This is a genomic window from Roseovarius aestuariivivens (genome assembly GCF_004761875.1).
GTDB lineage: Bacteria > Pseudomonadota > Alphaproteobacteria > Rhodobacterales > Rhodobacteraceae > Roseovarius > Roseovarius aestuariivivens.
The window spans coordinates 221,846-276,589 of the sequence record NZ_SJEY01000004.1; the positions used below are offsets into that span (position 1 = coordinate 221,846).

55 protein-coding genes and 1 tRNA gene (2 of these 56 only partly in view) are annotated in these 54,744 nt (G+C 64.0%); 28 read left to right on the plus strand and 28 right to left on the minus strand.

Annotation, left to right across the window (positions count from 1 at the left end):
• Both mreC and EZV60_RS08610 read right to left on the minus strand, forming a co-directional pair.
• A protein-coding gene (gene mreC / locus EZV60_RS08605) for a rod shape-determining protein MreC (RefSeq protein WP_135504390.1) crosses the window boundary here: on the minus strand, positions 1-286 show its beginning. The gene continues 638 nt to the left of window position 1, outside the view; the window shows 286 of its 924 coding nt (coding positions 1-286); it begins with the start codon at positions 284-286; its stop codon lies beyond the left edge, outside the window.
• Positions 287-431: 145 nt separating this feature from the next.
• Positions 432-1,478, minus strand: coding sequence for a rod shape-determining protein (locus tag EZV60_RS08610; RefSeq protein WP_135504392.1), 1,047 nt, complete (start codon positions 1,476-1,478; stop codon positions 432-434).
• 181 nt (positions 1,479-1,659) lie between these two features.
• Here EZV60_RS08610 and EZV60_RS08615 point away from each other — a divergent pair, with 181 nt between their 5' ends.
• Together EZV60_RS08615 and EZV60_RS08620 are read left to right on the plus strand one after the other, a co-directional pair.
• Entirely contained in the window at positions 1,660-2,694 is a 1,035-nt protein-coding gene (locus EZV60_RS08615) for a succinylglutamate desuccinylase/aspartoacylase family protein (protein WP_135504394.1), read from the plus strand.
• Between the two features lie 259 nt (positions 2,695-2,953).
• Entirely contained in the window at positions 2,954-3,550 is a 597-nt protein-coding gene (locus tag EZV60_RS08620) for a DUF2238 domain-containing protein (protein ID WP_135504396.1), read from the plus strand.
• A 43-nt stretch (positions 3,551-3,593) separates the two neighbouring features.
• On the opposite strand, the gene EZV60_RS08625 is transcribed toward EZV60_RS08620, so the two are convergent.
• The 4 genes from EZV60_RS08625 to EZV60_RS08640 form a co-directional block, all read right to left on the minus strand.
• Entirely contained in the window at positions 3,594-4,169 is a 576-nt protein-coding gene (locus tag EZV60_RS08625; RefSeq protein WP_167853486.1) for a DUF2585 family protein, read from the minus strand.
• A 257-nt stretch (positions 4,170-4,426) separates the two neighbouring features.
• Positions 4,427-5,107: a hypothetical protein gene (locus EZV60_RS08630; RefSeq protein WP_135504400.1), complete on the minus strand. Its 681-nt coding sequence runs from the start codon at positions 5,105-5,107 to the stop codon at positions 4,427-4,429.
• 100 nt (positions 5,108-5,207) lie between these two features.
• Positions 5,208-5,585: a rhodanese-like domain-containing protein gene (locus EZV60_RS08635; protein ID WP_135504402.1), complete on the minus strand. Its 378-nt coding sequence runs from the start codon at positions 5,583-5,585 to the stop codon at positions 5,208-5,210.
• 14 nt (positions 5,586-5,599) lie between these two features.
• Positions 5,600-6,496 carry an MBL fold metallo-hydrolase gene (locus tag EZV60_RS08640; RefSeq protein WP_135504404.1) on the minus strand — a complete coding sequence of 299 codons (897 nt, stop codon included), beginning with the start codon at positions 6,494-6,496 and terminating at the stop codon, positions 5,600-5,602.
• 146 nt (positions 6,497-6,642) lie between these two features.
• On the opposite strand from EZV60_RS08640, the gene mutL reads away from it, so the two are divergent.
• Positions 6,643-8,484 carry a DNA mismatch repair endonuclease MutL gene (gene mutL, locus EZV60_RS08645; RefSeq protein ID WP_135504406.1) on the plus strand — a complete coding sequence of 614 codons (1,842 nt, stop codon included), beginning with the start codon at positions 6,643-6,645 and terminating at the stop codon, positions 8,482-8,484.
• On the plus strand, positions 8,481-9,647 hold the full coding sequence (locus EZV60_RS08650; protein ID WP_135504408.1) for a DNA recombination protein RmuC: 1,167 nt from the start codon (positions 8,481-8,483) through the stop codon (positions 9,645-9,647). Before mutL ends, EZV60_RS08650 begins: the two co-directional genes overlap by 4 nt.
• Positions 9,648-9,771: 124 nt before the next feature.
• Here EZV60_RS08650 and EZV60_RS08655 read toward each other — a convergent pair whose 3' ends face one another.
• Positions 9,772-10,776: a DUF2125 domain-containing protein gene (locus tag EZV60_RS08655; protein WP_135504410.1), complete on the minus strand. Its 1,005-nt coding sequence runs from the start codon at positions 10,774-10,776 to the stop codon at positions 9,772-9,774.
• A gap of 69 nt (positions 10,777-10,845) precedes the next feature.
• On the opposite strand from EZV60_RS08655, the gene EZV60_RS08660 reads away from it, so the two are divergent.
• The 3 genes from EZV60_RS08660 (at position 10,846) to EZV60_RS08670 (ending at position 14,693) form a co-directional block, all read left to right on the plus strand.
• Entirely contained in the window at positions 10,846-11,376 is a 531-nt protein-coding gene (locus tag EZV60_RS08660; protein ID WP_167853487.1) for a gamma-glutamylcyclotransferase, read from the plus strand.
• Between the two features lie 68 nt (positions 11,377-11,444).
• Positions 11,445-12,701: a biopolymer transporter ExbB gene (locus EZV60_RS08665; RefSeq protein ID WP_135504412.1), complete on the plus strand. Its 1,257-nt coding sequence runs from the start codon at positions 11,445-11,447 to the stop codon at positions 12,699-12,701.
• 3 nt (positions 12,702-12,704) lie between these two features.
• A complete protein-coding gene (locus tag EZV60_RS08670; RefSeq protein ID WP_135504414.1) occupies positions 12,705-14,693 on the plus strand; it encodes a peptidoglycan -binding protein in 1,989 nt (662 codons plus the stop codon).
• Here EZV60_RS08670 and EZV60_RS08675 read toward each other — a convergent pair.
• The 3 genes from EZV60_RS08675 to gloB all read right to left on the minus strand — a co-directional run bounded on the left by EZV60_RS08675 (position 14,680) and on the right by gloB (position 18,900).
• Positions 14,680-15,648 (minus strand): M23 family metallopeptidase, encoded by a 969-nt coding sequence (locus EZV60_RS08675; protein WP_135504417.1) that lies wholly within the window; start codon positions 15,646-15,648, stop codon positions 14,680-14,682. The two genes, EZV60_RS08670 and EZV60_RS08675, sit on opposite strands and share 14 nt — an antisense overlap.
• Entirely contained in the window at positions 15,648-17,981 is a 2,334-nt protein-coding gene (gene clpA / locus EZV60_RS08680) for an ATP-dependent Clp protease ATP-binding subunit ClpA (RefSeq protein WP_135504419.1), read from the minus strand. The genes EZV60_RS08675 and clpA overlap by 1 nt, the downstream gene beginning before the upstream one ends.
• A 151-nt stretch (positions 17,982-18,132) precedes the next feature.
• The gene (gloB, locus tag EZV60_RS08685; RefSeq protein ID WP_135504421.1) at positions 18,133-18,900 is read right to left on the minus strand and encodes a hydroxyacylglutathione hydrolase; all 768 of its coding nucleotides are present in this window, start codon (positions 18,898-18,900) and stop codon (positions 18,133-18,135) included.
• Positions 18,901-18,963: 63 nt separating this feature from the next.
• On the opposite strand from gloB, the gene EZV60_RS08690 reads away from it, so the two are divergent.
• On the plus strand, positions 18,964-19,707 hold the full coding sequence (locus EZV60_RS08690) for a class I SAM-dependent methyltransferase (protein ID WP_135504699.1): 744 nt from the start codon (positions 18,964-18,966) through the stop codon (positions 19,705-19,707).
• Here the strand turns inward: EZV60_RS08690 and EZV60_RS08695 are convergent.
• On the minus strand, positions 19,704-20,063 hold the full coding sequence (locus tag EZV60_RS08695) for a VanZ family protein (RefSeq protein WP_135504424.1): 360 nt from the start codon (positions 20,061-20,063) through the stop codon (positions 19,704-19,706). The genes EZV60_RS08690 and EZV60_RS08695 overlap by 4 nt on opposite strands.
• A 436-nt stretch (positions 20,064-20,499) precedes the next feature.
• On the opposite strand from EZV60_RS08695, the gene EZV60_RS08700 reads away from it, so the two are divergent.
• The 7 genes from EZV60_RS08700 to EZV60_RS08730 all read left to right on the plus strand — a co-directional run bounded on the left by EZV60_RS08700 (position 20,500) and on the right by EZV60_RS08730 (position 26,835).
• Positions 20,500-21,066 carry a F0F1 ATP synthase subunit delta gene (locus EZV60_RS08700; protein WP_135504426.1) on the plus strand — a complete coding sequence of 189 codons (567 nt, stop codon included), beginning with the start codon at positions 20,500-20,502 and terminating at the stop codon, positions 21,064-21,066.
• Positions 21,067-22,605, plus strand: a complete 1,539-nt coding sequence (gene atpA / locus EZV60_RS08705) for a F0F1 ATP synthase subunit alpha (RefSeq protein ID WP_135504428.1) — start codon at positions 21,067-21,069, stop codon at positions 22,603-22,605.
• 15 nt (positions 22,606-22,620) lie between these two features.
• A complete protein-coding gene (locus tag EZV60_RS08710; RefSeq protein ID WP_135504430.1) occupies positions 22,621-23,496 on the plus strand; it encodes a F0F1 ATP synthase subunit gamma in 876 nt (291 codons plus the stop codon).
• Between the two features lie 56 nt (positions 23,497-23,552).
• Positions 23,553-24,353, plus strand: a complete 801-nt coding sequence (locus EZV60_RS08715; protein WP_135504432.1) for a hypothetical protein — start codon at positions 23,553-23,555, stop codon at positions 24,351-24,353.
• Between the two features lie 22 nt (positions 24,354-24,375).
• Complete coding sequence (gene atpD, locus EZV60_RS08720; protein ID WP_135504434.1) at positions 24,376-25,800, plus strand: F0F1 ATP synthase subunit beta; 1,425 nt, start codon at positions 24,376-24,378, stop codon at positions 25,798-25,800.
• A 96-nt stretch (positions 25,801-25,896) separates the two neighbouring features.
• Positions 25,897-26,340, plus strand: coding sequence for a F0F1 ATP synthase subunit epsilon (locus tag EZV60_RS08725; RefSeq protein ID WP_135504437.1), 444 nt, complete (start codon positions 25,897-25,899; stop codon positions 26,338-26,340).
• 144 nt (positions 26,341-26,484) lie between these two features.
• On the plus strand, positions 26,485-26,835 hold the full coding sequence (locus tag EZV60_RS08730) for an H-type lectin domain-containing protein (protein ID WP_135504439.1): 351 nt from the start codon (positions 26,485-26,487) through the stop codon (positions 26,833-26,835).
• A gap of 204 nt (positions 26,836-27,039) precedes the next feature.
• Here the strand turns inward: EZV60_RS08730 and EZV60_RS08735 are convergent, their stop codons facing one another.
• A complete protein-coding gene (locus EZV60_RS08735) occupies positions 27,040-28,056 on the minus strand; it encodes a ribose-phosphate pyrophosphokinase (protein ID WP_135504441.1) in 1,017 nt (338 codons plus the stop codon).
• A 106-nt stretch (positions 28,057-28,162) separates the two neighbouring features.
• Here EZV60_RS08735 and EZV60_RS08740 point away from each other — a divergent pair, with 106 nt between their 5' ends.
• Positions 28,163-28,762, plus strand: a complete 600-nt coding sequence (locus EZV60_RS08740; RefSeq protein ID WP_135504444.1) for a 2-hydroxychromene-2-carboxylate isomerase — start codon at positions 28,163-28,165, stop codon at positions 28,760-28,762.
• Positions 28,763-28,769: 7 nt separating this feature from the next.
• Complete coding sequence (locus EZV60_RS08745) at positions 28,770-29,576, plus strand: alpha/beta fold hydrolase (protein WP_135504446.1); 807 nt, start codon at positions 28,770-28,772, stop codon at positions 29,574-29,576.
• Positions 29,577-29,582: 6 nt separating this feature from the next.
• On the opposite strand, the gene EZV60_RS08750 is transcribed toward EZV60_RS08745, so the two are convergent.
• The 3 genes from EZV60_RS08750 to EZV60_RS08760 are packed head-to-tail and all read right to left on the minus strand — an operon-like array spanning position 29,583 to position 32,046.
• Positions 29,583-30,638, minus strand: a complete 1,056-nt coding sequence (locus EZV60_RS08750; RefSeq protein ID WP_135504448.1) for a threonine aldolase family protein — start codon at positions 30,636-30,638, stop codon at positions 29,583-29,585.
• Positions 30,638-31,111, minus strand: a complete 474-nt coding sequence (locus tag EZV60_RS08755) for a YcgN family cysteine cluster protein (protein WP_135504450.1) — start codon at positions 31,109-31,111, stop codon at positions 30,638-30,640. The genes EZV60_RS08750 and EZV60_RS08755 overlap by 1 nt, the downstream gene beginning before the upstream one ends.
• A complete protein-coding gene (locus EZV60_RS08760; protein ID WP_135504452.1) occupies positions 31,108-32,046 on the minus strand; it encodes a bifunctional riboflavin kinase/FAD synthetase in 939 nt (312 codons plus the stop codon). Before EZV60_RS08760 ends, EZV60_RS08755 begins: the two co-directional genes overlap by 4 nt.
• A 134-nt stretch (positions 32,047-32,180) precedes the next feature.
• Between EZV60_RS08760 and EZV60_RS08765 the strand changes: the two genes are divergently transcribed.
• Positions 32,181-32,366, plus strand: coding sequence for a hypothetical protein (locus EZV60_RS08765; protein WP_425353560.1), 186 nt, complete (start codon positions 32,181-32,183; stop codon positions 32,364-32,366).
• Positions 32,367-32,480: 114 nt separating this feature from the next.
• A complete protein-coding gene (locus tag EZV60_RS08770; RefSeq protein ID WP_135504454.1) occupies positions 32,481-33,110 on the plus strand; it encodes a glutathione S-transferase family protein in 630 nt (209 codons plus the stop codon).
• A 48-nt stretch (positions 33,111-33,158) separates the two neighbouring features.
• Here EZV60_RS08770 and EZV60_RS08775 read toward each other — a convergent pair whose 3' ends face one another.
• Positions 33,159-33,602, minus strand: a complete 444-nt coding sequence (locus tag EZV60_RS08775) for a MaoC family dehydratase (protein ID WP_135504456.1) — start codon at positions 33,600-33,602, stop codon at positions 33,159-33,161.
• Between the two features lie 113 nt (positions 33,603-33,715).
• A complete protein-coding gene (locus tag EZV60_RS08780; RefSeq protein WP_135504458.1) occupies positions 33,716-34,591 on the minus strand; it encodes a TIGR01459 family HAD-type hydrolase in 876 nt (291 codons plus the stop codon).
• Positions 34,592-34,852: 261 nt separating this feature from the next.
• On the opposite strand from EZV60_RS08780, the gene EZV60_RS08785 reads away from it, so the two are divergent.
• Together EZV60_RS08785 and EZV60_RS08790 are read left to right on the plus strand one after the other, a co-directional pair.
• A complete protein-coding gene (locus EZV60_RS08785) occupies positions 34,853-35,767 on the plus strand; it encodes a sulfite exporter TauE/SafE family protein (protein WP_135504460.1) in 915 nt (304 codons plus the stop codon).
• Positions 35,767-36,528 carry a TIGR02186 family protein gene (locus tag EZV60_RS08790; RefSeq protein WP_135504462.1) on the plus strand — a complete coding sequence of 254 codons (762 nt, stop codon included), beginning with the start codon at positions 35,767-35,769 and terminating at the stop codon, positions 36,526-36,528. The genes EZV60_RS08785 and EZV60_RS08790 overlap by 1 nt, the downstream gene beginning before the upstream one ends.
• A 4-nt stretch (positions 36,529-36,532) precedes the next feature.
• Here the strand turns inward: EZV60_RS08790 and cbiB are convergent, their stop codons facing one another.
• The 3 genes from cbiB to EZV60_RS08805 are packed head-to-tail and all read right to left on the minus strand — an operon-like array spanning position 36,533 to position 38,765.
• Positions 36,533-37,435: an adenosylcobinamide-phosphate synthase CbiB gene (gene cbiB / locus EZV60_RS08795; protein ID WP_135504464.1), complete on the minus strand. Its 903-nt coding sequence runs from the start codon at positions 37,433-37,435 to the stop codon at positions 36,533-36,535.
• The gene (gene cobD, locus EZV60_RS08800; protein WP_135504466.1) at positions 37,432-38,385 is read right to left on the minus strand and encodes a threonine-phosphate decarboxylase CobD; all 954 of its coding nucleotides are present in this window, start codon (positions 38,383-38,385) and stop codon (positions 37,432-37,434) included. Before cobD ends, cbiB begins: the two co-directional genes overlap by 4 nt.
• A gap of 5 nt (positions 38,386-38,390) precedes the next feature.
• A complete protein-coding gene (locus tag EZV60_RS08805) occupies positions 38,391-38,765 on the minus strand; it encodes a DUF1636 family protein (RefSeq protein WP_135504468.1) in 375 nt (124 codons plus the stop codon).
• 158 nt (positions 38,766-38,923) lie between these two features.
• Between EZV60_RS08805 and EZV60_RS08810 the strand changes: the two genes are divergently transcribed.
• Positions 38,924-39,289: a DNA-binding transcriptional response regulator gene (locus EZV60_RS08810; RefSeq protein ID WP_135504470.1), complete on the plus strand. Its 366-nt coding sequence runs from the start codon at positions 38,924-38,926 to the stop codon at positions 39,287-39,289.
• Here the strand turns inward: EZV60_RS08810 and EZV60_RS08815 are convergent, their stop codons facing one another.
• Complete coding sequence (locus EZV60_RS08815) at positions 39,290-40,501, minus strand: bifunctional alpha/beta hydrolase/OsmC family protein (RefSeq protein WP_135504472.1); 1,212 nt, start codon at positions 40,499-40,501, stop codon at positions 39,290-39,292.
• Positions 40,502-40,746: 245 nt separating this feature from the next.
• On the opposite strand from EZV60_RS08815, the gene EZV60_RS08820 reads away from it, so the two are divergent.
• Together EZV60_RS08820 and EZV60_RS08825 are read left to right on the plus strand one after the other, a co-directional pair.
• Positions 40,747-41,262 (plus strand): hypothetical protein, encoded by a 516-nt coding sequence (locus EZV60_RS08820; protein WP_167853488.1) that lies wholly within the window; start codon positions 40,747-40,749, stop codon positions 41,260-41,262.
• A gap of 2 nt (positions 41,263-41,264) precedes the next feature.
• Entirely contained in the window at positions 41,265-42,344 is a 1,080-nt protein-coding gene (locus EZV60_RS08825; protein WP_135504476.1) for a FlgO family outer membrane protein, read from the plus strand.
• Between the two features lie 15 nt (positions 42,345-42,359).
• Here the strand turns inward: EZV60_RS08825 and dddP are convergent, their stop codons facing one another.
• Together dddP and hemE are read right to left on the minus strand one after the other, a co-directional pair.
• Entirely contained in the window at positions 42,360-43,703 is a 1,344-nt protein-coding gene (gene dddP, locus EZV60_RS08830; RefSeq protein ID WP_135504478.1) for a dimethylsulfonioproprionate lyase DddP, read from the minus strand.
• Positions 43,704-43,821: 118 nt separating this feature from the next.
• Complete coding sequence (gene hemE / locus EZV60_RS08835; protein WP_135504480.1) at positions 43,822-44,856, minus strand: uroporphyrinogen decarboxylase; 1,035 nt, start codon at positions 44,854-44,856, stop codon at positions 43,822-43,824.
• Positions 44,857-44,952: 96 nt separating this feature from the next.
• Between hemE and hemC the strand changes: the two genes are divergently transcribed.
• Entirely contained in the window at positions 44,953-45,900 is a 948-nt protein-coding gene (hemC, locus tag EZV60_RS08840) for a hydroxymethylbilane synthase (protein ID WP_135504483.1), read from the plus strand.
• A 79-nt stretch (positions 45,901-45,979) separates the two neighbouring features.
• Here the strand turns inward: hemC and EZV60_RS19070 are convergent, their stop codons facing one another.
• Together EZV60_RS19070 and EZV60_RS08845 are read right to left on the minus strand one after the other, a co-directional pair.
• Positions 45,980-46,150, minus strand: a complete 171-nt coding sequence (locus EZV60_RS19070) for a hypothetical protein (RefSeq protein WP_167853489.1) — start codon at positions 46,148-46,150, stop codon at positions 45,980-45,982.
• A 20-nt stretch (positions 46,151-46,170) separates the two neighbouring features.
• Positions 46,171-47,556 (minus strand): ammonium transporter, encoded by a 1,386-nt coding sequence (locus EZV60_RS08845; protein ID WP_135504486.1) that lies wholly within the window; start codon positions 47,554-47,556, stop codon positions 46,171-46,173.
• A gap of 490 nt (positions 47,557-48,046) precedes the next feature.
• On the opposite strand from EZV60_RS08845, the gene EZV60_RS08850 reads away from it, so the two are divergent.
• Positions 48,047-48,123: transfer RNA gene (locus tag EZV60_RS08850), tRNA-Met, on the plus strand.
• Positions 48,124-48,286: 163 nt separating this feature from the next.
• Here EZV60_RS08850 and EZV60_RS08855 read toward each other — a convergent pair.
• Positions 48,287-48,991, minus strand: coding sequence for a type 1 glutamine amidotransferase domain-containing protein (locus EZV60_RS08855; RefSeq protein WP_135504488.1), 705 nt, complete (start codon positions 48,989-48,991; stop codon positions 48,287-48,289).
• A gap of 163 nt (positions 48,992-49,154) precedes the next feature.
• Here EZV60_RS08855 and EZV60_RS08860 point away from each other — a divergent pair, with 163 nt between their 5' ends.
• Positions 49,155-49,916, plus strand: a complete 762-nt coding sequence (locus EZV60_RS08860) for a class II aldolase and adducin N-terminal domain-containing protein (RefSeq protein WP_135504491.1) — start codon at positions 49,155-49,157, stop codon at positions 49,914-49,916.
• An 18-nt stretch (positions 49,917-49,934) separates the two neighbouring features.
• Here EZV60_RS08860 and EZV60_RS08865 read toward each other — a convergent pair whose 3' ends face one another.
• On the minus strand, positions 49,935-50,489 hold the full coding sequence (locus tag EZV60_RS08865) for a YqgE/AlgH family protein (RefSeq protein ID WP_135504703.1): 555 nt from the start codon (positions 50,487-50,489) through the stop codon (positions 49,935-49,937).
• 144 nt (positions 50,490-50,633) lie between these two features.
• On the opposite strand from EZV60_RS08865, the gene EZV60_RS08870 reads away from it, so the two are divergent.
• Positions 50,634-51,443, plus strand: a complete 810-nt coding sequence (locus EZV60_RS08870; RefSeq protein ID WP_342588784.1) for a protein-disulfide reductase DsbD domain-containing protein — start codon at positions 50,634-50,636, stop codon at positions 51,441-51,443.
• On the opposite strand, the gene EZV60_RS08875 is transcribed toward EZV60_RS08870, so the two are convergent.
• Positions 51,422-54,744: the 3' portion of an efflux RND transporter permease subunit gene (locus EZV60_RS08875; RefSeq protein ID WP_135504496.1), read on the minus strand. Its footprint extends 82 nt past the window's final position; the window shows 3,323 of its 3,405 coding nt (coding positions 83-3,405); the start codon falls outside the window, past its right edge; its stop codon occupies positions 51,422-51,424. The two genes, EZV60_RS08870 and EZV60_RS08875, sit on opposite strands and share 22 nt — an antisense overlap.

A 54,744-nucleotide genomic window follows, 5' to 3' on the forward strand; every position in this document is an offset into this window, starting at 1 on the left:
AGGCCTTCATCTGCTGCAACTCGCGGCGCAGTTCCTGGTTCTGCTGGTAGATGCGCTGATAGCTTTGGAAATCGCGCAGGATGTTGATTGTGCCCGTGACCGGGGCCATGGCCCAGTCGAAGCTGGGCACGACACGATCGATCACCTGGGCGCGAAAGCGTTCGACGCGCGGGCTGTCGATGCGCCAGAGCAGGAAGAGCCCGACGAGGCACAATACGAGGCACCCCAGAAGCAGACGCTTGAGCGGCGCGGTGTAGTCGCTGCTTTGTGCACGGTCGCGGGCCAAGTTTTACCCCCTAAAGCGTTTCGCCCTTTACCCGAGGCATCAGCAAAAGGCGAAGCGCGTGCAACGAGTATACGCTGTGCTGCGTTTCGCGAAACTCCGTCGTCGAGGTTTTCCGCAAACCGCATTTCCCCAGAGGGTGGGCGTTTCAGCTGTCGTAGTCAATCGCGTGGCGCAGCTGCTTTTCGAATTCGAGCGCCTTGCCGGTGCCGAGGGCCACGCAGTTGAGGCTGTCATCGGCGATCGAGACGGCAAGGCCGGTCTGCTCGCGCAGGGCAAGATCGAGATCGCCGAGAAGCGCGCCGCCCCCGGTGAGCATGACGCCCCGGTCGACGATGTCGGCGGCGAGATCCGGCGGGGTCGCTTCCAGTGCGGTCATCACCGCTTCGCAGATCTGCTGAACCGGTTCGGCCAGCGCCTCGGCCACCTGGGCCTGGGAAATCTCGGTTTCCTTGGGCACGCCGTTCAACAGGTCGCGGCCGCGGATCTGCATCGAGGTGCCGCGGCCATCGTCGGGCATGCGCGCCGTGCCGATGGAAGTCTTGATGCGTTCGGCTGTGGCCTCGCCCACCAGAAGGTTCTGCTGGCGACGCAGGTAGTTCACGATCGCCTCGTCCATGCGGTCGCCGCCCACCCGGATCGAGCGGGCATAGACGATGTCGCCGAGGCTGAGCACCGCGACCTCGGTGGTGCCGCCGCCGATATCCACGACCATGTTGCCGGTGGGATCGGTGATCGGCATGCCCGCGCCGATGGCCGCCGCGATGGGTTCCGCGATCAGCCCCGCGCGGCGGGCGCCGGCGGACAGCACCGACTGGCGGATGGCGCGTTTTTCCACCGGGGTGGCGCCGTGGGGCACGCAGACGATGATCTTGGGCTTGGAGAAGGTCGAGCGCTTGTGCACCTTGCGGATGAAGTGCTTGATCATCGCCTCGGCGGTGTCGAAATCGGCAATGACGCCTTCGCGCATCGGGCGGATCGCCTCGATGCTGCCGGGAGTGCGGCCCAGCATCAGCTTGGCGTCCTCGCCCACGGCGAGCACTTTTTTCACGCCGTCCTTGACGTGGTAGGCCACGACCGAGGGTTCCGACAGGATCACGCCCCGCCCCTTGACGTAGACAAGCGTGTTCGCGGTGCCGAGGTCTATGGCCATGTCCGAGGTGAACAGGCCGGGGATCTTGTCGAATATGGACATGGGTGCAGGCAGTCCTGTGGTCTGAATAGGTCTCTGGGCCTCCGACTCGGGCAGTCGCAAGCCGACGTCCTTATAGTGGTGCGCCCGCGCGGGTGAAAGGGGCAGTTTGGCCCCTTGTAAGCGTCATCTTGCCATTTCGCGCCGGATGGACAGGGCGCGCTTTGTTGCGTAAGCGAGGCGCATGACGAAGCGCGAGGCATTCGAGATCGGCGGGCAGAGCGTGGCGCCCGGGGAACGGCGGACGGTCGAGGTGCCGGTGAGCACGCTGTCGGACCACACGCCGGTCAACCTGTCGGTCCATGTGATCCACGGCAAGAGGCCGGGGCCGGTCATGTTCGTGTCGGCCGCGATCCACGGCGACGAGGTGATCGGGGTGGAGATCGTGCGCCGGCTGTTGCGCGCGCGGCCCGTCGACACGCTGGCCGGCACGCTTCTGGCGGTGCCCATCGTCAATTCGTTCGGGTTTCTCAACCATTCGCGGTACCTGCCCGACCGGCGGGATCTGAACCGCTGCTTTCCGGGACTTGCGGAAGGGTCCATGGCCTCGCGGCTGGCGCATATCTTCATGGAGGAGGTGGTGCGCCGGTCGGATCTGGGGATTGACCTGCATTCGGCCGCCGTGCATCGCACGAACCTGCCGCAGATCCGGCTGAGCCCGGGCAACACGCGGCTGGAAGAGCTGGGCCGCGCCTTTGGCGCGCCGGTGATGATGACCTCGAAGCTGCGCGAGGGCTCGCTGCGGCTGGCCGCCGAGGGCGAGGGCGTCGATGTTTTGCTCTACGAGGGCGGCGAGGGGCTGCGCCTTGATGAGCTGGCGGCGCGGGCTGGCGTGGCGGGCGTGCTGCGGGTGATGCGCAAGCTGGGCATGATCGGGCAGAAGGGCGTGCCGCGGACCCGGGTAACGCCGGTGGTGGCCAATGAAAGCCGCTGGTACCGCGCGCCCGCCGCCGGGGTCTTTCGCGGCTACGTGGCCATCGGCGACGCGGTGAGCGAGGGCGACGTGCTGGGCGCCGTGACGGACCCGCTGGGCGCGCGCGACGTGGAGGTCGTGTGCCGCGAGGACGGGATCGTGATCGGCCGGTCGAACATGCCCGCGGTCTACGAGGGCGAGGCGCTGTTCCATGTGGCCGAGACGCCCCGGGCGGACGTCGCCGCCGAGGGGGTGGCGGCCCATCTGGAGGCCAAGCCGCTTTACGATGAGGACGAGATTATCTGAAGGGGTGCACGGCGGCGTGTTGAGCCGCGTGGTTTTTCGGCGGTTGTTTTGATCATGCCCTGTCCGCTGTGCGGAAAAAGCTGCCGGTCATAGGCACCGTTCTGATTGACGGGTCTGCGGACGAAGCCGGAAAAAGCCGCCGAATTGCTGTGAAACGCAGCTTACCGCACGTACTCACGTCCACCATCGCGACCCTTCCGCGTGGATTGATTTGACATCGGTCAAATCCAAAATTCGGCAAGCCCCATACATTTTCTTCATGACCATTTTGCCAACACGCAGCGAACTGTGCGTCGCATTCTTTACCATCAGCTACATCGCGTTGTTCACAATTTGGTTCTTTTCCATCGGTAACTACGAATTCATCATCTACGTTATGACTATGGCGGCATTAATGCTGCTGATCGGACTGTCTCTGCGCAAAGCGGAATACCCACCGTCAATGCTCTGGGCCCTGTCGGTCTGGGGCTTGGCACATATGGCCGGTGGTGGCGTGCCGATTGGAGAGGCTGTCCTCTACAATCTTGAGTTGATACCTATTTTCGATACGGAACGCTTGTTCATCTTGAAATACGATCAGCTGGTACATGCCTACGGATTTGGCATTACTGCGTGGCTTCTCCATCATCTTTTGGTCCGCCATTTCCCCGAAACAAGAGACACTATGACCGCACTTGTTTATCCGGCGTTGGCTTCGAGTGGGCTTGGCGCAGTAAATGAAATGATTGAGTTTTCGGCCGTGCTCGCAGTACCGGACACCAATGTCGGGGGCTACATGAACACGGCTCTTGATCTATGTTTCAACGCTTTGGGCGCTGCTCTTGCTATGACGATTATCCGGCTGAAAAAGGTCTGAAATCGGAAGTATTCGAGTTGTCTCGCGGGGTGACCGTTTGAAATCAGGGCTTCCGGTTCGGGTTTATCTTCTGTTGATACGCATCAATGATATCGATTGGATACACAATTTGAAGCGTCGTGAATGTTAGGCAGTCGCGACCGAAAATCGCCGCGCTTACTTCCATTGCGAGAATTAGCCCGATGACGCTCGCCGTCGAGATCGCATGGGCTGCAAAGAAACCGACCCACATCCAAACGTAATCCATCACCGAGTTCAGGATGCTGTCACCTTCGTAACCCTGATAAACCGTCACATCGCGAAACTTGCCAAGCACCCAATCTGTATGCTCGACGAGTTCCCACGCCATGCCTGTTACGATCGCAATGATCAGCAAAGCTGAAAAAGAAAGCCGCCCTTTCGCGAGACGCCCAAGCAAGATGATAAGCATGCCGTGAACGATATGTGAGAGCGTGTACCAGTCTGCGACATGCTGAGAGTTCCCGGAGGACCAGATGAACCCTTCCCACAGCTTCACGTATCCACATGTACAGATCGGCGGTTGTCCCCAGGCCCACAACGTCAACGCGACGATGACACCACCGAGCGCAGCCGCCAAATAGAGACCCTTGGTCAGCACGGGAATTGCTCTTGCATGTTGTCGCGACTTCCATCGTGGGCTCGTCGCCCTAGGCTTAGAAAATTGAACCGATTGTCAATTGCGGTGCGAACTTACCAATCTCAAAAAGATTCTGTCTGTTGGTGTGTCGACAATCGACGTCACAGGCACAATGGCCAATTTGGGTTCGAACCGGACTTTCGCCAGGAGTTCGTAGAGCGTCTGTTCTGCCGAAAGGGCTGTCCTTCGCCGCACGTCGGTCGGGCAGGCTTTTCCGCTTATGTCGTCTTGTCCCGGTTCTGCGGCAGCAGGAAAATGGACGTCGCCAGAAGCGAGAAGATAAGCTCGTAGACCTCCCATTTGCGGCTGACATCTATGGCCGCGATCACGAGGCTGGCGGCGAGGGCGAGCACCGCGTGGCGGGTACCGGGGACGGGGACGGCGAATTTGTCGGCCAGCCGCTTGATCCAGCCCACGCGCGGGTAAAGGAGCGGCAGGAAGACCAGATAGAGCAGGAGGATCGTGGTCAGGATCGGGCCGAAGAGCGTCTTGGCGAGGTGGAAATCGCCCCAGGGCGTCGGCACGATCAGGTTGTGCAGGTTGGTTTCCTGCTGCTTGTTGATCTCTTGGAAAGTCTCGCCAGTTTCCCAGCCGAAGATGCGCTGGCCCCACGAGATTTCCTCTCCGGCCGCGAAGAAGAACAAAAGCGTGTAGAAGACCGTGCACGCAACGGCAAGACCCGCGCCGCGCGCCTTTAGCGATCTGGCGTTCATCGCCAGCACGACGCTGGCCAGAAAGAGGAAGATCGCGGTGCCGTATTCCACGAACCCGTCTTCGCGCGCGTAGGTGAGCGAGAAGAAATCCGTGCTGTAGAAGAAGATGCCCACCGTAAGCACCAGCACCGCGCCGATGACGCCCAGAAGGATCTTGTCCAGCCGTTGAATGGTCGAAAGGGTCATAAGGCGCGCCTTTGCTCCTGTGGTCTGGCGCGGAGATAGGCGAGGCGGGCCGCCGCATCAAGCGCAAAGCCCCGCGCGGGTGGCGGGGCCTTGCCGGACGTCAGGCGGTTACGCGCTGTGGGCCGCCGGAACTCATCGAGGTGCCGATATAGGGATTCCCGGCCTTCTTCCATGCGCCGAAGCCGCCCTCCAGATGGGCGATCCGGTCGATTCCGGCATCGATGCAGGCGCGGGCCATCTTCTCGGACCGGATGCCAGAGCCGCAATGGAGCACGATCCGCTTTTCCGTCTGACCCGGCAGTTTATGCGGGTCGAAGAAGGGCATCGGAAAGAGCAGTGCGCCCTCGATATGCTCGAACGCGTATTCCTGGACCGTGCGGACGTCGATGAGGACGATCTCGTTGGCCTCAAACGCCTGAGCCACCTCGTCGATGCTCCAGGTCTCGAAGGTGGCGGGGCCGATGAATTCGGATTTCATGTCTGCCTCCGGTGTCAGAATTTGTTCGCGGGGATCTTGAAGTACCTGTGCCCGTCCGCCTCGGGGTCCGGGAGCTGCCCGGCGCGCAGGTTGGCCTGCAGCGCATAGAGCATCCGGTCGGGCAGGCCGAGCTTGGCGTCGCGGGTGTCGCGGATGTTCATGTAGGCCTCGCGCGTGCCGCCCTGCAGGTGCGGGTTGTTTTCGCGGTGGTCCTTGACGGTCGCCTCCCACGCGGGCTCTTTCCGGTCGCCCACGGGCGGATAGTCATGGCCGATGAAAAGCCGGGTGTCATCGGGCAACTCCAGGATGCGCATCAGGCTGTCGTAAAGCTGCGACGAGGAGCCGCCGGGGAAATCGGCGCGCGAGGTGCCGACATCGGGCTGCATGAAGGTGTCGTGCACGAAGGCCGCGTCGGAGCCCACCACATAGGTGATCGAGCCGAGCGTATGGCCGGGCGAGAGCATGACGCGCACGTCAAGCTCGCCGATCTTGAAGCTGTCGCCCTCGGCGAAGAGCCGGTCGAAATCGCGGTCGGGGTCGAAGATGTCGTGCTGGTTGTAATAATCGCTCCAGAGATGGGCGATCTCGCGGGTCTTTTCGCCGATGGCGTTGGGCGCGCCGGTCTGTTCCTTCAGCCAGTGCGAGGCCATCAGGTGATCGGCATGCGGGTGGGTGTCGAGCACCCATTCCACGGTGAGGCCTTGGTCGGCCACGAAATCGAGCGCGGCTTGCGCGCTTGTCGTCGTGGTGCGGGCCGAGGCCGGGTCGAAATCGAGCACCGTGTCGATCAGGGCGCATTCGCGGGTGGTGGGATCGGCCACGACATACTGGATCGAGCCGGTGGCCGGGTCGTGAAAACCCGTCACCTCGGGAGAGGTCGGGCCGGTGGAGGGGCTGGTGCGGTGAAACATTGGGGTCGCTTTCCTTGGTTTCACATGCAGATAATTGAATGTAATCCGGAACCCAACCCTTTGGGACAAAAAACTTGGTCGCGCCACGGATCACCACTGTAAAGCGACCTAGCAGAATCGGGCCGAGGCATGCTAGGTCTTGGGGTATGAACGATATCAGCCCCAAGATAAGCCCGGATCGACCGGTTATCCGCCAGCTTGACGACGGCGCGATCAATCGCATCGCCGCCGGTGAAGTGGTGGAGCGTCCGGCCTCTGCCGTCAAGGAATTGGTGGAAAACGCGCTGGATGCGGGGGCGCGGCGCATCGAGATAGACATCGCGGATGGTGGCAAGACGCTGATCCGGGTGACCGATGACGGCTGCGGGATGACGGCGGAGGATCTGCCGCTGGCGCTGTCGCGGCATGCCACGTCGAAGATCGACGGCAGCGATCTGCTCAATATCCATTCCTTCGGGTTCCGGGGTGAGGCGCTGCCCAGTCTTGGCGCGGTTGGGCGGCTCAAGATCACGTCGCGCGCCGGCGGCGAAGAGGCCGTGGCGATCACGGTCGAGGGCGGAAGAACGGGGGCGGTGACGCCTGCCGCGTTCAACGCCGGCACAAGGGTCGAGCTGCGCGATCTGTTCTATGCCACGCCGGCGCGGCTGAAATTCATGCGCACGGACCGGGCCGAGGCGCAGGCGGTGGGCGACGTGATCAAACGTCTGGCGATGGCCGAGCCGTTTGTGGGGTTCACGCTGCGGGACGTTTCGGGGGGCAAGGACCCGCGCGTGGTGTTCCGCGCCGATCCCGAGACCGGCGATCTTTTCGATGCGCTGCACGGGCGGCTGGCGCGCGTGCTGGGCCGGGATTTTGCCGAGAACGCGCTGCGCCTGGAGGCCGAGCGCGAGGGCGTGTCTATGACCGGTTACGCCGCGCTGCCCACCTATTCGCGCGGCAGTTCCGTGGCGCAGTATCTTTTCGTGAACGGGCGGCCTGTGCGGGACAAGATGCTTTATGGCGCGTTGCGCGCGGCCTACCATGATTTCCTGAGCCGTGACCGGCATCCGGCGGCGGCGCTGTTTCTCGACTGCGCGCCGAAACTGGTGGATGTGAACGTGCACCCGGCGAAATCCGAGGTGCGGTTCCGCGACCCCGGCGTGGCGCGCGGGCTGATCGTGTCGGGCTTGCGCCATGCGCTGGCCGAGGCGGGGCACCGGGCGTCGACAACCGTGGCGGGGGCGACGCTGGGCGCGATGCGGCCCGAACCTGTGAATCCGCGCATTTATCAGATGGACAGGCCCTCGCCTGCCGCGCGCGCCACGGCCTATCAGGCGCAAAGCCCGGGATTTGCCGAGATTGAGGGCGCGTGGTCGGCCCGGGTCGAGCCGGAGGTGGTGGAGCCCGCCGAGGAGGTGGAGCCGCAGGCGCGGCCGCTGGGCGCGGCACGGGCGCAGATCCACGAAAACTATATCGTGGCCCAGACCGAGAGCGGCATGGTTCTGGTCGATCAGCACGCCGCGCATGAGCGGCTGGTTTACGAGCGGCTCAAGCGGCAGATGGCCGAAAATGGCGTTGCGGGGCAGGCGCTGCTGATCCCCGAGATCGTGGAACTGAGCGAGGCCGAGGCGGCGACGCTGCTGGATATGGCCGAGGATCTGGCGCGGCTGGGGCTGGTCATCGAAAGCTTTGGCCCCGGTAGCGTTGCGGTGCGCGAGACGCCCGCGATCCTTGGACCGTGCGATGCGGCGGCGATGCTGCGCGACATTCTCGACGAGCTGGCCGATCAGGGCGCATCGCTCAGCCTGCAGGCCCGGATCGAGGCGATCCTGAGCCGCGTGGCCTGTCACGGCTCTGTCCGGTCGGGCCGCCGGATGAGCGCCGAGGAGATGAACGCGCTTTTACGCGAGATGGAGGCGACCCCCCATTCCGGGCAATGCAACCACGGGCGGCCCACCTATGTGGAGCTGAACCTGAGCGATATCGAGAGGCTGTTCGGGCGCACATGATCACGATCGGCGAGACGACCTATAGCCTTGAGGACCCGCTGGTGCTGGCCGCGCTGGGCGGGGCGGCGGTGCTGCTTTTGATCCTGTTCCTGCTGATCGCGGCAGTACGTGCGGCGGGCCGGTCGGCGCGGGCGCTGGATCCGCTGGCGGCGCAGATGGCCGGGCTGGGGCAGCGCGTGCAGGCGCTTGGGGACGGGCAAGAGCGGCTGGCGGGCGGTCTGCACCATGTCTCGGAAGCGCAGGCGCAAAGCCAGACGGCGATGCTACAGCTGATGGAAAAGCGGCTGGCCGAGGTGCAGGGCCAGATGAACGAGAATCTCTCAGGCTCGGCCCGGCGTACGGCGCAGTCCTTGGGCGATCTTCAACAGCGGTTGCAGGTGATCGACAAGGCGCAGGAAAATATCACCAAGCTGTCGGGCGATGTGCTGTCGTTGCAGGACATCCTGTCGAACAAGCAGACGCGCGGGGCCTTTGGCGAGATCCAGCTGACCGACATCGTCACCAAGGCGCTGCCGCGTGACAGCTATACCCTGCAGGCGACGCTTTCGAACGGCAAGCGCGCGGACTGTCTTATCCACTTGCCGAACCCGCCCGGCCCCATCGCCATCGACAGCAAGTTCCCTCTGGAGGCCTATGAGGCGCTGCGCCGGGCCACGACCGACTGGGAGCTGAACGAGGCCGCGAAGTTTCTGCGCACCTCGGTGAAAAAGCATATCAAAGACATTTCCGACAAATACATCCTCGATGGCGAGACCGCCGATGGCGCGTTGATGTTCCTGCCGTCCGAGGCGGTCTATGCCGAGTTGCACGCCAATTTCCCCGAACTGGTGCGCGAGGGGTTCGCCGCGCGGGTCTGGATCGTGTCGCCCACCACCTGCATGGCCACGCTGAACACGATGCGGGCGATCCTGAAAGACGCGCGGATGCGCGAACAGGCGGGCGCGATCCGGCGTGAGCTGGGGCTGTTGTTTGCGGATGTGGACCGGCTGGGCACGCGGGTTGAAAACCTTGACCGGCATTTCCATCAGGCGGCCAAGGATATCTCGGACATCAAGATCTCCGCCGACAAGGCCGGGCGGCGGGCCAGGCGGCTCGATAATTTCGACTTCGAGGAACTGGCCCCGGAGACCGAGCCGAGCGTGATCGCCCTGAAACGGGAGTGAGGCCGGGTGCGTGTCCGGCATGTGCTGCGCGCGCGGCAACAGTTGCGCGCGCGGCAACAGTAGGGCGGGCTTTCAGCCTGCGGCCCGGTCGGCGCGCCGCAGGGCGCGACGAAACGGGATTTTGTTAGCGCAGGATCAGTCTGGGGGCTGGGCCGATGGGGACGGGGCCGAGGCGGATGCGGTCGCCCGCGAAGGTGAGCGGGATATCGAGCGTGCGCGGGTTTCCCGCAAGCCCGGCAATGAGCGACAGCCCGTCTTCGAGCGTATCTGCCAGCCCCTGCGGCAGGGCGCCGGACGACACGGCCAGCCCGAGGATCTCGCGCCAGTTGCGGGCCTTGACGACGATCTCGCCCGTGGGCCGCCCGGCGGTGTCCACGTCAAGCTCGCCCGCCGCCTGCAGTTCGAGCCGGCCCCAGCGGGCCTCTGCCAAGCGCAGGCGGATCTGGCGCGGCTGCGGGCGGGCCTCCTCGATGGCGTCGAGATCCCAGGGCGTGTCGAATTGCACCGTCATGTCGGCGCGAAAGGCCTCGAAGGCGTCAGGCAGGGTGCCGCCGGGATCAAGCCGCGCCCGCCAGTCGAGCGCGGGCGCAAGCCCTTCGGCATTGAGCCCGAGACGGTAGCTTGCCTCGGCCCCGGCCAGGCGCTCGGCGGCGAGCGTGAGGCTTTGGGCGCGGGTGGGCTGGCTTTTACCGTCTTCGGTGACCGCCAGCGTCGTGGCGGTGAGCGTGAGCCGTTCGAGCGGCAGGCGCGGGCTCGCCTGGGTGACGAGGCTGGCGCGCATGTCCTCGCTTGCGATGTCGAATTTCTGCAGCGGGGTGGCGAGGCGCTGATCGTTGGGCCAGACCGCGATGATGTGGTTGGGCCGGTAGCTGAGCGCGAAGATCTGGAAGAAGGGCGCGTCCCAGGCGAGGCCGGTCGCGGGATCGGCGAGCGACACGTTGCTGATCGTGGTGTCGAAGCGGTTGGGAAAGCCGCGCGTGGTCAGCTCGCCGTACTCGGCCACCCAGCCCTCGGCGCGGCGCTCTTCGAACCAGCGCTGGAACGTGGTCTGGACGCTGGCCGAGCCCACCGCCCAGTAGCCCGCCCAGGCCCCGGCCACCACAAGGATGAGAATGAGGAGTTTGCGCATCTGCTCTCTGCCACTTTCATGTCTTTTGACGATGGTGTTTAAGCGGTCAAAAGCGCAAGGAACAGCAAAATGACGATGTGGGTGTTCGGCTATGGGTCGCTGGTGTGGAACCCCGGATTCGAGGCGCGCGAACGGGTGCTGGCGCGGCTTCCGGGCTATCACCGCAGCTTTTGCATGCGCTCGGTCCACCATCGCGGCACGCACGAGAATCCCGGTCTGGTGCTGGCGCTCGATGCACATGTGCCAAGCTATTGCAGGGGCGTAGCGCTGGCGGTGCACGAGGACGAGGAGGACGGCGTGCTGGCCTATCTGCGCGAGCGCGAGCTGATCTCCTCTGCCTATCTGGAAAAGCGGCTGACGCTCGATCTGCAGGACGGGCGGCAGGTTGAGGCGGTGACCTATGTGGTCGATGCCGAGCATGAGCAATATTGCGGCGGGCTCGACCTTGAAGAACAGGCGCAGATCATCGCGCGGGCCCATGGTGGGCGGGGGGCAAACACCGAGTATCTGTTTCAGACGGTGGCCCATCTCGAAGAGCTGGGAATTCACGATCGCGACCTTGACTGGCTGGTGCGGCGGGTGCGGGCGCTGACCGCATAAGCCCTTGGCTTAAAACCCCTCAGCGCGTAGGGTTGCGCGCAAGAAGAACAGTGCCGGGAGTTGTCCGGATGGACCAGCCGGACCGTGAGGTCGAGCCGCAGTTTTCGCAGCCGTTCAGGCAGATCACCTTGATGGTGGTCGTGCTGGCCCTGGTGGGCGGGCTGGCCTTTCTCGCGCTGCCGCGGGTGCTGCCGGTGTTCCAGGCGAACCCGTATCTCAACGGCTTCATCGTCTTCGTCTTCGTCATCGGCGTGGTGGCGTGTTTCTGGCAGGTAACCCAGCTGATCGGGTCGGTGCGCTGGATCGAGGATTTCGCCGCCGACCGCCCGGACGACGCTACGTCGAAGGCGCCGCAATTGCTGGCGCCGCTTGCGACGCTTCTGCGGCAGCGCGGCGCAAAGCGGCTCAAGATCGCGTCAGGCTCGGCGCGGTCGATCCTCGACTCGGTCGCCCAGCGGATCGACGAAGAGCGCGAGATCACGCGCTACATCGTCAACATGCTGATCTTTCTCGGGCTGCTGGGCACGTTCTATGGCCTGGCCACGACGGTGCCGGCGGTCGTCGATACGATCCGAAGCCTTGCCCCGCAGGACGGCGAGGGCGGGGTCGAGGTGTTCAACCGCCTGATGACCGGTCTCGAGGCGCAGCTGGGCGGGATGGGCGTGGCCTTTGCCTCGTCGCTTCTGGGGCTTGCCGGATCGCTGGTGGTGGGGCTGCTGGAACTGTTCGCGAGCCATGGGCAGAACCGGTTTTACCGCGAGCTGGAAGAATGGATGTCGACCATCACGCGCGTGGGCTTTGCCGGCGGGGATGGTGAGGGCGGACAGGACAGCGGCATGATGGCGGCGGTGGTCGATCACCTGGGCGAGCAGATGGAAAGCCTGCAGATGATGCTGACGCAATCGGATGTCAGCCGCGCCATGGTCGACGAAAAGCTGGGCGTGCTGGCGGATTCCGTCGAACGCCTGACCGCGCGGCTGGAACAGCAGGGCGGCAACGGCACCGACGCTGCGCTGCTGCGCGTCGCCGAGGGACAGGAGCGATTGCTGGACCGGCTTGAGGCGCGCGCCGAGCATTTCGGCGAAGGGCTTGATGCGGAAAGCCGCATGCGCCTGCGCTCGATCGATGTGCAGATGCTGCGCATTCTCGAAGAGATCAGCGCCGGGCGGCAGGAGACCATGACCGAGCTACGCACCGATCTGGGCGCGCTGTCGCGGGCCGTGTCGCAGATGGCAAGCGCGCGCCCGGATCGTCCGGGCGGGGGCAGCCAGGCCCGGGGACCGCGCGGCAGGTCCGACGAGGACAGCGCGGAGCAGGAGGGCTAACCGATGGCCCTGTCTCGACGCACCGGTGCCCGGTTCCAGGCGTCGATCTGGCCCGGCTTCGTGGACGCCATGACGGGTCTATTGCTGGTGCTGATGTTCGTGCTGACCATTTTCATGGTGGTGCAGTTCGTGCTGCGCGAGACGATCAGCGGACAGGCCAGCAAGCTTGATGAGCTATCGGCGGAGGTCTCGGCGCTGGCGCGGGCGCTGGGCCTTGAACAGGACAAGACCGCCAGCTTGACCGAGCGGGTGGGGCAATTGACCAGCACGCTGGGCGACGCGCGCGAGCGGCAGGCCCAGCAGGAGGCGCTGATCGCGTCGCTGCGGAGCCGGAGCACCGAGGCCGAGGCGGCGCTGGAGGCGGCTCAGGGCCGGATCGCCAGTTTCGAGGCGCAGGTGGCGAGCCTGCTGGCGCAGCGCGATAAGGCGCTGGGGCAGGTGGCCGAGCTTGAGCAGACCAACGAGACCCTTTTGAGCGAGCAGGAGCAGCTCAACCTGGCACTGGCCGGCCTGCGCGAAGAGGTCGACGCACAAACCGAGGCCGCGCGGCTGGCCGCGGCGCGGCGCGAGGCGTTGCAGGCACTGATCGAGGATCTGCGCCGGCAGGCCGCCGATGACGATGCGGCGCAGGCCGCGCTGACGGTCCGGGTCGATGATTTGCAGGGCGCGCTGAGCGAAGAGGAAGCCGCGCGGCTGGCCGAGGCGGCGGCCGCGGAGGCGTTGCGGGCGCGGCTGGAGGATGCCGATGCCGAACTGAGTGCGATGACGCTTGCGCTTGAGGAAGAGCGGCAGCGCGCGGAGAACACGCTGGCGCTTTTGGCTGCGGCCGAGGCGGCGCAGGAGGATCTCGATACGCGCCTGACCGCCGCGATCCTGGCGCTTGACGAGGCGCGCAGCGCCTCGGGTGAGGTGGCGGGCCTGCGGGACCGGGCGGCGCAGGCCGAGACCGAGGTGGCGCGGCTGGAGGCCGAGTTGAGCGCGGCGCGCGCCGGATTGAGCGAGGCCGAGGCCGAGGCGAGCGCGCAGGCGGGCACGGTGTCGGATCTGCAGGCGCGGCTGGCCGCGCGCGAGGCCGATTTGCAGGCCGCGCAGGCGCGCATCGCCGCGCTGGAGGCCGAACGCGATACTGTGGAGATGACCGCCGAAGAGGTGCGGGCCGAACTGCGCGCGGCGCTGGCCGCCCGGCTGGCCGCCGAACGCGACGCCGAAGCGCGTTTGAGCGCGGCCGAGGAGCGAGCCGCGCTTCTGGCGCAAGCGCGGCGGGAATTGTCCGAGCAGGAAGAGATCGCCACCGAGGCGCAGCGCCAGCAGGCGCTGCTGAGCCAACAGGTGAGCGCGCTGCGTGAACAGCTTGGGCAGTTGCAGGCGCTTCTCGATGATGCGCAGGTCCGCGAGGCCGCCGCCGAGGTGCAGCTGCAGTCGCTGGGCAACGAGCTGAACACCGCGCTGGCGCGCGTGGCCGCCGAGGAACGGCGCCGCCGTGAGCTGGAAGAGGCGGAGCGCCGCCGGCTGGAGGCGGAGCGCGAGGATCTGGAGCGCTACCGTTCGGAGTTTTTCGGGCGGCTGCGCGAGGTTCTGGGATCGCGCGAGGGGATCCGGATCGAGGGGGATCGGTTCGTCTTTTCCTCCGAGGTGCTCTTCGCGCCGGGCGAGGCGGAATTGAGCGACGCGGGCCGTGCCCAGGTGGCGCGGGTGGCGGGCATCCTGCGCGACGTGATCGACGAAATTCCGCAGGGCATCGACTGGGTGCTGCGGGTGGACGGGCATACCGACGACATCCCGCTGCGGCCCGGCGCGCAATACGCCGATAACTGGGAGCTGAGCCAGGCGCGCGCGCTTTCGGTCGTGCGCTATCTGATCGACGCGCAGGGTCTTCCGCCCGCGCGGCTGGCGGCCAATGGCTTTGGCGAGTTCCAGCCGGTGAATGGCGCGGATACGGCCGCGGCGCGGGCGCAGAACCGGCGGATCGAGTTGAAGCTTACCGAACGGTGATGTTGGCGTGGCGACTGGCGATGATCCGGCCGTCGCGGTCAAGCCGAACATAGCCGCGATAGATGCCGGGCGACCAGCCGCCGGCGGGCGCGCGGCGGCCATAGGCGCGGAAGAGCTGCGCCTGCGGGGCGTCGAGCAACAGTTCGGTTTCGAAAATACGCCCGCCGGGGCCATCGGCCCAGAGGGCGAGCGTGTCGCCGGGGCGGGCATAGAAGACATGCCCGTAAAGCACCAGCGCCGCATTCGGTGCGGCATCGGTCACGCGCGCGTCGCCGGATTTGACGGCGTCGAATTCCGGGACCGTTGTGGAGAACCCGGCGGTGAAAAGACCCGCGCGATCATAGGCCGGCGCGTCGTGCCAGAGCCCGTCGCCCACGGCGCTGCCGCAGGCGCCATCGATGGCCTCGGGCAGGAAGGGATCGACAACCGCGCCGTTTTTCAGCACGGACAAGTGGATATGCGGGGCGTTGGTCAGCCCGCTGAGGCCGACCTGCCCCAAGGGCATGCCGGTCTCGACCTCTTGTCCCTCGCGCACCGAAAGTGAGCCGTTTTTCATGTGGCAGTAAAGCGTTTGCCAGCCGTCGCCGTGGTCGATCCGCACAGCGTTGCCGCATTCGCGCCCCGCGATCTCGGCGCGGGTGGCGGCGGTGACGGGCGTGTCGGGCATGCCGTCGCGCATGGCGGCCACGCGCCCCGGCGCGGCGGCCAGCACGTCGACGCCGGCCTCCATCGCCTCGAACGAAAGCAGGTGGATATCCGTTCCGCGATGTCCGTCGCGGGATTTCAGGCCGCAGGTATAGTCACGCTGATCCGGGCCCGGATCCAGGTCAACGTAATCCTCGATGTAGCAGGTGGTGCCCAGAGTGCAGTCGATGGGCAGCGACAGGGCCGGGGGATCGGCCAGCGCCGGCGCGGCGAGCGTGAGCCCGAGGATCGCGCCGGCGGTGAATTTCATTACTCTGCGGTGAGCAGAGGCGGCTTGCCGCCCGACAGGCGCGGGCGGTCGGGGCCGTCGATGCGCAGGTCGATCTTGCCGTCCTTGACGCCCACCTTGACCACTCCGCCCTTGGCGAGCTTGCCGAAGAGCAGTTCCTCGGCCAGGGGCTTCTTGATGTGCTCCTGGATCACGCGGCCCAGCGGGCGCGCGCCCATCTTGTCATCATAGCCTTTTTCGGCCAGCCACTCGGCGGCGGGCTTGGTGAGTTCGATGGTCACGTTGCGATCCATCAATTGCGCCTCGAGCTGAAGCACGAACTTCTCGACCACTTGCAGGATCACCTCTTTCGGCAGCGGCGCGAAGGAGATGACCGCATCCAGACGGTTGCGGAATTCCGGCGTGAACGTGCGTTCGATCGCGGCGGTATCCTCGCCCTCGCGGCGGTCGCGGCCGAAACCGATGGCGGCCTTGGCCTGTTCGGCAGCGCCGGCGTTCGAGGTCATGATCAGGACCACGTTGCGGAAGTTCACCGTGCGGCCGTTGTGATCGGTCAGGTTGCCGTGATCCATCACCTGCAGGAGGATGTTGAACACATCCGGGTGCGCCTTTTCAATTTCGTCGAGCAAGAGCACACAATGCGGGTGCTGATCGACGCCATCGGTCAGCAGACCACCCTGATCGAAGCCGACATAGCCCGGAGGCGCGCCGATGAGACGGCTGACCGCATGCTTTTCCATGTATTCCGACATGTCGAAGCGCAGCAGTTCCACGCCGAGTGTGTCGGCGAGCTGTTTGGCGACCTCGGTCTTGCCTACGCCGGTGGGGCCGGCGAAGAGGTAGTTGCCGATGGGCTTTTCCGGCTCGCGCAGGCCCGCGCGGGCCAGCTTGATCGCCGAGGACAGCGACTCGATCGCCTTGTCCTGGCCGAAGACCACGCGCTTGAGCGAGGCCTCAAGATCTTTGAGCACCTCGGCATCGTCCTTGGAGACGTTCTTGGGCGGAATGCGGGCGATCTTGGCCACCACGGCCTCGATTTCCTTGGTCCCGATGGACTTGCGCCGCTTGGAGGCCGCGACCAGATGCTGGGCGGCACCCGCCTCGTCGATCACGTCGATGGCCTTGTCGGGCAGCTTGCGGTCGTTGATGTAGCGCGCAGCCAGATCCACTGCCGACTTGATGGCGTCATTGGTGTATTTGACCGAATGATGCTCCTCGAAATAGGGCTTGATGCCCTTGAGGATCTTGATCGCGTCCTCGACGGTCGGCTCGACCACGTCGATCTTCTGGAAGCGCCGCGACAGGGCGCGGTCCTTCTCGAAATGCTGGCGGAACTCCTTGAAGGTGGTGGAGCCCATGCAGCGCAGCTTGCCGCCCTGAAGCGCGGGCTTCAGGAGGTTGGAGGCGTCCATCGCGCCGCCCGAAGTGGCGCCGGCGCCGATGACGGTATGGATCTCGTCGATGAACAGCACCGCGTCGGGATGCGCCTCGAGCTCGGTCACAACGGCCTTGAGCCGTTCCTCGAAATCGCCGCGATAGCGCGTGCCGGCCAGAAGCGCGCCCATGTCGAGCGAGAAGATCGTCGTCTTGGACAAGACCTCGGGCGTTTCGCCCTGCACGATCTTGTGCGCGAGGCCTTCGGCTATGGCGGTCTTGCCCACGCCGGGATCGCCCACGAGGAGCGGGTTGTTCTTGCGCCGGCGGCAGAGCACCTGGATGCAGCGCTCGACCTCGCTGTCGCGGCCGATCAGCGGATCGACATCGCCCTTGCGCGATTTCTCGTTGAGGTCGACGCAGTATTTGGCGAGCGCGGATTCCCCGCTCTCGACCTGATCGGACTCGGTTTCGGATTTTGCGTTTTCGTTCTCGGCACCGTCGACGCCCTGAACCGGGCGCGATTCACCATAGGCGGGGTCCTTCGCCACGCCATGGGCGATGAAGTTGACCGCGTCGTAGCGCGTCATGTCCTGTTCCTGAAGGAAATAGGCGGCGTTCGACTCGCGCTCGGCGAAGATCGCCACGAGCACGTTGGCGCCGGTCACTTCGGTCCGGCCGGAGCTTTGGACGTGGATCGCCGCGCGCTGGATCACGCGTTGGAAGGCCGCGGTCGGCACGGCCTCGGACCCGTCGATATCCGTGACCAGGTTGGACAGATCGTCGTCGATGAATTCCACCAGCGTCGTGCGCAGATCCTCGGTGTCGACGCTGCAGGCCTTGAGGACGCGCGCGGCGTCGGGTTCGTCGATGAGGGCGAGCAGGAGATGTTCGAGCGTCGCGAATTCGTGCTGCCGGGCGTTGGCCAGCGCCAGCGCCGCGTGGATTGCCTGTTCCAGCGTGTTCGAGAATGACGGCACGGTGGTGCTCCTTTTTCTGGGCGTCGGCGAGTGTTTCTACCTTTGCCTTATACGGTTAAAGTTTGGTCGATCCCGCCGCGCCTTCAAGGTTTTTTTCACTGTATCCGATCACTTTTCCCGTCGATCCCCTGTATTTGCTCATTTTGTGTGATCAGAAATTATCCTTGCGTGTCCGGATTTCAGCGAAGACTTCGGCGGGGTCGGCTCCCGTCATGCCCAGATGCGCCTGCACTGCGGGATCGGCGGCGCGCAGAAACGGGTTTGTCGCCAACTCTTCATACAGTTTCGAAGGCACGGTGGGCCCGCCCTTGTCGCGGGCGGCCTCGACTTCTTTTGCTCTTGAAATAAGCTTGGAATTGTCGGGGTCAATGGTGAGCGCGAAGCGGGCGTTGGCCTGGGTGTATTCGTGACCCGAGCAGATCGTCGTCTCGGGCGGTAGCGCGGCGAGCTTAGACAAGCTTTCCCACATCTGCGGCATGGTGCCTTCGAAGACCCGGCCACAGCCCAAAGCCATCAGGCTGTCGGCGGTGAAGGCCACCGCGCTTTGCGGGAAATGAAAGGCGATATGACCGATCGTGTGACCCGAGACGTCGATCACTTTGCCTGTCTCGTTGCCGATGCTGACGGTGTCGCCGTCATTGAGCGCAAGATCGAGTTTGGGCAGGCGCGCGGCGTCGGCGGCGTGGCCGACCACCTTGGCCGGGTGGCGCGCCAGAAGTTCGTCGAGCCCCTGCACGTGGTCGGCATGGTGGTGGGTGATCAGAACGAGGCTCGCGGTCCAGCCCTTGTCGCCTAGCGCCTTGAGGATCGGCGCGGCCTCGGGCACGTCGATCACCGCCGTTTCGCCGGTCTCGGGATCGTGGGCGAGATAGGCGTAGTTGTCGGACAGGCAGGGTACGGTTTCAATCTGCAAGGTCATGGTCTTTTCCCAATTCGCCGTTAGAGTTGGGCCCGAGAGTGACCGAACATGGACCGGGCTGCAATGCATCTCGACGTACAGGATTTGCGTAATTTCTATTACCGCAGCGCGCTGGGCCGCGCGGCGCAAAAGGTGCTGCGCAGCGAGATCCGCGCCTTGTGGCCCGAGGCCAAGGGGCAGACCGTGGCGGGGTTCGGCTTTGCCGTGCCGTTCCTGCGGCCCTATCTGGAAACCAGTCGCCGGGTCGTGGGGCTGATGCCCGCGCCGCAGGGCGTGATCCGCTGGCCGCAGGATGCGCCCAATGTGAGCGTGCTCTGCGAAGAAACGCTGTGGCCGCTGGAAACCGGACGCGTGGACAAGCTCTTGCTGGTGCACGGGCTGGAAACCTGCGACCGGCCAGGTGATCTTCTGGAGGAATGCTGGCGCGTGCTTGGCCCGGGGGGCTCTGCGCTTTTCGTGGTGCCCAACCGCGCGGGTCTTTGGTCGCGCTCGGATCGCACGCCATTCGGGTTTGGCCGGCCCTATAGCCAGACGCAGCTTGAAACACAGCTGAAATCCCACGGGTTTCTGCCAGAACGGCACGAGACCACGTTGTACCAGGTCCCGTCCGAGCGGCGACTTTGGCGCAAGACGGCGGGTGTGTGGGAGCGCATGGGCGGACGGCTGTCCTGGGTGATGGCGGGCGGTATCCTGATCGTAGAGGCCAGCAAACGCGTGCATGCCCCGACAAGCGGCACGGCGATCAAGGACACGGTGCGCAAGCCGCTGGAAGTCCTGCAGCCGAAGCCCTCGGCCAAGCCCGTCTAGCCGCGCCGCAGACCCATTCCGAGACGATGAAGGATCCAGCCGAACGCGAGCCCCGCAGCCACGCCGACGCCGTCGGCCACAAAGTCAAGCCATTCCGCGCCGCGTCCGAAACTTGGCTGGATCACCTCGATCAGCCCGCCGTAGATCAAGGCGAGCGGCGCGAGGCGCAGGGCGAGCCGCGGGCGGACGCAAGCCAGCGGCAGCACTAGAAGGGCGAAGGCGCCGGCGTGCAGATGCTTGTCGGTCAGGATCCATTGCGGCCCTTCCGGCCCGGGGGGCCTTAGCGTGCCCCACGCGATGCCGAGAGCGATCAGGCAGGTGAGATATGCAGCGGCACGGACCATGCGCGAAGACATGCGCCAGCCATGGAAGAAATGCAAAAGGATTGGGCTGGGCCGCACTTTAGCGCCGGGAAACGTATCGCATTTGCCAGAATTTACGCCGCCGGCTCGGGGTGCGGAGGCTGGGGCTGGAGTGATAGCGGTAACGTGATTTGCGGCTTCTTGACGGTGGATTGTGCAGATGCGGCATGGGGGAATCGAAAAAACCTGTCCGAAACAGTCATTTTTTAACACTCGATTCATGCGCATTGAGTCGCAGTTCAGGTAAGTCATTGAAATCGCGAAATATCCCTTGGCGCACGCCCGGCCCCAAGCGGCTTGCCCGACCGGGGCGGCTCTGCTACACCCCTGCCGAATTCCGGTGATTTCGCGATCACCGTCTCCAAACCTCTCGTTCCAGGCGGCCATCGTGCCGTCTTTCTTGCACGCGAGGGGATAGATAACCGGAAGGGTGGACGTGTCCGAACCAGCTTCGATCTCTACCGGCATCGCAGAGCGCTATGCCACCGCGATTTTCGAGCTTAGCAAGGAAGCCAAGTCTCTGGCCAAGCTCGAAGAGAACCTGACCGATCTTTCCGCCGCCTACGAGGCCAGCGCCGACCTGCGCGACCTGATCGCCAGCCCGGTGGTCAGCCGCAGCGAGCAGCAGGCCGCGATCACGGCCGTGGCGGACAAGATGGGCCTTGTCCCCGAACTCAAGAAGGGTCTCGCGTTGATGGCGTCCAAGCGCCGTCTTTTCGTGCTGCCGCAGCTTGTGCGCCAGCTGCGCGAGATGATCGCGGATGACAAGGGCGAGGTGACCGCCGATGTGACCAGCGCCGTCAAGCTGACCGCCGCCCAGTCCAAATCGCTTGCCGAAACGCTCAAGAAGACCGTGGGCAAGGACGTGAAAATCAATGCGACCGTCGATGAAAGCCTCATCGGCGGTCTTGTCGTCAAGGTTGGCTCGAAGATGATCGATACCTCGATCCGTTCGCGCCTCAATTCCCTACAGAATGCAATGAAAGAGGTCGGATAAATGGGTATCCAAGCTGCAGAGATTTCTGCGATCCTGAAGGACCAGATCAAGAATTTCGGTCAGGACGCCGAAGTGGCCGAAGTGGGCCGCGTTCTTTCGGTGGGTGACGGGATCGCGCGCGTGCACGGCCTCGACAATGTGCAGGCCGGCGAACTCGTCGAGTTCCCGGGCGGCATCATGGGCATGGCGCTTAACCTCGAAGCCGACAACGTGGGCGTCGTGATCTTCGGCTCGGACCGGGCGATCAAGGAAGGCGACACCGTCAAGCGCACCAAGTCCATCGTGGACGTACCGATCGGTGACGCGCTTCTGGGACGCGTGGTCGACCCGCTGGGCAACCCGCTTGACGGCAAGGGCCCGATCAAGACCGACACGCGCGGCGTCGCCGACGTGAAAGCACCGGGCATTATCCCGCGTAAATCCGTGCACGAGCCGATGGCCACCGGCCTCAAATCCGTGGACGCGATGATCCCGATCGGCCGTGGCCAGCGGGAGCTTATCATCGGCGACCGTCAGACCGGCAAGACCGCCGTGGCGCTCGACACGATGCTCAACCAGAAGAGCTATAACGACGCCGCGGGCGACGACGAGAACAAGAAGCTTTACTGTGTTTACGTCGCCATTGGCCAGAAGCGGTCCACCGTGGCCCAGCTGGTGAAGAAGCTCGAAGAGAACGGCGCCATGGAATATTCCATCGTGGTCGCCGCGACCGCGTCCGAGCCCGCACCGCTGCAGTATCTCGCACCCTATTCCGCGACCGCGATGGCCGAGCATTTCCGCGACAATGGCCGCCATGCCCTGATTGTGTACGATGACCTGTCGAAGCAGGCCGTGGCCTATCGCCAGATGTCGCTGCTGCTGCGCCGCCCGCCGGGCCGTGAAGCCTATCCGGGTGACGTTTTCTACCTCCACTCCCGCCTGCTGGAGCGGTCGGCGAAGCTTAACGAGGATAATGGCGGTGGGTCGCTGACGGCGCTGCCGATCATCGAAACCCAGGGCGGCGACGTGTCGGCCTTTATTCCGACCAACGTGATCTCGATCACCGACGGTCAGATCTTCCTTGAGACGGAACTGTTCTATCAGGGCATCCGCCCCGCCGTGAACACCGGTCTTTCGGTGTCTCGTGTGGGCTCGTCGGCGCAGACCAACGCGATGAAATCCGTCGCCGGCCCGGTTAAGCTGAGCCTCGCGCAGTACCGCGAGATGGCCGCTTTTGCGCAGTTCGGCTCCGACCTCGACGCCTCGACCCAGCGCCTGCTGAACCGTGGTGAGCGTCTGACAGAGCTGATGAAGCAGCCGCAATATTCGCCCCTGACCAATGCCGAGATCGTCTGTGTGATCTATGCCGGCACCAACGGCTATCTCGACAAGATCAAGGTCGATCAGGTCGGGCGTTTCGAGGAAGGTCTGCTGAATCACATGCGCACCAAGCGCAAGGACATCCTCGACTGGCTCACCGATGAGGATCCGAAGATCAAGGGTGACGCCGAGGACAAGCTCAAGGCGGCTATCGAAGAGTTCGCAGCCGACTTTGGATAAGGGGGTGACGAGGCAATGCCGAGTCTGAAGGACCTAAAAAACAGGATCGAGTCGGTCAAATCGACCCGCAAGATCACCAAGGCCATGCAAATGGTGGCCGCCGCGAAACTGCGGCGGGCACAGGACGCGGCCGAGATGGCCCGCCCCTATGCCGAGCGGTTCAACGCGGTCATGTCCAAGCTGGCCGCATCGGTCGGCGACGCGGAGAATGCGCCGCGCCTTCTGTCGGGCACCGGCAAGGACGATGTGCATCTGCTGGTCGTCATGACCGCCGAGCGCGGTCTTTGCGGCGGCTTCAACTCGAATATCGCCCGTCTTGCGCGGACCGAGATCGAGTCGCTCAAGAGCAAGGGCAAGACGGTGAAGATCATCACCGTGGGCAAAAAGGGGCGCGATGCGCTCAAGCGTGATTTCTCGGATCTCTATATCGACCATGTCGATATGACCGACGTGAAGAACGTAAGCTATGCCGACGCGCAAAAGATCGCCAAGAACGTGCTGGAACGTTTCGACAACGAGGAATTCGACGTCGCCAAGATCTTCTACTCGGAGTTCGAAAACGTGGTGACGCAAAAGCCGACCATACAACAGGTGATCCCGTTCGATGTCGAGGACGTCGAGGAAACCGATGAAGAGACGTTCTATGATTTCGAGCCGAGCGAGGAAGAGATCCTGCGCGATCTGCTGCCACGCGGCGTGGCGATGGCGATCTTCAGCGGCCTGCTGGAAAACGGCGCCTCGGAACAGGGTGCCCGGATGTCGGCCATGGATAACGCGACGCGCAACGCAGGCGAGATGATCGACAAGCTGACCATCGAATACAACCGTTCGCGTCAGGCCGTCATCACCAACGAGCTGATCGAAATCATTTCGGGCGCAGAGGCGCTGTAGGCACAATGACCGCTGAAGCAATTCATTGGCATCGCGACGAGGTCTCAGGTGGGTGCATGACGGCTCCCGCCGACTATGACGATATGAGCAAACCGCTCTTTTCGTTTCTGACCCTCGTATCGAGCCATGAAAAATACGAGGCGATGGTCAACAGCTTCCGCTCTGTCGGGTTTGAGGATCCGGCGTGCCGGTTTCATGCGATCGACAACACACATGGTAACATCGCCGACGGGTATTCCGCGCTGCATCTGCTGCGGGAAGAGCTTGACGGGCGTTACATCATCTTTGTGCATGACGATGTCGAGGCGACCGAAGATACGCTTGATCAGTTGGTCGAGCTTCTTCAGGAGCTGGAGCAGGCGGATCCGCGGTGGCAGATCGCAGGAAACGCGGGCTTCACATCGTTGGCGAACGGAAAATTCGCCTTCAAGGCGCATATCAACGATCCGCATGGGGAATACCGTCTGGAGTCGCAGACACAGGTGGAAAGCCTCGATGAAAACTTCCTGGTGCTTAAGAACGGCCTCAGACCGTCGGCCGATCTTTCGGGCTTCCATCTCTTCGCGACGGATATGTGCATCCTGGCGCGCATTTCCGGCGGCACCGCGTACGTCATCCCGTTCCTTGTGCAGCACAAGAGCGCAGGCGGGACGAGCGATGCGCTTTATGAGTGCCTCGAAGCTTTTGAGGAAAAATACACCGGACTTGGGCTCTCGGATACTCTGAGAGCACCGAGCACGATTATTTTTCTGGGTAAACACCGCAACATAAAGCGATTTTTCTTTGAACGCCGATCTAGATTCGAGCGGTTCATCGACCGTCGGAAAAAACAGATTCGCAGAAAACTCGCCTCATAATCGAAAAAACCGGAGACGAAACATGGCAAACGCAAAAGGCAAAATCACGCAGGTGATCGGCGCCGTGGTGGACGTGCAGTTTGACGACCACCTGCCGGAAATCCTCAACGCGCTGGAATGCGACAACAACGGCAAGCGGCTTGTGCTCGAAGTGGCGCAGCATCTGGGCGAAAGCACCGTGCGCACCATCGCCATGGACGCCACCGAGGGTCTGGTGCGCGGTCAGGAAGTGACCGACACCGATGGCCCGATCAGTGTGCCCGTGGGCGACGCCACACTGGGCCGCATCCTTAACGTGATCGGTGAGCCGGTGGACGAGGGCGCGCCGATCAAGGCGAAGGAATACCGCGCCATCCACCAGGAAGCGCCGGAATTCGAAGAGCAGTCGACCGAGTCCGAAGTCCTCGTGACCGGCATCAAGGTGGTGGACCTGCTGGCGCCTTACGCCAAGGGCGGCAAGATCGGCCTTTTCGGCGGTGCCGGCGTGGGCAAGACGGTTCTCATCATGGAGCTGATCAACAACATCGCCAAGGTGCACTCGGGCTATTCGGTGTTCGCCGGTGTGGGTGAGCGGACCCGTGAGGGTAACGACCTTTATCACGAGATGATCGAATCGAACGTGATCAACCCCGACAATCTGGAAGAGAGCCAAGTGGCGCTGGTCTATGGCCAGATGAACGAGCCGCCGGGAGCCCGTGCGCGGGTTGCCCTGACAGGCCTGACGCTGGCCGAGCAGTTCCGCGACCAGTCGGGTACCGACGTTCTGTTCTTCGTCGACAACATTTTCCGCTTTACGCAGGCGGGCTCCGAGGTGTCGGCGCTTCTGGGCCGGATCCCTTCGGCTGTGGGCTATCAGCCGACGCTGGCCACCGACATGGGCCAGATGCAGGAGCGCATCACGTCGACGAAGGCCGGCTCGATCACCTCGATCCAGGCCGTTTACGTGCCCGCGGACGACCTGACCGACCCCGCGCCGGCCACGACGTTTGCCCACCTTGATGCGACGACGGTTCTGTCGCGCTCCATCTCCGAGCTTGGCATCTATCCGGCGGTGGACCCGCTGGACAGTACCTCGCGCCTGATGGATCCGGGCATCGTGGGTGAAGAGCACTACAAGGTGGCGCGGGACGTGCAGGGCATCCTGCAGCGTTACAAGTCGCTTCAGGACATCATCGCGATCCTCGGCATGGACGAGCTTTCCGAAGAGGACAAGCTGACCGTGAGCCGCGCGCGGAAGATCCAGCGTTTCCTCAGCCAGCCCTTCGACGTGGCCAAGGTGTTCACCGGCTCTGACGGCATTCAGGTGCCGCTGGAAGACACGATCGCGTCCTTCAAGGCCGTGGTCGCGGGTGAGTACGATCACCTGCCCGAGGGCGCCTTCTACATGGTTGGCGGCATCGAGGACGTGAAGGCCAAGGCCGAGAAGATGGCGGCCGACGCCGCCTGATCCGGCGGATGGGCGCATAACGCCCATCCAACGCGAACGACGCAGGTGTAGGGTGAGCGTTGCACGCCCACCATGCGCCCCAAGAGGAGGCCCGAGATGGCTGAGACAATGCAATTCGATCTGGTAAGCCCCGAGCGCCTTCTGGCGTCGGTTGAGGCGCGCGAGGTCAAGATCCCCGGCGCCGAGGGCGATCTGACGGCGATGCCCGATCATTCGCCGCTGATCACCACTTTGCGCCCCGGGCTTGTCACTGTGACCAGCGCCGAGGGTGAAAGCGTCTATGCCGTGACGGGCGGCTTTGCCGAGATCAACCCGGATTCGATTTCGGTTCTGGCCGAGCGTGCGATCCCGCGCGACGAGTTGACCCAGGAGCAGTTCAAGGAACTGGTCGACGAGGCAACGGATAAATTGGCCAAGGCGCAAGAGACCTTCAAGAACGAGCCCGGCCCTGTGGACGAGGCGTCAAAGCTTCTCTCCGATATGGTCGCCATGGGCGACGAAATCGGCATGGCGACACCTTCGAAGGTCGGCGCGCCCTGAGCCTTCGGCCAGCCGTCGCCTGACTGTGGCGCACACCGTCTTTTATAGAGCAAAAGGGTCCGCCACGCCGGGCCCTTTCCCTTTTTGGTTCTCATTTTTGCCGGAAAGAACGTATAGCTTTGCCCCGGGCAGCAAGAAACGGTCATGAAATACTTCGTCAACCAGACAATTGGCATAGAACAGGGCGACGATGTCCTGTTCTCGGATTATGAAGACGGCGGCGACATGTGGACCGGTCAGGGATCGCGCGAGCGGCGCAAGGCGCTGAGCTTTTCGACCCCGTTCAAGGAAGCCCCTGCCGTTCATGTGAGCCTTTCGATGTGGGACATGGACAGCGCCACGAATGTTCGTGCCGATGTCGGGGCGGAGAATATCACCGCCAAGGGGTTCGACGTGGTGTTCCGCACCTGGGGCGACACGCGCGTGGCGCGCACCCGAATTCGCTGGATGGCGATCGGCGCGGTGCCCCACGAGGACGACTGGCAGCTTTACTGACCGTCGCGCCGGTGGTGACCTGCGGGGAGCCTTCGGCGGGATTTTTTCGGCCAAGACGAACGCGGATAGCGCATATCGGACCCGGCGCCGCGCAGCGAGATGTCGGGGGCTGTCCGAGGCGGCGGGTGTTGAGCGCAACGCTCAATCGTTTGGGCCGGAGGGGCCTCAGCGGACCCTCGATTTTCGCGGCAGACCTTCGGTGCTTCAGGTGCCGAACTGACCTTCGTAGATCGGCTCCAGCGTCGGGGTTTCAAAAAGAGATGAGACCGAGGTGCCGTTCCAGATATTGAGGATCGCCTGCGCGAAAACCGGTGCGGTGGGAATGATGCGGATATTGGGCGTGGCCTTGACCGGCTCGGATGGCTGGATGGTGTCGGTGATCACCATGGATTTGAGCACCGAGGCGGTAATGCGCTCGACCGCCGGCCCGGAAAGCACGCCATGCGTGACATAGGCATGCACCTCGCGGGCGCCGTTATCGAGAAGGATTTGTGCCGCCTTACACATCGTGCCGGCCGTGTCGCACATGTCGTCGACGATGATGCAGATCTTGTCGGTCACGTCGCCGATCACCGTCATTTCCGCCACCTCGCCCGCGCGTTCGCGGCGTTTGTCCACGATCGAGAGCGGCGCGGTGATCCGCTTGGCAAGTTCACGCGCGCGCGCCACGCCGCCCACGTCCGGCGACACGATCATCACATCGTCCATGTGATCGCGGAACTGCGTCTGGATATCGAGCGCGAAGACCGGTGAGGCGTAGAGGTTGTCGACCGGAATATCGAAGAAGCCCTGGATCTGGGCGGCGTGCAGATCCATCGTCAGGACCCGCTCGATGCCGGCCTCGACGATCATGTTGGCCACCAGCTTGGCCGAGATCGGAGTGCGGGCCTTGGTGCGGCGATCCTGTCGGGCATAGCCGAAATAGGGGATCACGGCGGTGATGCGCTTGGCCGAGGACCGGCGCAGCGCGTCGGACATGATCAGAAGTTCCATCAGGTTGTCATTGGCCGGGTTCGAGGTGGGCTGGATGATGAACATGTCCTCCCCGCGCACGTTCTCGAAGACCTCGACGAAGATTTCTCCGTCGTTGAAGCGCTCGACCCGCGTGTCCACCAGGCCGATATTGACGCCGCGATGCATCGACATGCGTCGCGTGATCGCCTTGGCCAGCGGCAAGTTGGCATTGCCCGAGATGAGTTTCGGCTCTGGTGTGCTTGGCATGGATGGGGTCCCCGGGTGGTCTCACATGACAGATTCGTGACGTTGACACCGCTTAGCATGGGTGCCACCTGTGGCAAAGCTATGCCTTTGAAAGGGAACGCGCGCGATGGCCCATATCGACTATTATTTTTCGACACTGTCGCCTTTTGCCTATCTGGCGGGCGGTCGCCTTGAGGAGATCGCGGCGCGTCATGGGGCGAGCGTGACCTACAAGCCGCTCGACATCATGGCGCTTTTCCCGCGCACCGGCGGGACGCCTCCCAAGGATCGGCACCCGTCGCGCATGGCGTATCGTGCGCAGGATCTGCCGCGGCAGGCCAAGCGGGCCGGCAAGCCGCTGAACCTGCAGCCCGCGCATTGGCCGACCAATGCCGCGCCGTCCTCTTACGCGATCATCGCGGCGCAGGCGGCGGGCGGTGGCGATATGAGCAAGCTGGTGCAGGCGGTGTTGCGGGCCTGCTGGGCCGAGGAACGCGATATCGCCGAGGACGAGGTCATCCGCGATTGCCTGCAAGAGGCGGGGTTCGACCCGGATATTGCCAATCGCGGTTTGCTGAGCGGGGCAGAGGCCTATGCCGCCAATCTCGAAGACGCGGTGGCGGCCGGCGTCTTCGGTTCTCCCTTCTTCGTGGTGGACACCGGCCAGAGCTTTTTCGGCCAGGACCGGCTGGAGGATCTGGACCTGCATCTCGCCGGCAAATTGTGAGGCGCGCATGCCCAAGGGGCTGAAGGCGGGCTTCGAGACCAACTGGACCACGTTCGGGCAAGGGCCGCGCGCGGCGCTGATGATCCATTGCAGCCTGGCGCATTCCGGAAGCTGGGGCGCCATGGCCCGCCACCTGTCGGGCGCGCTTGACATGACGGCCTTTGACCTGCCCGGGCACGGGCGCAGCGCCCCCTGGGACGACCGGGCCGAACTCCAGGGCGAGACGGTCAGGATCGCCGCGGAATTCCTGACCGGCCCCACCGATATCATCGGCCATTCCTTCGGCGCCACCGTGGCGCTGCGTCTGGCAATCGAGCGGCCAGAGCTCGTGCGGTCGCTGGTGCTGCTCGAACCGGTGTTCTTCGCCGCCGGTCTGGCCGCGCGGCCCGAGCTGCGCGCCGGGTTTGACGCAGCGATGGCGCCTTTTGTCGATGCCATGCGCGCAGGCGACCGGATGGCGGCGGCAGAAGCCTTTCTGGCGGTCTGGGGCGGGGGCGCGGATTGGTCCGCTATTTCCACGCCGGACCGAGAGACGCTGGCGGCGCAGATGCCAATCGTGCAGGCAGGGCAGCCTGCGCTTTACGAGGATGTCGGCGGGATGCTTGCCGAGGGGCGGCTTGAGGCGGTCGAGCGGCCCGTACTTCTGATCGAGGGCAGCCTGTCGCCGGAGATTATCCCGGCGATCACCGAGGGTCTGGCGGCGCGGCTGCCCCATGCGCGGCGCGCGGTCATCGCAGGGGCGTCGCATATGCTGCCCGTGACCCACGGCAGGCAGGTCAGCGCCGAAGTGCTGCGCTTTCTGCGCGAGGTCTGAGCGTGTTCAGGCGACGTTGCGCGCGGTCTCGATAAAGCGGTCGATCTCGGCCTCGGGAATGGACCAGTCGCAGACCAGCCGCATCAGGAGTGGCTCGTCGGGGTCCTTGCCCTCAAGTTCACCCTCCCAGATATAGTAATAGGCCCCGGCGTCGAAGAGGCGCTTATGCGTGGCGCGCGGCAGGGTGGCGAAGATCATATTGGCCTGTGGGTCGGCGGCGAGGGTAAAGCCCGGCAGATCGCGAAGCCCGGCCACCAGCCGCGCCGCTTTGGCATTGGCGCGGCGCGCGGCGTCAAGCCACAGACCGTCCTTCACATAGGCCTCGATCTGTGCGGCGAGATAGCGGTGCTTGGAAAAAAGATGCCCCGCGCGCTTGCGGCGCAGTTCCAGTTCCCACGCGTCGGACGGGTCGAAGAAGATCACCGCCTCGACGCCGAGGCAGCCGTTCTTGGTTGCACCGAAGCTCAGCGCGTCGACGCCCAGCTCGTGGGTCATCTGCGCCGGCGAGCAGTCAAGCGCGGCCACCGCGTTGGCAAAGCGCGCGCCATCGAGATGCACCTTCAATCCGTGCGCCTTGGCCACGTCGCAGAGCGCGCCCAGTTCATCCAGCGTGTAGACCTGACCCCGCTCGGTGACCGAGGTCAGCGCGACCGGTCCGCGTTGGGATCCGTGCACGACCCCTTGCGGCAGGCCCGACAGCGCGGCGTCGAGTTCAAGCACGGTCATCTTGTCGCCCGCCTGTCCCACCGGGTTAAGACGGGCGCCGCCGGTGAAAAACTCCGGCGCGTGGCATTCGTCCTCGCGGATATGCGCCAGCGGCGTGCAGGTGATGGCCTGCCACGGCTGGCTCATAGTGGCGAGTGCGAGGCAGTTGGCCGCCGTTCCGGTGGCGACCAAATGTACCGAAGCCTCTGGGGCCTCGAAAAGCGCGCGCAGGGCGGCGGAGGCGCGCTCTGTCCAAGGGTCGTTGCCGTAAGGTTTTGCATGGCCCTGGTTGGCGGCGGTCAGCGCCTCCATCACCTCGGGCAGGGCAGGGCCGATATTGTCAGAGGCAAGATACATCAGGTTGGCTCCTCTATCACATGGTCTTCCCAGTCGTCCTCAGACATGTCGGCCTCGGACAGGGTGCGGTACTGCATCGACACGCCGGCGTCGTGCACCGATTGCGCCGTGCCTGAAATCAGCGGGTGCCAGTCATAGAGCGGCTGACCGTTCCAGAGCAGTTTGTAGGCACAGGTTTCGGGCAGCCAGTAGAGGTTTTTCTCGATATTCTTCACCGTCAGCGTGATGCATTCCGGCACATATCGGTGGCGCGTCTCGTACTGCGCGCAGCGGCAGGTCGTATCGTCGAACAGCCGGCAGGCCACGCGGGTCAGGGCAACCTCGCCGCTGTCCTCGTCTTCCAGCTTGTTCAGGCAGCATTTGCCGCAGCCGTCGCACAGCGCTTCCCACTCTTTCCGGGTCATGCGTGAGAGCGGCTTGGTCTCCCAGAAACGCGGTGCCAGACCGGTGCGGTCGATGGGATCGTCGGTCATAGCGCGGCGAGGATCTCGCGCGCGCGGGCGCAATCGGCGTCCATTTGCGCGATGAAGGCGTCAAGGCTGTCGAAGGTTTCCTCGGGGCGCAGGTAGTCGATCAGCGCGACGGACAGTTCGGTGCCGTAAAGGTCGCCCGAGAAATCGAAAAGGAAGGTTTCGATATTGGGCACCTCGCCGCCGAACATGGGCCGCACGCCTAGCGACGCCGCGCCGTGGTAGTGGCCCGCATGCGGGCCGTCCAATACGTCGACCAGCACCGCGTAGACACCGAATTTCGGCGGATGCAGCCCGGCGATGGACATGTTTGCCGTGGGATATCCCAGCTCGCGCCCGCGCTGCTCGCCGCCCATGACCGGCCCTTCGATGCGGTGCCAGTGGCCCAGCATCGCCGCCGCTTCGCGCGGCCGGCCTTCGGCCAGCGCGGTGCGAATCGCGGTCGACGAGACCTGCCCGGACTGGCCTTCCAGAAGCTCGGCCACGGTCACGCCAAAGCCCATCTCGCCGCCGAACCGGGCCATGTCGGTGGCATTGCCCGCGCGCCCCTTGCCGAAACAGAAATCCGCGCCGATCACGACATGCCGAAGGCCCAGCCCGCCGGCGATGACGTTGCGGGCGAATTCCTCGGGCGTGAGGCTGGCCAGTGCCGTGTTGAACTTCAGCTCATAAAGCTTCTCCACCCCCAGCTTTTCCAGCCGGTGTGCCCGCGCCTCGGACCCCATCAGCCGAAAGGGCGGCGCGTCGGGCGCGAAAAACTCTCTCGGATGCGGCTCAAAGGTCAGGACGCCAAGCGGGGCGTCAATCCGTGCGCCCGCAGCCCGCGCAAGGTCGATGACCGAGCGATGCCCGACATGCACGCCGTCGAAATTGCCGATGGCGACAGACGCGCCCCGGTCAGCGGCATCGAGATAGGAGTAATCGCGGATGATGCGCATGGGCAAGTGCGTAGCCGCAGGCCGAAGCGGGCGCAAGCGGGGATGTGCCATGCCGATCGCGACGATTTCGGCAGAAGGGGGCGAATCGTGTATAGTCAACTTCCGATGGAGTTGCATGTGAAAGGAGGACGCACATGATCAGCGCAATTCATACCGCACAATACGCCCGCGCGCTGCTGAACGCGCATGGCGGCAAGGCCGAAGCCGAGGCCGCGGCCCGGGCGCGCCGCTGTAAGGAGGCGGGGCGCACTGCCGAAGCGCGCGACTGGACCAAGATCCGCGCCGCGATCCGCGCCAAGCGCGGCCCGCTCCAAAGCTAGCCGAGCCTTAAGACGGCGCCGGCGCGGGTTTTGCCTTTGCGCCGGATCGCCCCATGTGAACGGTCATCCGCCGGGCCCCTGTGCCTTGGTACAACGATATGAAGGAGGCCTCACATGGCAGACAAACCCGTCCTATACGGATTTGACGGCTCGACCTATGTGCGCACGGTGCGCATGGTCCTGAAGGACAACGGAATCGACTACGATCAGGTGCCGGTTAACGTGCTGGAGGGCGAAACGCGCCAGCCCGACCATTTGGCGCGACACCCGTTCGGCAAGGTGCCGGTGCTTGATATCGACGACATCCGTCTGCGCGAGACGGCGGCGATCTGCCAGTATCTGCACGAGACCGGCAAAGGCGATGGCCTTGTGCCCGAAGACGCCAAGCGGCGCGCGAAGATGAATGAGGCGATCCAGCTTATCGTCAGCTATGGCTACGACGCGCTGGTTGGCGTGGCGGGCTATCACCTTTTCCCGCATCTCGTCGGCGGCCAGAACGAAGACGCACGCAGGACCGCGCTTGAAAACGGCGACACGCTGATCGAGCTTCTGATGGAAAATGCAGATCCCTGGATCTGTGGCACGGACTGCAGTCTGGCGGACTACTTCCTGGGGCCGATCATCTTTTACGTGTCGCTGACGACCGATGCCGACAAGGTGCTCAGCAATGCCAAGCTGCAGGCATGGTGGGACGCGATGCAGAAGGTCGAAAGCTTCAAGGCGACCGAGCCGGATCTGGACTGAGGCCGGACGGCGTGGCGGGTTTGCCCGCCGCGCCTTGCCTGTTCGAGGTCAGTCGAACTTGCCCGTCGGCGCCAGTACCGTGGCCTCGCCCACCAGGACCTTCTTGCCGTCCACCATGCAGCGCGTCGAAAGCTGCACCCGGCGCTTGGCATAGTCGATCCCGATCACCTCGACCTCGGTCAGAACCTGGTCACCAGGCCGCACCGGCGCGAGGAACTTGAGCGTCTGGCCCATATAGACCGTGCCATGCCCGGGCAGCTGCTCGCCGATCACCGCAGAGATCAGGCCGGCGGTCAGCATGCCATGCGCGATGCGGCCCTCGAAGATCGTGTCGCGGGCGTAATCGTCGTCCATATGCACCGGATTATAATCGGTCGAAACCTGCGCAAACATCTCGATATCCTCGTCGGTCACCACCTTCAGAAGAGAGCGCACCATGCCCATTTCCATTTCCTCGATGGTGATGGTTCCGCGCGGCATGTTGTCCAACATTCGACCCTCCAATTCTGGCATCCGGGAGACCGTTAAGTAATAATTATACCCAATCTACGGTCCATATTGGAACTTAATTACTTTGCAATCGCAGAAAAGCAAGCCTTTTCTGCTCAGCGCAGCCGCCCGATAGCAAAGCCGGGCGCGACATTTTCCCTTTCCAGAAAGGACTTTAGCGCGGTTTCGTCCGGGTTCTGCGACGTTTTGGTCTCCGCCGCGGCCAGCCCGCCGGTGACAAAGAGAGAATCGATATCCTCGCCCATTGCGCCGGCGATGTCGGTCTGCGCCCCGTCGCCGATGGCCAGGATCCGCGAAGGGTCGATATCGCAGCCCAGTTCGGCCAGGCGCCGGCGCGCCAGGTCGTAGATCGGGGGATACGGCTTGCCGAAATAAAGGCTTTCGCCGCCCATCTCTGTATAGAGCCGCGCCAGTGCGCCGGCACACCATTCGCGTACCTCGCCGCGATCCACGACGATATCGGGATTGGCGCAAAGCAATTTCAGCCCGCGCTGCTTGGCGTAAAGGAATTCGGCGCGGTTGACCGCCGGATCGGCCAGCGGCTCGAACGGGCCGCAGCAGACGATGCCGTCGGCTTCTTTCAGCTCGACCAGCAGGATATCCTCGGGATCCTCGATAAGCTCCATGGGCTCGAAAAAGCCCTGGTCGCGTTCCCATTCGCCCATGAACCAGACCTTCCGCCCGACCGCGCCGCGAAACATCGCCGCCCGCGCGCTGTCACCCGAGCTGGCGATCGTGTCCCAGGCATCCTTTGGCACGCCCATCTGGGTAATTTGGGTCTCCACCCCGGCGCGCGGCTTGGGCGAATTGGTCAAAAGCACGACCGTGCCGCCCTGCGCGCGATAGGCCTGAAGGGCCGCCACCGCGTCCGGAAACGCCGTCATGCCGTCGTGCAGGCAGCCCCAGAGATCGACGTAAAGCGCGTCATAGGCAGAGGCGATCTCGGAGAGCGCGGAAACGATACGGGTCATGTCGGGCCTTTCTGGGCAATGCGGGTCTCAGACAGGTATCGCAAAGCCGCCCGCCGAAAACCACCCGCAGCTTCATCTGGAGAAAAATACCTCGGGGTTCGTTGAAATCCCCCGGGATTTCAACGTAAGGGGCAGCGCCCCTTTTCTGACCAAACCTGTGCGGCGCAACCCGCGCCTTTGGATCCCGCCGGTCACGTTTTTTCCGACGCCTGGTCAGGCCTTCACTTGCATCTGGATCGCAGGCGGGGCTTTACTGACCCCATGCAAATCTACCTGCCCATCGCCGAGGTTTCGGTCAACGCCTTCCTGCTTCTGGGGCTGGGCGGGCTTGTGGGCATTCTTTCGGGCATGTTCGGCGTCGGCGGCGGTTTCCTGATGACGCCGCTGCTTTTCTTTATCGGCATTCCGCCCGCCGTCGCGGTGGCGACCGAGGCCAACCAGATCGTCGCCTCGTCGTTTTCCGGTGTGCTGGCGCATCTCAGGCGAAAGACCGTCGATCTCAGGATGGGCACCGTGCTTCTGGTGGGCGGCCTCATCGGGGCTGCGGTGGGCGTGGTGATATTCAACTACCTCAAGAGCCTCGGGCAGGTCGATCTGCTGGTGCGGCTGTGCTATGTCGTGTTCCTCGGCGTGATCGGCGGCATGATGTTCTTCGAAAGCCTGCGCGCCATCCGCAACACCCGTTCCGGCAAACCGCCCAAGCGCAAGAAGCACAACTGGATCCACGGTCTGCCGCTGAAGATGCGCTTTCGCACCTCGGGACTTTATATCTCTGTCATTCCACCCGTGCTCGTGGGGATCGCCGTGGGGATCCTGGCCGCGATCATGGGTGTGGGCGGCGGGTTCATCATGGTGCCGGCGATGATCTACCTGCTTGGCATGCCGACCAAGGTCGTCGTGGGCACCTCGCTTTTCCAGATTATTTTCGTAACGGCGTTCACCACGCTTCTGCATGCCACGACAAACTTTACGGTGGATATCGCCCTTGCGGTGCTCTTGCTGGTGGGCGGCGTGATCGGCGCGCAGATCGGCACCACGATCGGCACGCGGATGAAAGCCGAACAGCTGCGTATCCTGCTGGCGATCATGGTGCTCGCGGTCTGCGCCAAGCTGGCGCTCGACCTGCTGCTCACCCCGTCCGAGATCTATTCCATCGGCGATGCGGGGGGGCATTGATGCGCCGCGCCATCGCCTGTCTCATGCTTGTTCTCTGCGCTATGCCGGCGCGGGCCGAGGAGGTGGTGCTGGGCCTGTCGAAGGATCAGGTGGCGATCACCGCCACCTTCGACGGGTCGGAGATCCTTGTCTTCGGCGCGGTCAAGCGCGAGGCGCCGATCCCCGCCGAACCGCTTGATGCGATCGTCGCGATAGCCGGGCCCGACAAGCCGCTGATCGTGCGCCGAAAGGAACGCCGTTTCGGCATCTGGGTCAATATCGATGCGGTCGAGATCGACTATGCCCCGAGTTTCTATGCGGTCGCGACCACCGGACCTTTCCAGCGGGTCCTGTCCAATGTCGAGGATCTGCGCCACAAGGTGTCGATCCCGCAGGCGATCCGGTCGGTCGGGGCCCCGTCGAGCATCCGCGACGCGCAGGCCTTTACCGACGCGGTGATCCGGATCCGCAAGAAGAACGGCGCCTACAAGGTCGAGGAAGGCGCGGTCGCCCTGGACCAGGAAACGCTTTTTCGCACGTCCATCTCGATGCCCGCCAACCTGACCGAGGGCGATTACGAAACGCGGATCTTCCTGACGCGTGGCGGGCGTGTGGTCACGGTTTACGAGACCACGATCGACGTGCGTAAGGTCGGTCTGGAACGCTGGCTTTTCAACATGTCGCGCGAAGAGCCGCTTATGTACGGCCTGATGTCGCTGGCAATCGCAATCGCGGCGGGCTGGGGGGCCTCGGCGGCGTTCCGCATGCTGCGGCAGAACTGAGCCGTCACACGATCAGGGTCAGCACGACCGCCCCGGCCAGCAGTACCGCCCATCCCCGCCAGAGCGCGTCCACCGCCGCCTCGATCTCGACCGGGCCGATCTCGCGCCGCCCGCCGGGATTGACGAAGGGATACTCCCGCATCTCGCCGTCATAGGCGCGCGGACCCGACAGCGCCACGTCAAGCCCCCGCGCCATCGCCGCCTCGGGCCAGCCCGCGTTGGGCGAACGGTGCTGTCCGGCCTCGGTCGCGATGGCGGCGCGCTGCGCGGTGACACCCAGCACCATGGCCAGGATCATGGCGGTCAGTCGGGCGGGCAGCAGGTTCAGGAAATCGTCGCTGCGCGCCGCGGCCCAGCCGAAGGCCTCATAGCGCGGGGTGCGATACCCGATCATGCTGTCGGCGGTGTTGACCATCTTGTAGATCAGCAGCCCCGGAAGCCCGGCCAGAACGTACCAGAACACGGGTGCGACCACCCCGTCGCTGAAATTTTCGGCGGCGGATTCGATGGCCGCGCGCGCAACCGCGCTGCGGTCCATGCGCGCCGTGTCGCGCCCGACGATCATCGCCACCGCGCGCCGCCCGTCGCCCAGCGACACGCGCAGACCGTCGGCCACCGCCTGCACATGCGCGACAAGCGAGCGTTGCGCGAGGAGCACGGCGATCACGAGGATCTCGACCAATGGGCCAAACATCTGCAGCAGCGCCCCCAGCGAACCCGCGGCAAGGCCCAGCCCGAGGATCAGGACGACGCCTCTAAGCCGGCGCACCGGGCCGGTGTTGAACCGCGCCTCGCCCCAGGCGATCGTGCGTCCCATCAGAACCGCCGGATGCGGCACGCGGTCCCACAGCCATTTGGGCTCTCCCAGGGCGGCATCCAGCGCCATGGCGATGGCCAAAACGCTCATAGCGCGGCCTCCAGCCGGGCCCAGTCATCGGGGGCGGGCAGGCCGAGGCGTACCCAGTTTTTCGAGTAGGGGAAGATCCGGCTCCAGATATGGTGGCGCGCCAGTCGATCCTGAAATTCGGACGCGTTCGGCGTATGATAAAGCCGGAATAGGGATGTCCCGCCAAGCGGATCGGCCCCGGCAACTGCGAGCAGATCGTCAAGTCGCGCCGCGTCCCGCGCCAGGCGCTCGCGTGTTTGGCGCGCCCAGTCGGTATCCGTCAGGGCGGCGTGGCCGATCTCAAGGGCGGGCCCCGACACGGCCCAGGGACCCAGCAGGGCCTCCAGCCGTTCGATCATAGCGGGCGCGCCAATGGCAAAGCCCAGCCGCAGGCCCGCCAGCCCCCAGAACTTGCCAAAGCTTTTGAGGACGACCGTGCCCGCGTGAGCGGCCCCGAGCAGCGAGCGATCCGGGTCCACATCGGCAAAACTCTCGTCGAGGATACACAGGGGCGCGTCCAGATCGTCTTTGGACCACCATGTGCCGGTCGGATTGTTGGGGTGCACCAGAACCCGCGCGTCCGGTCTTGGGACGCCGGCCGCGTCGTGATCGATCTCGACTGTCCAGTCCTGAGCGGCAAAGGCCGCCGCGTGCTCGTTATAGGTGGGAGCGGGAATATGCACCCGGCCCGGTCCGGCAAGCGCGGGCAGACGCGCGATCAGGCTCGACGCGCCGGGTGCGGGCAGAATCGCAAAAGTGTCCGGCACTCGCCAGAATGTCCGCGCCGCCGCGACAAGCGCGTCCTGCGCCGCGCGGTCGGGCAGGGCGGTCCACGCGTCACGCGTCAGGTCGGGCAGGGGATAGGGCAGCGGGTTGATCCCGGTCGACAGGTCGATCCAGGCCTCCCGCGCGCCGCCGTAAAGCGCTGCGGCCGCGTCGATCCCGCCGCCATGGTCGCGCGGGGCCTGCATGACGCTCAGGCCTCTTCGCCAGGCAGCGGCGGGTGGCGGGTGACGAAATGCCCCTTCACCCCTTGCGGCCATGTCCGGTAGGGCACCTGCCCGCTATCGCTTTCGGCATGCAGCGCGGCGTAGTCGACGATGGCCTGCGCGGCCGCGTCATCCGGGGTGAACCGTCCCAGTGTATAGGCGAGCTTGCCCGGGGCCTGAACCGCAACGTTGCAGCCATGCGTGCAGCCCATCAGGCACGAGACCCGCCGCGTGTTCACGCCCGCCGCCGCCGCGCGCGCCTCTATGCGTTCGGCCAGAACCTCGCCATCGGGTCGGTCATGCGTCTCGGCGCTCCAGCTTTCGTGCTTGCAGGTGTCGCAGATTGTGATCCAGCTTGTCATTGTCGTCGCCTTGGCCCGGTGTCGCGCCCGTTGAAACGGAAACAGGCTCCGAAAACAATCCTTTTAACGTTATGTCGCGGAAAGCTGGCGAAAGGGGCGCGCTTCGGCTACCCTCTGCGTCTTGTAGGCGGTGGGTGACGACGAAGGTTTCGGGAAACATGGCGCGGGTTCTGATCGTGGAAAGCAACGAGTCGCTCGGCCAGCTCTGGCTTGGGCACCTGACCCGTCGCGGGATCGACGCAAGTCACGTCACGTCCCAGGAAGATGCGGAAACGGCACTGCGCGCCAGCGGGTTCGACGTGATCATCCTCAACCTCATCCTGCGCGGCAGCAGCGCCTTCGTGATTGCCGATCTCGCGCATCAGCTTCACCCGGAGGCGCGGGTGATCTTCGTGACCAACACCTCGTTTTTCTCGGACGGATCGGTCTTTGCGCTGTGCCCCAACGCCTGCGCGCATCTGCAGGCCGACACCCCGCCCGAGGATCTTGTGGCCATGGTCGAGCATTTCGGGCGGTCCGGCTGATCAGGCCGCGCGGGTGATCACCTCGGCGCTTTTTTCCAATGTGCGGTGCACCGGGCATTTGTCGGCGATTTCCATCAGGCGCGCGTGCTGTGCCTCGGTCAGGTCGCCGGTCATCCGGATCACCCGGGTAAAACGGTCGGCCTTCTGATCGCCGGGCGCGCCGGCGTCCTGCGCATGGACCTTGTCATGGCTCACGTCCACGCGCACATGCGCCAGTGGCCAGCCCTTGCGCCGGGCATACATGCGAATGGTCATCGACGTACAGGCTCCCAGCCCCGCCGACAGGAACCCGTAGGGCGTCAGGCCCCGGCCGGTGCCACCATAGGCCGCGGGTTCATCGGCGAGAAGGTGATGCCGCGCGCCGGCGTTCACATCCTGAAGAAACCCGTCCGGATCCGCCTCGGACACGCGCACGATACCCTCGGGCACGCCCGGCGGCGGCGCCGGTCGGCGCAGGTCGAGATAACGCGGCGCCCAGGCAGCGATGACCCCGGCCACGTATTCGGCGTCGGCGGCATCGGAGATCAGGTGATCCGCGCCATCCAGCGTGACGAAACTCTTGGGATGCTTCGCGGCGGCGAAGATACGGCTGGCATTCTCGATCCCGACGGTTTCGTCGCGGGGCGCGTGCAGGACTAGAAGCGCGCGCTTCAGCCCGCTTATGGCCTCGCCGAGACGTTCCGAGCGTACGTTCTCGACAAGCGCTTTGCCGACGCGGATGGGCCGCCCGCCAAGAATGACTTCGGCGGTGCCCTCTGCCTCGATTGTGTCCAGCGCGCCCTCGAAATTGTGCGTCACATGGCCTGGATCATAGGGCGCGGCGATGGTCACCACCGCTTTGACGCTGTCGATCTGGCCTGCGGCCCCCAGAACGGCAGCCCCGCCCAGACTGTGCCCGACAAGCAGGGACGGCGGCATGCCCTGCGCCTTCAGCGCGCGGGCGGCCAGCACCAGATCCTCGATATTGCTGCGAAAGGACGTGTTCTCGAACTCGCCCCCGGAATGCCCCAGCCCGGTGAAATCAAAGCGCAGCACCGCGATACCCGCACCCGCCAGCCGCGCGGCAATTCGCCGGGCGGCGGGGATGTCCTTGGAGCAGGTAAAGCAATGCGCGAAGAGCGCCGTGGCCAGATGCGGCCCATCGGGCAGGTCGAGCCTCGCGGCAAGTTCGTGCCCGGCATGCCCCCTGAAGGTGAAACGTTCGGTCGGCATGGGGTGGCTCCTTGAGGTTCGGAATGTGCAAAGGGTAGGAAGCCTTTCGCCCGCGCACTAGGGATTTCACGCCGCCGTCACGGCAAGGTGACAAGCGTGACAGGCCCCCGCACCGTCATTTTGCGCGTGTCGCGTGTTGCGGCAAGTGATCCGCAACCTTGTCGAAAGTCGGATGCTGTGATTTTTTGATCCTGTCAGGGAAAGATCACGGCCGGGTCATGCCAGAAAATTCCTCTTTTGGAAAAATGCTTATTGTCGCGAGTGCCGGCTTGGGTGTCGTCGTCGGCGGTCTGGAACTGAGCGATCGTTTTTTTACGACGGATGACCGGCCTGTGGTCGATACGCGCCCCGCCGGGACTGTGACCGCGGCCGACGCGGGCGGGCAAACCGGCGCGCAGCCGGATAATCCAGACCCCGATACGGCGCCGGTCGATGCGCCGAGCCTGTCCCAGATCGAGCGGGACCTAGGGCAGCGCATCCGCGAAGCGCTTGCCGCGCATTGCGACGGGGGCCTGTCCCTGCGAGAGGTCGCCGCGTCAGAGCGCAGAACGCCCGCCGCCGAGACGAGCTCCGGATTGGAGGGGTATTACCTCGAAGGCGAGGCTGTGGTGCTGGCGGATGGCACGCCGCACCGTCTGTGGCTTCTTGGCACGGGCAAGGGCCCGGACGCCGCCCGCGCCGCGCGGGCGATGGCGATGCGCGGATTCAGCGATCAGATACGGGCGTCCGACGCCCTCAAGGTTTATTGCAAGGAGAGTTGACGATGACGAACAGGGTTTCCCTCATGGCCGCCGCGGTGGTCTGCGCCGGACTGGCCGGTCCCGGCCATACGGCGTCTTCCGTCGATGGCAGTCTGGACGAGATCGCGGGCCAGATCGTCGACCGTACCCGTACCGACGGGCGGGCCACGATCGGCATCTCGACCTTCACGCATTCGGATGGAACCTGCTCGGACCTGTCGAACTACATCTCGGAATTCATCGTCGACAGCCTGTTCAATTCCGGTGAGGGCAAGATCGATATCATTGAGCGCTCGCAGCTTTCCGCGATCTTCCGAGAGATGGAGCTGGTCTTTGACGGTACCATCGCGCCGGACGCGGCCAAGCGGCTGGGTGAGATCGAAGGCGTCGACGCGGTGGTGACCGGCTCGCTCATCCAGTTCGGCGAGCAGGTAAAGGTGCAGGCGCGGATGATTTCAACCGAGGACGGGCGGCTATTTGCAACCGCACGGTCAGACTTTCCGTCTGTCGGTAGTGTGGCCGAGATGATGGTCACGCGCAGCCGGGGCGCGTGCGGCTTCGCGACGGCGGCCGGGTCGGCGGCGGAAACGGTCCCGACGACGCAAGTGGTCGTGATGGGCGGAGAGACCGGTCAAGACATGATTCAGCAAAGTCTCGCGGAGCCCTCGCGCCGGTTTTCCGCAGAGGTTTTCGAGGCCGAGGTGTCAAGCCTGATCTATGCGAAGTCGAGCGGGGACGCGACCTTTGCCGTGCGGTTCAAGAATACCACCGACAACACCATCGCCTTGTCCTACATGCCGGACTCTATGTCCCTGGCAGATGGTCAGGGTGGGTTCATGACCTACAAGGGAAACTGGTCCGGTCTGCGCAGCTGCTATGGTGATAATTACCTTCAGTATTGCAACGCCAGCGATCCGAAATATGCCACCACGCTGCCGCCGGGCAAGGTCGCGCAGCTAAACTTTCAGATGACAGGCGAAAAAGGTGTCGAGGATCCCCGCTTCACCCTGGCACTGGAGCTGGTCGTGACGCCGAATATCGAGGAAAACGACAGCTATTCGGTACAATCGATCGGTTTTTACGACATGCCCCCCGACAGTTGAGCCGGTGCAGGCGGGTCACGTCAGACCCATCAAGGCGGGGTCAAAGGGATATTTCGTCAGGTTCTCGAACCCGTCCTCGGTGATCAGCACCTGATCTTCCAGCTTGATCGAGAAATCGCCGCCAACCTCGCCCACCAGCGCCTCGACGCAAAGAACCATCCCCGGCTCCAGCGCGTAGTCAAACGCACCTGGCACGGCATGATCCGGGTAGGCCACCAACGGCCATTCATCGCACAGGCCCACGCCATGCATCAGGCAGCCGTATTTCAGCGCCTGAAACTTGTCGTCCAGAACATGTGTGTTCGCAGACAATTCCGGAATAGTAACGCCGGGGCGGAGCATGGCCATATTGGTCATGATATGCTCATGCGCGTGCTGCATGGCATAGATCATGTCCGGGCGCGGTTTTTCATCGCCGATCCACCAGGTGCGCGAGATATCCACGCAAATCCCGTAGCTGCCGACGAGGTCGGTGTCGAAGGCGAGGATCTCGTTATTCTGGGCGATGCGCCCGCCGCATTCCTGGAACCAGGGGTTGGTGCGCGGGCCGGTCGTCAGAAGGCGGGTTTCGATCCATTCGCCGCCGCGCCGGATGTTCTCGGCATGCAGCACAGCCCAGATATCGTCTTCGCTGGTCTGCCCTTGCGGGACGCTCTTGCGGGCGAACCGCTCCATCTCGGCGACCGCCACTTCGCAGGCGTGAGAGGCGCAGCGCATGGCGCGGATCTCGTCCGGGCCCTTGATGCTGCGGGCCTTCTCGGTCACCTCCTCGCCGTCCATCACCTGCAGCCCCTGCGCCTCGAGTGCGCGCAGCCCGTGGACCATGGGTTTGTCCACGGCAAGCCGCCAGTTGCCCGGTGCGTGCTCTGCCAGAAGCCGGCGCACCTCGTTGGCGAATACATCCGCCGCCACATCAACCTTGTCGCCCCGGTCGAAGTAGAAAAGGTCCGCGCCCGAACGCACCTCGCGCACCAGCGGGTTGAAGCTGCTGAGGAAAGGCGCGTTCTTGTAATCCCACATCACCATGTGACCATCGGCGCAGACCAGCAGCGCGCGGAACGGGTTGTGCGCGTTCCAAAGTTGCATGTTGGTGCTGTCCGACGCGTAGCGGATGTTGAGAGGATCGAAGACCAGAAGCCCGGCATAGTCGCGCGCCACCACCGCCTCCACCAACCGCCGCCACCGATAGCGCCGCATCTCTTGCAGATCGGGCAGCTCCAGCCCCGCTGCGGCCCATTCTGTATAGGCCAGTTGGGTCGGGCCGATCTCTATGCGGTCCTGATCGTTGGGAGTGTTGTCACCAAGGGTCGCGCCGCATGTTGGGTCGATCTTGCGGGTGTCGCGGAAGTGGATGTTCATCGCGGGCCGGGGCTTTGCTGTTTTTCACAGCTTGCCGCAGCCCCGCCGCCTGCCGCCCGTCCGATTGCGACATGAGATCAGCGTTTTTGGCGCCTGAATACGGCGTTGAATGCGCGGGTCACCCGCCCCGGATCGTATCGATCATAAGCTGGACATTGTCCGGATCGGCATCCGGCGTGATGCCGTGGCCCAGGTTGAAGATATGCGGTCCGTTCTTGAAACCCTCGACGACCTTTCGGGTCTCGCGCACCAGGTCTTCGCCGCCGGTGACCATGTGGCGCGAGGCGAGATTACCCTGCACGCAGCCGTCCTTCTGGACGTTGGCCGCGGCCCATTCCGGCGTGACGCTGTCATCGACGGCCACGCAATCGGCCCCGGTCTTTGCGTGAAACCCGATATAGCCATCGCCCGCCTCGCGCGGGAAGGCAATGATCGGGGTGCCGGGGTGCTTTTCTTTCAGCGCCGAGATGATCCGTTTGGCCGGGGCAACGGCGAAATCCTCGAAATCCTTGCCCTTGAGGGAGCCGGCCCAGCTGTCGAAGACCTTAACCACCTCGGCGCCCGCGTCGATCTGGGCGGAAAGGTAAAGGATCGTGGCTTCGGTGATGCGGTCCATAAGTGCCTCGAAGACCGGGCGGTTTTCATCCTTGAGCGCGTGAGCGGGCCCCTGATCGGGCGTGCCGCGTCCTGCGACCATGTAAGTAGCCACCGTCCAGGGCGCACCGGCAAAGCCGATGAGCGTGGTCTCGGACGGCAGCGCGCCCGAAAGATTGCGCACCGTCTGGTAGATCGGATTGAGCGTTTCGTGTATGTCGGCGGCCGGGCCGAGCTTGTCGAAATCGGCCTGGGTCGTGACGGTCGAGAGGCGCGGCCCCTCACCGGTGACGAACCACAGATCCGCACCAAGCGCCTGGGGCACCAGAAGGATATCAGCAAACAGGATTGCGGCGTCGAACCCGTAGCGGCGAATGGGCTGCAGCGTCACCTCGGTGGCGAGATCGGGGTTGTAACACAGCGACAGGAAATCGCCCGCCTCGGCCCGCGTGGCACGGTATTCCGGCAGATACCGGCCCGCCTGCCGCATCATCCAGATCGGCGGTGTCGCCTGTGTTTCACCGGCCAGCGCCTTGAGGATGGTTTTGTCCCGAGCCATGCATGCGTCTCCCTTTTCGGCAAGGTGGTCACCTTATGGCCCCCTATTGTCAAGCCTTAGCTTGTCAGGAAAGGTTTACAGGTCTATTCGGAGAATATGACACATGATTTGCCTACCCCCGCAGCCCCGCTGAAGATCGGCACGCGCGGTTCCCCGCTTGCGCTGGCGCAGGCCAACGAGACCCGCGACCGGCTGGCCGCGGCGCATGATCTGCCGCATGAGGCGTTCCAGATCGTCGTGATCAAGACCACGGGCGACCGCATCATCGACCGTCCGCTGAAGGAAATCGGCGGCAAGGGGCTTTTCACGCGCGAGATCGAGGATGCCATGCTGGCGGGGGATATCGACATCGCCGTGCATTCGATGAAGGACATGCCGGTGCTGCAGCCCGAGGGACTGGTGCTTGACACCTATCTGCCGCGCGAGGACGTGCGCGATGCCTTCGTGTCGCCGGGATATTCAGGGCTCGCGGATCTGCCGGCGGGCACCAAGGTGGGCAGCTCGTCATTGCGCCGCCGGGCGCAGGTGCTGGTGAAATTTCCACATCTTCAGGTTGTGGAATTCCGCGGCAACGTGCAGACCCGCCTCAAGAAACTCGATGACGAGGTGGCCGCCTGCACCTTTCTGGCCATGGCCGGACTGAACCGGCTGGACATGGCGCATGTGGCGCGCGGGCCGGTCGCGCCCGAGGATATGCTGCCCGCCGTGGCACAGGGCGCTATCGGAATCGAGCGGCGCGCTGACGATACCCGTGTGGCCGCTCTGTTGGAGCCGTTGCACGATGACGAGACCGGCAAGCGGCTGGCGGCGGAACGGGCCTTTCTCGCGACGCTGGACGGGTCGTGCGAGACGCCCATCGCGGGACTTGCCGAGCTTGAGGGTGGTACATTGCGCCTGCGGGGCGAGATCCTACGGCCCGATGGCAGCGAGGCGCTTTTCGACGAGGCCACCGCGCCGGTCGAAGATGGAGCTATGCTTGGCAAGCGGATGGCGCGCGATCTTCTGGCGCAGGCCGGGCCGGGGTTCTTCGACTGGCGACAGTGATCCGGGAAAGGCTCAACGTGAAAACGCCCCGCGATACGTCGCGGGGCGTTTCCTATGGCACGGTCGCGCATCGCGCGCCTTACTTGTGCTTTCTGTATTTGTCCGACTCGACGCTGTTGCCGTAAAGCAGAGCGGCAATGCAGATCGCGATGGCGATAATGCTGTAGATCAGCGTCGGGCCGTTCACGCCGCCGACGAAGATCACGCCGCTGACGCCGTCCCAGGTCGGGGTGTCAAAAGGAAATCCCATGAATATGTCCTCCTAGTTGATTACTGAGACGCCGGCGGCGACGCCGCGATGCCTTCGGGATAGGCCTGCGCCGGCACCTTGACGGTGTCGAGACCCGCGATTTCGGCTGCTTCCGGCACACGCAGCATGCCCAGCATCTTCAGCACCAGCGAACTGACATAGCCTGTGATGAAGCCGATCGCGACGAACACGATGATGCCGACAAGCTGACCCACGAAGCTGACGGTCGGGGCCTCTGCGCCGGTCAGGGCGGGATACCCGCTGGCAAAGATGCCCAGCATCAACATGCCGTAGATGCCCATCGTGCCGTGCACCGTGACCGCGCCCACCGCGTCGTCGATCCCCATGTTTTCGAGGACCGTCGCCGCCGGTTTCAGCAGGATACCGGCGACGATGGCGATGATGAAGGTCAGCGACGGGAAGTAGATGTCGAGACCCGAAGCCACCGAAATCAGACCCGCCAGCGCGCCTGACATCATCCAGAACGGATCGCGGGTAAAGAGCCATGCACCGATGATCCCGCCCGCGACACCCATCAGGATGTTGAAGCTGAGTGCGCCGAGATTGGTTGGGGTGCCATAGATGGTGGTGAAGTTTGCGCCCCAGGACCACGCTTCGCCACCGACCACGAGACAGGCCATCAGGAAGCCCCAGAAACCGACGACGATCAGCATCAGGCCTGTCGCCGTGAAAGGCATGTTGTGACCTGCCAGATGGTTGGCCGTGCCGTCAGGATTGAACTTGCCGATGCGCGGGCCAAGGTTGATCAGCACGCCAAGCGCGAAGAAGGCCGCAACCGCGTGGACAAGTCCAGCGGCGCCGAAGTCATGCACGCCCCAGTCCTGCACCAGCCATCCATCCGCGTGCCAGCCCCAGGCCGCCGCCAGAGTCCAGCTGAAACCGCCGAGGATGATGGCGAGAATGACAAAGCCCACTGTCTGGATGCGTTCGATGACCGCCCCCGACATGATCGAGGCGGTGGTCGCCGCAAAGAGCGTGAACGCGCCCCAGAAGACACCGTCGATCTGGTCTTCGGTGTTGGGGCCCATATAGGCCGCCGACTCACCCCAGGGCCAGGCGATGGCGTTGGCATAGGCCGCGCCGGAAATGCCGTTCGGCCCCTCGGACAGAGAAAAGCCCGTTGGAAATCCCCAATAAACCCACCAGCCGAAGAAATAGAAGGCGGGAATGACGAAGGCAAAGGCCAGGATATTCTTGACCCCCGACGACAGCGCGTTCTTGGCGCGCGAGGCGCCCATTTCATAGGCCAGGAAGCCTGCGTGAATGATGATCATGAGGGGGATGGTGAGATAATAATATGTCTCCGCGAACATGGTGTTCGTTAAATTCCCCTTCGCCTCCATCTCGGCCACCTTGGCCGCGAGTTCCGCGAGTTGTTCTTCCATCTGTCTAAACCTCCTTGTTGGCCGGCTTGCGCGGGTCCCGGGCGCGCCGATTCCGGCAGTGCCATCAGTCAAGCGACTGATCTGCGTTGCGCCAAGAATTTTTTTGGTCCACTTCGCGTAATCGGTACAAGGTTGGTTCGCGCATGAAGTTTGAAAGTTGCGCTGGTCATTCGCCTTTTAGGCGAATGATGTGTTATTAAACATCAGATAAAAAACAAAAAAATATTTATCTAGATCGAACTGTTCCGTCACAATCAAGGTGATGTGGCTCTCTGGACACTGGACCAAAAATATTCCGCCGTGTGCGGTATCTTCAACGAATGCCGAAATTTGGGCGCTTTTTAATCGCAAACACCGCGTGTTTCGCTGGAACACGGCCTGATCATGTCGGCTGGAGTTTACCTTTGACCGACCGCCCCAAGGCGCCGTTTTGCGGCCCAAAAACCCTCTTGACGCCACGCAGGGCCTGTCTTACCTACCGCCACGGTCCGGCGGAGTAGCTCAGTTGGTTAGAGCAGCGGAATCATAATCCGCGTGTCGGGGGTTCAAGTCCCTCCTCCGCTACCATCGTCCCACAATTTCTGCAGTGACACGTCAAAATGCCGCGCATCCATGTGGACACGCGGCACTTCAAGTTTTGACCTTTCTCTAAGGACCGCCATCCGCACCTCTAAACGCGAATTGCGCTCGATGCGCTTGGCGCATAAAGTCCTGCGCCGGATCGCGGCACTTAGGCGGCGTTTTGCATGTCGTTGACCGCGTCGAGAACCAGCATAGCGGTTTTTCCGGCCGATTGCGGGTTCTGGCCCGTCACCAAGTTCCCGTCGCGCACCGCAAAGGGCTGAAAATCATCGGCTTTCTGGTGGTCCGCTCCAAGCTCGCGTAGCTTCGTTTCCAAAAGGAACGGCACCGCTTCATCCAAACCGACCGCGCGTTCCTCGCTGTCGGTGAAGGCCGCAACTTTGCGTCCTTTCACAAGCGGCGCGCCAGAAGCGGCTTTTGGGCCAACCAGTGCGGCAGGTCCGTGACAGACTGCTGCAATGATCTTTCCAGCCCGGTCAAAAGCCTCGATTAGCGCGGAAAGACGTGGGTTTTCGGGGTAGTCGAACATCGTGCCGTGGCCACCCGGAAGAAACAGCGCGTCGAACCCGGATGTATCGATTTCGTCGAAACGCGGAGTTTCGGCCACGTCAGCCTGCGCCACGTCGTCGTCCATATACCGCTTGACGCTGTCTTCTTTGTGGCTGTCTTCGGACAGGCTGCGAGCATCCACTGGAATTTTGCCACCGGCAATCGACGCCAGCGTTACTTCGGCTCCGGCGTCCAGAAACGCATAGTAGGGTGTCGTCAATTCTTCCAGCCAAACGCCGGTGTCCTCGCCATTATCCATCTTGTCGGCGGATGTGGCGATAATCAGGATCTTTGGAGTCGTCATAAGAAGCTCCTTCTTTCTTTCAATTCGTCAAAAGGTTAACGCGCCAGCCGCGAAATCTTTCCATATCGGCGAAAAAAGACGATTCGGCGCGGGTCAAACACGCGATTGCAAAGCGGGGTTGGCTGGCGCAGATTGGTCCCGCTCGGGATAAGGGAGACAGGCCATGCTGAAGGCTCAATCCGGAATTACGCCGAATATCGCGCACTGGCAGGAACGGGTGGAATTGGCCGCCGCGTTTCGCTGGACCGCGCGGCTGGGCATGCACGAGGCGGTCGCCAACCATTTCAGCCTTGCGGTCAACGAGGATGGCACGCAGTTCCTGATCAACCCAAATCAAAGACATTTCTCGCGCATCAAGGCGTCCGATCTGCTCTTGATCGATGCCAATGACCCCGACACGCTCGACCGGCCCGATGCGCCGGATCCCACCGCGTGGGGCCTTCATGGCGGCGTGCACCGGCTTTGTCCGCACCATCGGTGCCTCATGCATGTGCACTCGATCCATGCCACGGTGCTGGCTTGCCTTGAGGACAGCAACCTGCCCCCCATCGACCAGAATTGCGCGACGTTTTTCAATAGATACGTGATCGACGAGGCCTATGGCGGACTTGCGTTCGAGGAAGAGGGCGAGCGCTGTGCCGAGCTCTTGTCCGATCCGACCAAGAAGGTGATGATCATGGGTCATCACGGGGTGCTCGTGACCGGGGATACCGTGGCGGACTGCTTCAACCGGATGTATTATTTCGAGCGTGCGGCGGAGACCTACATCCGCGCCCTCCAGACGGGCCAAGCCTTGCGCGTCTTGTCCGACGAGGTGGCCGAAAAGACCGCCCAAGAGCTGGAGGCCTACCCTGAGCAGGGCGAGCGGCATCTGGCAGAACTCATGGCGATCCTGGACTCTGAAGGCTCGGACTACGCCAGCTGAGCCAGAACGTTCAGCGCGTCAGGCGCGGCCCGCCTCCGCAGAAAGCGTCAGGGCGCTGATCCCCATCTTGTTGAGCGCGCATTCCCATTTCTCGGCGTTCGGGGTCTCGAACACCAGCTTGCTGTCGGCCTCGACGGTAAGCCAGGCGTTCTGGGCCATCTCCGACTCAAGCTGCCCCGGCCCCCACCCGGCATAGCCGAGCGCCACGATGTTGTGCACCGGCCCGCGCCCGCCAGCGAGGTCCTCCAAGATGTCGAGCGTGGCCGTCATCGCGAATTCTTCGTTCACGTCTAGGGTGGAGATCGCGGAATGATATCCGTAGTCGTGCAACACGAAGCCGCGCCCGTGCTCGACGGGGCCGCCGAAATGCACCGGCAGATCGCGGGCCTCCGGTTCCTGCGTGATCTCCAGTTGTTCGAAAAGATCGCGCAGGCGCAGATCGTCGACGGTCTTGTTCACGATAAGGCCCATGGCGCCATCCTCGGAATGGGCGCACATGAAGACGAGCGCCTGGGAAAACCGTGGGTCTTCCATGCCCGGCATCGCAATGAGCAGTTTTCCATTGAGATCGATCTGGCTCAAACCCGCTGGCTCCTTCTGGCAGGGCCGATGATGAAGCGGCGACCGTCCGGGTGCAAGCGACGCGGGCGCCCATCGGCGGCATTTCTCGCTTGAAAGTGAATTGTGCTTTGCCTCACATTCCCCCATGTGGGGATGATGACACGCATTTTGAACCTTTTTGCCGCGATGGGCCTTGGTCTTTTGGCGGCGACCGGTCCGGCCGCGGCGCAATCCGACCTTGTCGAGGCGCGGATCCTACCGGGCTGGCGGGCGGCGGACGGCACCCATATCGCAGGCCTTCAGTTCACGCTCAAAGACGGGTGGAAAACCTATTGGCGCGCGCCGGGGGATGCGGGCATTCCGCCGCAATTCGACTGGCGCGGATCGAGCAACCTGTCTTCTGTCGAGATCGAGTGGCCCACACCCCGGCAGATCCGGCAAAGCGGCGTGACCACGATCGGTTATGACCGCACCGTGACCCTGCCGCTGCGGATCAGTCCCGCTCGGAAAGGCGGGGCAATCCGGCTTTCGGCGCAGATCGACATGGGCGTGTGCAAGGATGTGTGCGTGCCGGTCAATGTGTCGGTGGCGCAAAATCTTGGGGATACCGACGCAGCCCCGGACCCACTCATTGTGGCCGCGCTGGCCGAGCGCCCGTTTTCCGCGGCCGAGGCCGGGGTCGGGCGCGTGACCTGCCGTTTGTCGCCCATCGAAGACGGTTTGCGCCTGCAAGCCGAGATCAGGATGCCAAGCCTTGGGCGAGGCGAGCTGGCGGTGTTCGAGGCCGGCGATCCCAATATCTGGATCGCCCCATCCCGCACCACCCGGCAGAACGGGCGGCTGATGGCCGAGACCACGCTGCACCACATGGCCGGACGCAGCTTTGCCGTGGACCGTTCGGAAATCCGGATCACGGTTCTGGGGCCGGGCAGCGCGGTGGATATTCAGGGCTGCGAGGCAGGCTGACGCAGGATCAGCCGAGCGATCCACCCGATCACGTAAAGCATCACCGACACAAGCGCCGCGCCCGCAAGGAAAAGTCCGAGCGCCGCTGGCATGGCGGGCGCATCCCCCAGCGCCGGGACGGCCCGCGTCAGCAGCGTGGGCAGCGCGCCTGTCACGCTTGCGACCCCCATCGTCGCGCCGAGCCAGCCCAGGACCAGCGCCAGCACGGTCAGCATCGCCACGCGCACGCTCTTGGTCCGAAACCGCAGCGCGTGGCGCAGTGCCGTGGTCTGGCGTTTCACATCCTGTTGCATCGCAAGGATCGCGGGCACCAGCAGCAAAACCAGCAGCATCCCAAAGCCCAACCCGTAGACCAGCGTGATCACCGTGGGCTTGATGAACTGAGCCTGCGTGGACTGCTCGAACAGAAGCGGTGTCAGGCCCATCACCGTGGTCGCGGTGGTCAGAAGGACGGGCCGCAGGCGATCCGCCGTGCCGTCGATGATGGCCGGAATGATGCCCCGGTCGCGCGCATGCTCGTCGATCGTGGTTACGAGCACGATGGAGTCGTTAATGATGATTCCTGTCATGCCCAATAGCCCGACGACTGTGAACATCGACAGTGGCACGTCCCATTGCACATGCCCGTAGATCGTGCCGACCAGACCGAAAGGAATGATCGCCATCACCACAAGCGGCCGCGTCCAGCTGGCGAAGACCCATGCAAGAACAAGGTAGATGCCGGTCAGGGTCAGCGTCAGCCCGATCCGCGCATCGCTGAGGAAATCGCTTTCCTGTTCGGCCAGCCCGCTCAGTTGCCATTCCACCTGATGCGTCGCGGCGATTTCCGGCAGGATCTGCGTCTCAAGCGCTTCGTTGACGGCCGCCGCGCGGGCCGGATCGTCCTCGGAAATATCGCCGGTCACGCTGACATGGCGGATACCGTTTTCCCGGCGGATGGTGGAAAAGCCCGTGCGCTGCTCGACCGACACGATGTCGGCCAGCGGCACGTAACCGCCCGCGGGCGTCCGGATCTGCATCCGTTCCAGAAAGTCCGCGGTCAGTTCCGCCTCGGGCAGTTCGACGCGAATCTCGGCGCTGCGCGGACCGTAGGGATAGGTCGCGGCCTCGATCCCGTTCAGGCGTGCGCGCAAGGTACGCCCCAGATCGTCGATCGTCAGCCCAAGCGCCTGACCTTGCGGGGTAAGGTCCAGGATAAGTTCTTCCTTGTCGTAGGAAAGATTGTCCTGCAGGCCCGAAACCTCGGGGAAGCGCGCGATGGCTGTCTTCAGATCCTCGGCGGCGGCTTTCAGCGTTTCGGCCGAGGCGCCGAAGAACTCCACGTCGAGCGCGTCCCCGCCCGGGCCCGAGCGCCAACCGCGAAAGCTCACCTCCTCGGCCAGCGGGTGGCGCTGCACTTTCTCCTGCAGGTCGGCCACGAAGGCGAAACTGGAATAGGGGCGCAGGTCGGCATCGATCAGCTCGATGGAAATTCCGCCCAGCTGATCGGGCTCCTTGGTGTCCGCCCCGGCAAGCCCGCGACCCGCGTTGCCCCCGATCTCGGCCACTACGAACGCCAGCGGGTTGCGGCCGTATTCCTCTTCGTATTCGGCGCCCAGTTCTTCGGTCGCGCGCTGCATTTCGGCCATCATCTCCAGCGTGTCGGCGCGGGTCGCGCCCGGCGCCATGCTGAAATTACCGGTCACGCTGCCGCGTTCGGGCGCGTTGAAGAACCGCCATTGCACGTCACCCCGGATGAACTGCGCCGCCTGGCCTGCCAGCAAGACGATCATGCCGGCCAGCACCACGTAGCGCCCGCGCACGACCAGGGCCATGAAGGGCCGGAACAGCGTTTCGCGCACCCAGGTGAAGCCGCGATTGACCGTGCGCGAGGGCCAGTCATACCAATGGTCGCGCCCGCCATGGGCTAGTGCCCGCGACATGTGGTGCGGCAGGATAAGAAAGCATTCCACCAGCGACGCGGTCAGCACCACGATCACGGTAAAGGGAATATCCACAATCAGATCGCCAAAGCGTCCGCCGATGGCGACCAGCCCGAAAAAGGCGATCAGCGTGGTCAGTGTGGCGGAAAAGACCGGCAGCGCCATGCGCTGGGCCGCGCGTTCAGCGGCCTGAACCGGCGTTTCTCCCAATCTGCGCAAACGCGCGTCGGCGTGCTCTCCGACCACGATGGCGTCGTCCACCACAATGCCCAGCGTGATGATCAGTGCGAACAGAGAGATCATATTGATCGTCAGCCCTCCCACATACATCAGCGCCACGGTCGCCGTCATCGCCACCGGGATGCCGGCGGCGACCCAGAACGCGGTGCGGGCGTTGAGAAAGAGAAACAAGAGCCCGACCACCAGCGCCAGCCCGGTCAGACCGTTCTCCAGCAGCATGTCGAGACGGCCCGAGATCGCCTCGGACCGGGTGCGGATCAGCGTGATCTGCGTGCCCTCCGGCAAGGTGCTTTCCATCCGCGCAGCGATGTCTTCGACGCGGGCCTGAATATCGATGGCGTCGCCACGCGCCGAGCGGTCGACTCGGATCTGGATCGCGGGATCGTCGTTCACGAAAAAGGCGCGTTTGCGGTCCACGCCCTCGACCCGCACGCGCGCCACGTCGCCCACCGTCAGTTTTGTGCCGTCGGGGTTGGAGCGCAGCACCAGCGCGCCGATCTGGTCCGCCGCGCGGTTTTCCGTGCCGACGCGCACCCGCGTCGCGCCGCCGGTGACGTCGCCGGCCGGGTCTGCGTCCGCCTCGGCGGCCAGAACGGCGGCGATTTCGCCCATGGTGATGTCATAGGCGATCAGGTTGGTGCTGGGCACTTCCACGATGGTGTGCGGCGCGGCCACGCCGCGCACGGTGGTTCTTGTCACGCCCGCATCGTACAGCCGGACGACCAGCTCATCGGCGAACTGGCCCAACTGTTCAACGCCCACCGGTCCAGAGATCACCACGTCGGTCACCCGGTCGCGCCAGGCGCCGCGCGTCACGGTGGGCTCTTCGGCTTCCTCGGGCAGATCGGTGATCGTCTCGACGGCGGCCTGGACCTCGTCGGCGGCACGGCCCATGTCCCATCCCGGCTCGAATTCAAGCGTGATGGTGGCCCGGTCTTCGCGGCTCGTGGCCGAGCTTTCCGCGACGCCTTCCACCGCCAGCAGCGCCGGTTCAAGCACCTGCACGATGGCGCTGTCGACATCCTCGGCGCTGGCGCCGTCCCAGACAACGCCGACGGTCACGTCGTCGACGATCACGTCGGGAAAAAACTGCGCCTGCATGCGCGGTGCCGCGGCAAGGCCCAGCACAAGCAGCACCA

Excerpts from the sequence above, each read along its gene's own strand:
- cobD (WP_135504466.1), bottom strand. The coding sequence starts at position 38,385 with ATGCAGGCCCCGCGCGACCATGGCGGCGGGATCGACGCGGCCGCAGCG.
- gloB (WP_135504421.1), bottom strand. The coding sequence starts at position 18,900 with ATGACCTTGCAGATTGAAACCGTACCCTGCCTGTCCGACAACTACGCC.
- EZV60_RS08730 (WP_135504439.1), top strand. The coding sequence starts at position 26,485 with ATGAAATACTTCGTCAACCAGACAATTGGCATAGAACAGGGCGACGAT.
- EZV60_RS08780 (WP_135504458.1), bottom strand. The coding sequence starts at position 34,591 with ATGACCCGTATCGTTTCCGCGCTCTCCGAGATCGCCTCTGCCTATGAC.
- EZV60_RS08655 (WP_135504410.1), bottom strand. The coding sequence starts at position 10,776 with ATGCGCAAACTCCTCATTCTCATCCTTGTGGTGGCCGGGGCCTGGGCG.
- hemE (WP_135504480.1), bottom strand. The coding sequence starts at position 44,856 with ATGGCTCGGGACAAAACCATCCTCAAGGCGCTGGCCGGTGAAACACAG.
- EZV60_RS08815 (WP_135504472.1), bottom strand. The coding sequence starts at position 40,501 with ATGCCGACCGAACGTTTCACCTTCAGGGGGCATGCCGGGCACGAACTT.
- EZV60_RS08750 (WP_135504448.1), bottom strand. The coding sequence starts at position 30,638 with ATGTATCTTGCCTCTGACAATATCGGCCCTGCCCTGCCCGAGGTGATG.
- EZV60_RS08675 (WP_135504417.1), bottom strand. The coding sequence starts at position 15,648 with ATGAAATTCACCGCCGGCGCGATCCTCGGGCTCACGCTCGCCGCGCCG.
- EZV60_RS08615 (WP_135504394.1), top strand. The coding sequence starts at position 1,660 with ATGACGAAGCGCGAGGCATTCGAGATCGGCGGGCAGAGCGTGGCGCCC.
- hemC (WP_135504483.1), top strand. The coding sequence starts at position 44,953 with ATGACACATGATTTGCCTACCCCCGCAGCCCCGCTGAAGATCGGCACG.
- EZV60_RS08760 (WP_135504452.1), bottom strand. The coding sequence starts at position 32,046 with ATGCGCATCATCCGCGATTACTCCTATCTCGATGCCGCTGACCGGGGC.
- EZV60_RS08820 (WP_167853488.1), top strand. The coding sequence starts at position 40,747 with ATGCTTATTGTCGCGAGTGCCGGCTTGGGTGTCGTCGTCGGCGGTCTG.
- EZV60_RS19070 (WP_167853489.1), bottom strand. The coding sequence starts at position 46,150 with ATGGGATTTCCTTTTGACACCCCGACCTGGGACGGCGTCAGCGGCGTG.
- EZV60_RS08620 (WP_135504396.1), top strand. The coding sequence starts at position 2,954 with ATGACCATTTTGCCAACACGCAGCGAACTGTGCGTCGCATTCTTTACC.
- EZV60_RS08740 (WP_135504444.1), top strand. The coding sequence starts at position 28,163 with ATGGCCCATATCGACTATTATTTTTCGACACTGTCGCCTTTTGCCTAT.
- EZV60_RS08745 (WP_135504446.1), top strand. The coding sequence starts at position 28,770 with ATGCCCAAGGGGCTGAAGGCGGGCTTCGAGACCAACTGGACCACGTTC.
- EZV60_RS08855 (WP_135504488.1), bottom strand. The coding sequence starts at position 48,991 with ATGACGACTCCAAAGATCCTGATTATCGCCACATCCGCCGACAAGATG.
- EZV60_RS08785 (WP_135504460.1), top strand. The coding sequence starts at position 34,853 with ATGCAAATCTACCTGCCCATCGCCGAGGTTTCGGTCAACGCCTTCCTG.
- EZV60_RS08805 (WP_135504468.1), bottom strand. The coding sequence starts at position 38,765 with ATGACAAGCTGGATCACAATCTGCGACACCTGCAAGCACGAAAGCTGG.
- EZV60_RS08650 (WP_135504408.1), top strand. The coding sequence starts at position 8,481 with ATGATCACGATCGGCGAGACGACCTATAGCCTTGAGGACCCGCTGGTG.
- EZV60_RS08715 (WP_135504432.1), top strand. The coding sequence starts at position 23,553 with ATGACGGCTCCCGCCGACTATGACGATATGAGCAAACCGCTCTTTTCG.
- EZV60_RS08660 (WP_167853487.1), top strand. The coding sequence starts at position 10,846 with ATGACGATGTGGGTGTTCGGCTATGGGTCGCTGGTGTGGAACCCCGGA.
- EZV60_RS08635 (WP_135504402.1), bottom strand. The coding sequence starts at position 5,585 with ATGAAATCCGAATTCATCGGCCCCGCCACCTTCGAGACCTGGAGCATC.
- dddP (WP_135504478.1), bottom strand. The coding sequence starts at position 43,703 with ATGAACATCCACTTCCGCGACACCCGCAAGATCGACCCAACATGCGGC.
- EZV60_RS08725 (WP_135504437.1), top strand. The coding sequence starts at position 25,897 with ATGGCTGAGACAATGCAATTCGATCTGGTAAGCCCCGAGCGCCTTCTG.
- EZV60_RS08860 (WP_135504491.1), top strand. The coding sequence starts at position 49,155 with ATGCTGAAGGCTCAATCCGGAATTACGCCGAATATCGCGCACTGGCAG.
- EZV60_RS08765 (WP_425353560.1), top strand. The coding sequence starts at position 32,181 with ATGATCAGCGCAATTCATACCGCACAATACGCCCGCGCGCTGCTGAAC.
- EZV60_RS08845 (WP_135504486.1), bottom strand. The coding sequence starts at position 47,556 with ATGGAAGAACAACTCGCGGAACTCGCGGCCAAGGTGGCCGAGATGGAG.
- EZV60_RS08775 (WP_135504456.1), bottom strand. The coding sequence starts at position 33,602 with ATGTTGGACAACATGCCGCGCGGAACCATCACCATCGAGGAAATGGAA.
- EZV60_RS08610 (WP_135504392.1), bottom strand. The coding sequence starts at position 1,478 with ATGTCCATATTCGACAAGATCCCCGGCCTGTTCACCTCGGACATGGCC.
- EZV60_RS08690 (WP_135504699.1), top strand. The coding sequence starts at position 18,964 with ATGCATCTCGACGTACAGGATTTGCGTAATTTCTATTACCGCAGCGCG.
- EZV60_RS08695 (WP_135504424.1), bottom strand. The coding sequence starts at position 20,063 with ATGTCTTCGCGCATGGTCCGTGCCGCTGCATATCTCACCTGCCTGATC.
- EZV60_RS08710 (WP_135504430.1), top strand. The coding sequence starts at position 22,621 with ATGCCGAGTCTGAAGGACCTAAAAAACAGGATCGAGTCGGTCAAATCG.
- mutL (WP_135504406.1), top strand. The coding sequence starts at position 6,643 with ATGAACGATATCAGCCCCAAGATAAGCCCGGATCGACCGGTTATCCGC.
- atpD (WP_135504434.1), top strand. The coding sequence starts at position 24,376 with ATGGCAAACGCAAAAGGCAAAATCACGCAGGTGATCGGCGCCGTGGTG.
- EZV60_RS08770 (WP_135504454.1), top strand. The coding sequence starts at position 32,481 with ATGGCAGACAAACCCGTCCTATACGGATTTGACGGCTCGACCTATGTG.
- EZV60_RS08755 (WP_135504450.1), bottom strand. The coding sequence starts at position 31,111 with ATGACCGACGATCCCATCGACCGCACCGGTCTGGCACCGCGTTTCTGG.
- EZV60_RS08670 (WP_135504414.1), top strand. The coding sequence starts at position 12,705 with ATGGCCCTGTCTCGACGCACCGGTGCCCGGTTCCAGGCGTCGATCTGG.
- atpA (WP_135504428.1), top strand. The coding sequence starts at position 21,067 with ATGGGTATCCAAGCTGCAGAGATTTCTGCGATCCTGAAGGACCAGATC.
- EZV60_RS08665 (WP_135504412.1), top strand. The coding sequence starts at position 11,445 with ATGGACCAGCCGGACCGTGAGGTCGAGCCGCAGTTTTCGCAGCCGTTC.
- EZV60_RS08790 (WP_135504462.1), top strand. The coding sequence starts at position 35,767 with ATGCGCCGCGCCATCGCCTGTCTCATGCTTGTTCTCTGCGCTATGCCG.
- EZV60_RS08870 (WP_342588784.1), top strand. The coding sequence starts at position 50,634 with ATGACACGCATTTTGAACCTTTTTGCCGCGATGGGCCTTGGTCTTTTG.
- EZV60_RS08630 (WP_135504400.1), bottom strand. The coding sequence starts at position 5,107 with ATGACCCTTTCGACCATTCAACGGCTGGACAAGATCCTTCTGGGCGTC.
- EZV60_RS08825 (WP_135504476.1), top strand. The coding sequence starts at position 41,265 with ATGACGAACAGGGTTTCCCTCATGGCCGCCGCGGTGGTCTGCGCCGGA.
- EZV60_RS08810 (WP_135504470.1), top strand. The coding sequence starts at position 38,924 with ATGGCGCGGGTTCTGATCGTGGAAAGCAACGAGTCGCTCGGCCAGCTC.
- EZV60_RS08640 (WP_135504404.1), bottom strand. The coding sequence starts at position 6,496 with ATGTTTCACCGCACCAGCCCCTCCACCGGCCCGACCTCTCCCGAGGTG.
- EZV60_RS08735 (WP_135504441.1), bottom strand. The coding sequence starts at position 28,056 with ATGCCAAGCACACCAGAGCCGAAACTCATCTCGGGCAATGCCAACTTG.
- cbiB (WP_135504464.1), bottom strand. The coding sequence starts at position 37,435 with ATGAGCGTTTTGGCCATCGCCATGGCGCTGGATGCCGCCCTGGGAGAG.